This window comes from Enterobacter asburiae (assembly GCF_001521715.1).
GTDB classification, from domain to species: Bacteria; Pseudomonadota; Gammaproteobacteria; order Enterobacterales; family Enterobacteriaceae; genus Enterobacter; species Enterobacter asburiae.
Map to the genome: position 1 here is coordinate 1533126 of NZ_CP011863.1, position 56743 is coordinate 1589868.

A 56743-nucleotide genomic window follows, 5' to 3' on the forward strand; every position below is an offset into this window, starting at 1 on the left:
GAACCACAAGTAAAGCGACTTCCGGTATTCGATGCAGTTTTTCTGCAGCTGTTCAGGCGCATCCGGCGCCCAGCGCTCGGGATAGTCTGCATACGTAAACGTGGGATAGACGTTGGCCACAAACCAGATGAGCAGACGCTGAAACTGCTGGCGTTCGGCCTGCCCCACGGGCGGCGCGAGATCGGGGCATCTGTCGAGCACCATCAGGGCGATCGCCGCCGTTTCGGTCATGATGGCGCCATTTTCCAGCTCCAGCGTGGGTACCTGACACAGCGGGTTGAGCTTTTGCAGCAGCTCACGCTGCGGACCGGGCTGGTCAAACCCGTCCACGTTGATAAATTGATAAGGGATATCAGCCAGGGTTAGCATCACTTCACCGATTGCCGAGCCCCAGCCGGGTACGCCATAGAGTTTAATCATGTTGCCCCCTGCGGGATGAAAACTCTAAGTGTAGAGCACCATTAGTAGGTTATCCCAGGCGGGTTGACCTCCGACTGCGCCACCGCTTCCCCCTGCTCGCCCCAGCGCGCCAGCACCTTCTGGTAATCTCCGCGCTTAATCGCGCCGTCCAGCGCGGCCTGCAGCGCGTACACCAGCTCATTGCCTTTTTCGGTGGTGGTCGCGACATAGGCTTTTTTCGGCCCTAAACCGACAACGCGGGTTTTGCCGGTGAGCGCCGCTTTGTAGGCTGAAACCGACTGAGGGCCAAAGAACACGTCCGCCCTGCCGGACTGAATATAGAGATTGCCCGAGGCATCGTCGTGGAGATAGACCGGCAGCGCAGGCGCCCTTCCTGCCTTTTTGTTCTCTTCGTTCCAGCCCAGCAGAATGCGCTCCTGATTGGTACCAGAGCCGACAATCACCTTTTTCCCGGCCAGATCTTCCGCGCTTTTGATTGACTGGATCTCGCTGGTGGATTTCACTGAAAACGCCAGCGAATCGACGCGGTAGGTCGCAAAATCAAACTTCTCTTTACGCTGTTCGGTCACCGCAATGTTCACCAGCGCCACGTCGTAGCGCCCGGAAGCGATCCCCAGCGGCCAGTCTTCCCACGCCGTCGGCACCAGCTTCAGCTTTAGCCCCAGACTGCCCGCCAGCAGGCGGGCGATATCCGGATCGCTGCCAATGCGCGTACGGTTATCGCTGGCCAGCAGCGCCAGCGGCGGAGAGTTCAGCGCCGAAACGGCGACCGTCAGCGTACCCGGCTCAACGAATTTGTAATTGGCGGGGATCTTCGCCACGGCCTGCCGATCCACCGTCACCGGCAGCGGCTGCTCGTTGGCTTTCAAATCAATGCTGGCGTGGCTCGCCGTCGTGAAGACCAGCCCCGCCAGAAGTCCATATTTCATTGGCACTCCTTACAAAACTTTGGAGAGAAACTGGCGCGTTCGCGCATGTGACGGACGGTTTAATACCTCGTCACTGCTTCCCTGCTCGACGATTTTTCCGTCGACCATAAACACCACCTGATCCGCCACTTCCCGGGCAAAGCCGATCTCGTGGGTCACCACCACCAGCGTGGTGCCGGATCGGGCCAGCTTTTTGATCACGTCCAGCACTTCCCCCACCAGCTCCGGATCCAGCGCCGAGGTGGGTTCATCAAACAGCATCACGCGGGGACGCAGCGCCAGCGCGCGTGCAATCGCGATACGCTGCTGCTGACCGCCGGAAAGATGGCGTGACCAGGCATCGGCTTTATCCCGCAGCCCAACCACGTCCAGCAGGCTGTACGCCCTTTCCACCGCCTCTTTTTTGCTGAGCTTTTTATGCGCGATGGGCGCCTCAATCAGGTTTTCCAGCACCGTGAGATGTGGAAAGAGATTGAAGTTCTGAAACACGTAGCCCACGTTGACGCGCTGTTTGAGGATCTCCTTCTCCTTTAGCTCATAGAGCTTGTCGCCCTGACGGCGATAGCCGATGTAGTCCCCGTCGATCTGAATAAAGCCTTCGTCGACGCGCTCCAGGTGGTTAATGGTGCGCAGCAGCGTCGATTTACCGGAGCCGGACGGCCCGAGGATCACCGTCACGGAGCCGGGCGGGATCTCAAGCGAAACGTTGTCGAGCGCCTTATGGCGGCCAAAATATTTGCTGACGCCGGTAATCGAAATATGTCCTTCAGGAGAGGCTTGCATGGACGGGCTCCTGTGCTGGTGTGGTGGTGACAGAACGGGTGCGACGAGCGGCACGGTTCTGGTTAACGGCAGAGCGGCGTTCGCTGCGGGCAAGCGCGCGTTCGACGCCGTACTGGATAGCGGACAGGACGGTGGTGATCGCCAGGTACCAAGCGGCACCGACCATCAGCAGCGGGATCACCTCCTGCGTGCGGTTGTAGATCATCTGGATGGTATAGAACAGCTCCGGCATCGCCAGGACGTACACCATCGCCGTGCCCTTGGCGAGGCTGATGATTTCATTGAATCCCGACGGCAGAATGGTGCGCAGCGCCTGAGGCAAAATGATCCGCACCGTGCGGCGCCAGGCCGGCAGGCCGAGCGCGGCGGCGGCCTCGTACTGGCCGTGATCGACCCCGAGGAATCCGCCTCGAACGATCTCGGCTGTATAGGCGCTCTGCACCAGGGTTAGCCCCACCACGGCGGTAGAAAACTGCCCCAGCACGTTGATGGTTTCAAAGCTGCCCCAGGTGATGCCGGTGAACGGCACGCCGAGAGAGAGCGTGTCGTAGAGATAGGAGAAGTTGTAGAGAATGATCAGCACCACGATCAGCGGCAGCGATCGAAACAGCCAGATGTAGGCCCACGCCAGGCTGCTCAGAAGCCACGACGAGGACAGTCTCGCCAGCGCCAGCATGCCGCCCAACACCACGCTCAGCGCGGTGCCAATCAGGGTCAGCAGCAGGGTCTGCCCTACGCCTTCCAGGATCACCGGGTCAAAGAACCAGCGGGCAAACACCGCCCACTCCCAGCGCGGATTAAAGGCCACGGACTGAATCACGACCGCCAGGAAAAACAGCGCCACCGCGGCGCCGACGGCCCGCAGCGGATAACGCGCCGGGACCACCTTAATGGTTTCAACGTTGCTCATCGTCATTCCTCATGCGGTTTTACTGAACGCTTCGCGTACCAGCGTTTTGGTGAAGCGCAGCCGACCGTCAAACGGCGGCTGGCTGTACTCTTCCGGATCGCGGTTCAGATCGAACTGCGGCTGATAGCCCTGGCTGAGATAGAGCCTGACCGCTTCCGGCTGGCGAAAGCCGGTTGTCAGGTAAATTTGGCTGTATCCTGCCAGCACCGCCCTGCGCTCAAGCTCCTGCACCACGCGCCCGGCAAGCCCCTGCTGACGCAGGGTTTTGTCCGTCCAGATGCGTTTGATTTCCGCGGTGCGTTCGTCGAAAGGTTTGTACGCGCCGGTAGCGATAATCTTCCCGTCGCGCTCCAGCACGATAAACAGCCCCTGCGGCGCTAAATACCATTCGGTGAGCTCAACCTCCGCGTCTTTGGAGAAGTAGTCCCCGTAGCGGGCGGCATATTCACCGAACAGCCCTTCGATAATGGGCTGAAGCTCGGCGTCTTCCGGTGAAACATCACGAAATCGTTCGCTCATCACGCCTCCTTAATCGCCCAGGCCAGCCGGGTTCACTTCTGACTGAGGAATACGCTCAACCCCTTCCCCCCAGCGGTTCAGCACTTTGTCGTAATCGCCGTTTTTGATGACGCCGTTCAGCGCGGTTTGCACCGGCTCAACCAGCCCGCTGCCTTTCTTCAGCGTCACGGCAATGTGCGCCGCCTTCGGCCAGCCGCCGTCGACGCTCCCCACCAGTTTGGTTTTCCCGTTCAGCGCCGCTTTCCAGGCGCCAATCACGTTCGGACCAAAGTAGGCATCCGCGCGTCCGGACTGCAGCGCCAGCGTTTGTGCCGCATCGTCTTTGGTGTAGATCGGGGTAAAGGGCTTCAGCCCCTTCTTCAGGTTTTCGGCATTCCAGGCCAGCAGGATGGCCTCCTGGTTGGTGCCGGAGCCGACGATAATCCGCAGCCCGGCGATGTCCTCAGCCTTCTCAAGCGACTTGATCGGGCTGGTTGATTTCACGTAGAACCCGAGGGAATCTTTGCGGTAGGTGGCAAAATCAAACTTCTCTTTACGCTCTTTGGTGACGGTGATGTTGCTGATGGCGGCATCATATTTCCCGGAGGCCACGCCCAGCGGCCAGTCCTCCCAGGAGGTTGGCACCACGTTCAGCTCCAGCCCCAGGCTGTCAGCGACCAGACGAGCGACGTCCACTTCACTTCCCAGCAGCGTTTTGTTGTCGTCGGAGAAAACCGTCAGCGGCGGTTGATTGAGGCCCGCTACCGCAACGGTAAATTTGCCCGGCACGGCGAAGCGATAATCTTTCGGCAGCTGTGCCACCGCATCATTGTTTTTGGCGGTATTAACCGGCGTTTTATTGGCCTCGATGCTCACGCCGGTGCCGTTAATATTCACATTCTCTGCCCAGACGGCAGGGGTAAAGGCCAGCGCGAGCGCCAGAATAAGCGATGTTTTCTGCATAGCGGGGTTCTCTTTTATTGTTGTGTGAACTGGTTTTTGGGTTCGTCTAAGCCGAGGCTTTCGCGCAGCGTGGTACCCGGGTAGTCGGTACGGAACAGCCCGCGCGCCTGTAAAACGGGCACAACCTGGTCAACAAAGCGCGGGAAGGTGTCCGGCGTACCGCCCTGAATGATGAAGCCGTCTGCGGCATAGCCTTCAAACCAGGCCTGCAGGCCGTCGGCCACCTCTTCCGGCGTACCGGAAAAGCGCGGGCGCGGCGAGGCGGCTTCCAGCGCTACCTGACGCAGGGTTAAGCTGCTCTCGCGGGCATTGCGCTTAATTTCATCGGTGGTGCTGCGGAAGCTGTTTTTGCCTAAGTCGCCGATATCCGGGAACGGCTCGTCGAGCGGATACTGGCTGAAATCGTGATGTTCAAAATAACGCCCGAGGTAGTTGAGGGCATCATTAATTGACACCAGCGCCGCCGTGGTTTGGTACTGATTTTCCACGTCGTCGGCGTCTTTACCCACAATCACGCTGACGCCCTGGAAAATATGTAAATCTGACGCGCGGCGTCCGTTAGTTTCCAGCTGCTGCTTCACGTCGCGGTAAAAGGCTTTTGCCTCATCGAGCGTTTCGTGATGGGTAAAAATGGCGTCGGCATGTTTCGCAGCCAGCTTTTTCCCGTCGTCCGACGCGCCCGCCTGAAAGACAATCGGTCGGCCTTGTGGCGTACGACCAATATTCAGCGGACCGGCGACCTGGAAGAAATCACCGTGGTGATCCAGGGTATGCAGTTTGGCCGGGTCAAAAAACTGACCGCTCTCTTTATTGCGCACAAAGGCGTCGCCCTCCCAGGAATCCCACAGCCCTTTCACCACGTCGAGATACTCATCCGCAATGCGATAGCGCAGCGCGTGCTCGGGGTGTTTTTCTCGGGAAAAGTTCTTTGCTGACCCTTCCAGCGGCGAAGTCACCACGTTCCAGCCCGCGCGTCCGTTGCTGAGGTGGTCGAGGCTGGCGAACTGGCGCGCCGTCGTGAAAGGCTCGCTGTAGGAGGTGGATAAGGTTCCCACCAGCCCCAGGCGCGAGGTGATGCTGGCGAGAGCGGATAACACCGTCAGCGGTTCAAAGCGGTTTAAAAAATGCGGGATCGATTTCTCGTTGATATAGAGACCGTCGGCAACGAATAAAAAATCGAGTTTGCCCTCCTCCGCCTTTAACGCCGTCGCTTTGACGAAATCAAAATTGATGCTGGCATCGGCGACGGCCTCAGGGTGACGCCAGGCGGACATATTTCCGGATGCACCATGCAAAATGGTCCCGAGCCGCAATTGACGATGTGCAGACATATTCACCTCTCCAGAATTAAACGTGTTGCAGGGCTTTTTCCGCAAGCTGTGCAAAATAGCGGGCAGCGGGCTCAATTAATGCCTCATCCGGATTGAATGCCGGATGATGTAAACCGTACGGGCTGTTGCTGCCGATGCTGACAAACGCCCCCGGGATCTGCTGGAGATAGACCGCGAAATCTTCCCCACCCATATGCAGCTCGGCGTGCCGGGTTTCGTAGCCTGCTTCTCTGGCGACCGAGGTGGCGAAATCGGCCCAGCGCTCGTCGTTCACCAGCGCGGTGGGTCCGGCATACCAGGTGATATCAATCTGCGCGCTAAAGGCGCTGGCAAACCCGGCGGCGATTTCGCCCACGCGGGCTTTCACGTTCTGCTGCACCTCCGTGCGGTGGGTGCGCAGCGTGCCTTCCAGCTCGACGCTTTCCGGCAGCACGTTCCAGGTGTTACCGCCTGCAATGCGCGTCACGCTCAGCACTACCGAGTCCAGCGTGTTGACGTTGCGGCTGGCGACGCTTTGCAGCGCCGTTACCAGCTGGCTCGCCAGCACGATGGCGTCGTTGCCTTCGTGCGGACGTGCGGCGTGCGCGCCCTTACCGGTAATGCGGATCACGAAGCGATCGACGTTGGCATAAAACGGCCCGCCGCGGGTAGCGAACTCACCGACCGGCAGGCCGGGCTCGTTATGCATGCCGAAGATGGCGCTGACGTCGCGCAGGGCACCGGCCCGCACCATGCTCTTCGCACCGCCAAAGTTCTCTTCGGCAGGCTGAAACAGGATCCGCACCCGGCCATTAAGCGACGCTTCCCGCTCTTTCAGCTTTAACGCGGCGCCGAGGATCACGCTGGTGTGGATATCGTGCCCGCAGGCATGCATTACGCCTGCACGCTGGGAGCTAAACGGCACGCCGCTGCGCTCTTCAATCGGCAGAGCGTCGATATCCGCCCGCAGCGCAATCAGTTTGTTGCCCGAGCCGATTTCCGCCACCAGCCCGGTCGACAGGTCGTAAGGCTGCGGGGTAATCCCGGCATTCGTCAGCCACTGGCGCAGGCGCGTCGTGGTCTCCACTTCCTGGCCGGAGAGCTCCGGGTTCTGGTGCAGCTCGCGACGCCAGGCAATCAGCTGTTCGCCAAAGCTCATACGGTGACCTCCCTGTTAAGACGCGCCTCGGCAAGCAGGCGCAGCGACGCGACGCGCGTTGCTCCCTCCGCTACCGGCGTGTCGATGATAAATTCGTCAATGCCCCACTTTTCATGCAGGGTGTTAAGCTGTTCGAGCACCGATTCAGCCGTACCCGCCAGCAGCGACTGCGCCCGACGTGCAATGCGCACCGGCTCGCTGCCCGCCTGACGCGCAAAGGCGTAGGCCTGCTCTTCGCTGGCCACGGTGACGCGCTGGCCGTTTGCCAGCTCAACGCCCCACACTTCGACCTTCTGCGCCAGGGCTTCCGCCTGGGCCTGCGTCGGCGCGACAATCGCCTGTACCGCCACAATTACGTCCCGCGCGCTGTTCTCACGCCAGGTCGATACCACCTCGCGCAGCAGTTCCGGGTCACCGTTCAGATGCGCGGCAAAGACAAAGTGCCAGCCGAGCCCGGCGGCCAGCAGCGCGCTATCGGTACTCGCGCCCAGCAGGAAACCCTCTGCAGGCAATGGCGGCAGCGGCGTGGCGCGAACGGCCTCTTCATGAGACTGATGCTCAGGACGGATCCAGCGATCGAGCTGGGCCAGCTGTTCGGCGAAGCTGCCCTTTTCCTGTTGATTCAGACCCTGCTGAAGCGCGCGGGTTGAGAGCGGCAGCCCGCCGGGGGCTTTTCCGACGCCGAGATCCACGCGGCCGGGCGCCAGCGCGGCCAGCACGTTGAAATTTTCGGCGACTTTATAAGGGCTGTAGTGCTGGAGCATCACGCCGCCGGATCCGACGCGGATGCGCGTTGTCTGCCCGAGGATCCAGGCAATCAGCAGCTCCGGCGAGGGGCTGGCAAGGTGGGGAGTGTTGTGGTGTTCGGCAATCCAGAAGCGGTGATAGCCCAGATTTTCTGCCTGCTGCGCCAGCGCCAGCGTACGCGCCAGCGCATCGGCAGCCGTTTCGTTTTCAGCGATGGGGCTTTTATCCAGAATGCTGATTCGCCATGACATGTTGCGTTCTCGTTTGACTTAACATGTCGACATTATTAAAGGCGCATTTCACCACTGAGAAACAATTAATTTACATTTAGTTTGCCGAAAATCAGATATATAAAACCATGCTAAGAATAAGACTTTAAGTCAGCAATCAGCGTTTTCCCCTGCCCGCGGCGGGTAATGCGGATAAAGCGAATATGCCCATACTGCGGGTTTTGCAGATCGGCTTCATAACGCGTGCGGTTGTTACGCCAGGTTTTCATCGTCCAGATGAGGATGGACTCTCTGCTGAAAAACGCGCGCCGGAAACTCTCTTTGTTCCCGGTTCCGGGCCAGAGCTCGTGCTTATGCCAGGCCCGTTTGATTGCCCTGGTGACGGCCTGCCAGAGGGTGCGGGCAAAGCCATAATCGACCCACACCACAACGTCGACATTACGCCATTTCACCGGCCGCGTGCGGTTATAGTTGCCGTCAAGCACCCAGTCTGGCGAAGCCTGTAGCGCCTGCTCCAGCTTTTCCTGAAACACATCGTCCGGCGTTCCCTGCCAGTCAGGTCGCCAGTAGAGTCTGTCCATCTCGATATAGGGAATAGCCAGTTCGGTAGCAATCTGCTTCGCCAGCGTGCTTTTTCCGCTCCCGCTGGTTCCGATGACGTTAATTTTCACCTCAGCCTCACTGTAATAACGAAAACTGACCAAATCATAGCGTTTTCATCCTGTTAACGAAACGCTATTTCAGCATGGCAATTTTTCCTGAGAGACGATCTCCCTCTTTCAGTTTGGCTTATGTCGTTTATTTGCAGCGACTCCAGAATACACCCCTGAAAATATTTTCATTTTTATTACATTCGATAGCATTAACAGATTAAAAATAATGAACAACGGGTATTTCAGGCAGTCATAATTTCAGACAGAATATGCTGCATAGTGTTATATAAAAATAATCACATTAATCTTGCCGGAGCTTTTTCCGGGCATTTTTTATTCTTGCACATCATCATGGAGTTACTCATGAGGCGTAACAGTCCCGTTACACAAAACGAGTATTTACTTAACGATGGCTCGACGTTAATGTCGACCACCGATACCAAAAGCCATATTACCTATGCTAATTCCGCTTTTATTGAAGCCAGTGGATATAAAGAAGAACATCTTCTGGGTGAGCCGCATAACCTCATCCGGCATCCCGATATGCCTGCCGAAGCCTTTGGCGACATGTGGTTTACCCTGCAGCAAGGTGAGACCTGGACGGGGCTGGTGAAGAACCGTCGTCATAATGGCGACCACTACTGGGTGCGGGCTAACGTGACGCCGGTCTGGCAGGGTGGATCCCTGACGGGGTATATTTCCGTGCGAAATATCCCCGCACGGGAAGAGATTGCGGCCAGTGAAAAACTGTACGCAAAAGTGCGTAATAACGAATTAAAACATTACCGCTTTTATAAAGGCTTACTGGTACGGCGCGGTTTATTTTCGTTTATGTCGCTCTTTAAATGTCTTAGCACCAGTAAACGAATCCATCTGGGTATAGCGACGACGGCGTTACTCTCCTGCCTGGCGGTGTATTTATTCCCTGATAAACTTGTGCAGTCGGGGAGTCTGGTACTGCTGTTTACTTCCCTGGCTTATTATCTTCATGCGCAGATCGCCCGTCCGGTAAAATCTATTGTGCAACAGATGCAGCGCGTAGTTTCAGGACGTAAAACGGACTATTACCATTTTGACCGGATCGATGACATCGGCCTAATGATGCGCCTGGTCAATCAATCAGGTTTGAACCTGAATTCGCTGGTTGACGATGTCGGGGCGCAAATCAGCGGGATTGGCACCATCAGCCAGCAGGTCGCGAAAGAAGGCGCGGCGCTGCAGACGCGTTCAGAAGAGACCGCAGACTTTTTGCAGCAAACCGCGTCGGCGGTAGAAGAGATCGCCAGCGCGGTGAAGCAGACGGCAGAAACCGCGAAAGAAGCCACGGAGATGGCGGATCGCACTCGCGACAGCGCCCACCGCGGTGAAGCGATGATGAAAGAAACCATCGGTATGATGCAATCCGTGTCGCAGGATAACAGCCAGATCGTCGATATTATCAGCGTTATCGATCGTATTGCCTTCCAGACCAACATTCTTGCGCTGAATGCGGCCGTGGAAGCGGCGCGCGCAGGTGAAGCCGGGCGCGGTTTTGCCGTGGTGGCGGCCGAGGTGCGCAACCTTGCGCAGCACTCCGCGACGGCGGCGAAAGAGATCAAAGCGCTGATTGAGAAAAACGTCGCCAGCGTCAACGCAGGCGTGGAGAAGGTAGAACAAACCGAAACGCAGCTGACGGTTATGATCGACAACGTGCTGCGGGTCTCCTCCCTGATTAAGGAGATCGGCCACGCCACGCAGGAGCAAACCCAGGCGCTGACGCTTATCAACGCATCCATCTCCCGTATCGGCGCAATGACCCACAACAATACGGGGATGGTGGATAACGTCACTCACGCGGCGAATCACCTGACGCAGCGCACCACGCGCCTGCAGCAGGCGATTGCCGTTTTTGGCGGTTAGCCGTTCGGATACTGCTCGTCGGTGACTTTTTCCAGCCATGCAACCGGGCTGCCGTTAACGGATTCGGCGATGGCAATATGCGTCATCGCCGTTTGCGCGCTTGCGCCGTGCCAGTGCTTTACGCCGGGTGGGATCCAGGCGATATCGCCCTGATTCAATACTTCCGCCGCTTTGCCCCACTCCTGTAACCAGCCGCGACCCTGCGTCACAATCAGCGTTTGCCCAAGGGGATGCGTATGCCACGCGGTGCGCGCGCCCGGCTCAAAAGTCACGGTTGCCCCGCCGACGCTGGCAGGTTCGCTCGCCTGAAATGGCGCGTCAATGCGGACGGTGCCGGTGAACCAGGCTTCCGGTCCTTTTGCTGAAGGTAATGATCCGCTGCGGATAATTTTCATCTTATGCTCCTCGTTAACTGTTGCGTTAACAGTAGCGCAAAGCAATCCGGAGCATTAGCGTGCATAATCAGATAGGAAATATGATTGAAATTCATAAATAGAGGCAATCGCGATGCTAAAAGATAATTTCAACGACCTGCTCTCTTTTATGGTAGTCGCCCGCGAGCGCAGCTTTACGCGCGCGGCGGCCCAGCTGGGCGTCTCGCAATCGGCGCTGAGTCATGCCATGCGCAAGCTTGAAGCGCGACTGGACGTTCGCCTTTTAACCCGCACAACCCGCAGCGTTGTTCCAACCCAGGCGGGTGAACAGCTCTTTACGCGCTTAAGCCCGCATTTGCTAGAGATTGAGCAGGAGGTCACGGCGCTTCGCAGCACCCGCAACAAACCCGCAGGTTCTGTTCGCATCGTCGCCGGCGAGCATGCGATGGACGCCGTGCTCTGGCCGGTGCTGAAGGCGTTTATGGTGCAGTATCCTGAGATTAACGTCGAAGTAACGGTAGATAACGGGCTGACGGATATTGTGGATGGCCGTTTCGACGCGGGAGTACGCCTGGGTGAACAGGTGGCAAAAGATATGATTGCGGTACGGATCGCGCCGGATATGCGCATGGCCGTGGTCGGTTCTACGGATTATCTGGCTCGCTTTGGCGTGCCGCAGACGCCGGAGCAGCTCGCTGACCACCGCTGCATCAACATGCGCCTGCCCACGCGCGGGGGGTTATATCACTGGGAATTTGAACGCGACGGGCGCGAGCTTCGCGTTCGGGTTGATGGGCAGCTTACGCTGAGCAGCCTGTCGCAGCGCATCGACGCCGCTGAGAATGGACTCGGACTCGCCTACGTACCGGAGGCGTCGGTTCTGGAGGCGCTTAATCACGGACGGCTGGTCAGGGTCCTTGAATCGTGGTGCCCTACTTTCGAGGGGTATCACCTTTATTATCCGAGCCGTCGCCAGCACACTACCGCTTTCAGGTTACTGTTAGATGCTCTCCAGCAGTCAAAATCTTGACCACCTGGTAATAATTAAGAAAATCTGATGATTAAATAATCAACCCTCCAACTGTTTTGTCTAAAAACTCATCACGATTCAGCGTGTTGTGATCGCCGTCTGCTCTGACCACACGATTTCCTTCGACGTGCATCACTTTCGGCACGGTTATATTTTGCGTCGCTTATGAATTGCAGGTAGGATGCCTCGCCATGTTTCGCCTTATCCATACGCAGAATGACTGGGAAGGCGACATGTGTTTGCGCAGAAGCAATCGTTTGTATTGCGCTCTGCCAGGCAGGACTATCACGATAATGGTTCAGACAGGCAAACAGGTAACTCAATGAAAACAAGCAATAAAAGCGCAGCCGATCATCATGCTGCTAAACGTCGCTGGTTGAACTCCCACGAAGAGGGCTACCACAAAGCGATGGGCAACCGTCAGGTTCAAATGATCGCCATCGGCGGCGCTATCGGAACGGGTCTGTTTTTAGGTGCGGGTGCGCGTCTGCAAATGGCTGGCCCGGCTCTCGCCCTGGTCTATCTGGTGTGCGGGATCTTCTCTTTCTTTATTCTTCGTGCGCTGGGTGAACTGGTACTGCATCGCCCTTCCAGCGGAAGCTTCGTTTCTTACGCCCGTGAATTCCTCGGTGAAAAAGCGGCCTACGTTGCGGGCTGGATGTACTTCGTCAACTGGGCGATGACCGGTATTGTCGATATCACCGCCGTTGCGCTGTATATGCACTACTGGGGCGCGTTCGGCGATGTGCCGCAGTGGGTTTTTGCGCTTGGCGCGCTGGCGATTGTCGGCACCATGAACATGATCGGCGTGAAGTGGTTCGCGGAGATGGAGTTCTGGTTTGCGCTGGTAAAAGTGCTGGCCATCGTGATTTTCCTGGTCGTGGGTACCGTCTTCCTCGGCAGCGGCAAGCCGCTGGACGGCAATGCCACCGGCTTCCACCTGATTACCGATAACGGCGGATTCTTCCCGCACGGTCTGCTGCCTGCGCTGGTCCTGGTTCAGGGCGTGGTGTTCGCCTTCGCCTCCATCGAACTGGTGGGCACCGCAGCAGGTGAATGTAAAGATCCGCAGACCATGGTGCCAAAAGCCATTAACAGCGTGATCTGGCGTATCGGTCTGTTCTACGTCGGTTCCGTGGTGCTGCTGGTTCTGCTGCTCCCGTGGACTGCATATCAGGCGGGTCAGAGCCCGTTCGTGACCTTCTTCTCTAAGCTGGGTGTGCCATACGTTGGCAGCATCATGAACATCGTGGTTCTGACGGCGGCGCTCTCCAGCCTGAACTCCGGCCTTTACTCTACCGGTCGTATCCTGCGCTCTATGTCGATGGGCGGCTCTGCGCCGAAATTCATGTCGAAGATGAGCAAGCAGCACGTGCCGTACGCCGGTATTCTGGCGACGCTGGTGGTGTACGTATTTGGCGTATTCCTGAACTATCTGGTGCCGTCCCGCGTATTTGAGATCGTTCTGAACGTGGCTGCACTGGGGATTATCGCCTCCTGGGCCTTTATTGTGGTCTGCCAGATGCGTCTGCGCAAAGCGATCAAAGAAGGCAAAGCGGCTGATGTGAGCTTCAAGATGCCGGGCGCACCGGTGACCTCCTGGCTCACCCTGCTGTTCCTGTTCAGCGTGCTGATGCTGATGGCGTTCGACTACCCGAACGGTACCTACACCATCGCGACCATTCCGCTACTGGCCGTGCTGCTGATTGCCGGCTGGTTCGGCGTGCGTAAGCGCGTTCACGAGATCCACAGCACCGCGCCGGTTCATCACGACGATGAAAAACACGACGCGCCACTGGTGGAAGAAACCTCGCGTTAAGCATCCGGTAAGCGTTAAAAAGGGAAGGCAAATGCCTTCCCTTTTTTTATCTTACAGCGCGATACGAATAACGTCGTCAGGCTGGGTGGCTTCCTGCTGGCGAGTGGATTTTTGTTTCACCGTCACGTACAGCGTTTTACCATCGGCAGAGAGCGCCAGGCTGTTCGGGTAAACCGGCGTATCGAACGTTTTGGTCACCTTGTAGGTTTTCGCATCAATCACGCTCACCTTACCGGCTTCACGGTGCGTCACGTAGACTTCATTGCGCGTTGGGTTAAACAGGACGGCCAGTGATTCAGGCGCAGCGATCTTCTCCATCACGCTGCCGTCTTTCAGGCTCACCACCAGCACTTCCGGCTGTTTTGAATCGGTCAGGAACGCGCGCTGGCCGGCGGTATCGAGGCTGAGGTTCAGGAAGAAGTGCTCTTTGCCGTCATCCTGCACCTTTTTGCGGCTCAGGATTTTGTTCGTGGACGTATCAATGGTTACCAGCTCGCCGTCCGCATTCGTGGTGTAGAGGCGTTTTGCCTGCGCATCCAGCGCCAGGCCGGTGCTGTACGTACCGGTATTGGCAATGGTCTCTTTCAGCTTCAGGGTGGCGCCATCCACCACCCAAATCACGCTCTCTTTGCCGACACCGGTGATGTAAATCGTGTTGCTCGCGTCATCCGCCACCAGCTGGCGCGGCTGCAGCGGTTTGACGGTTTCACTGCGCTGGCGATTATCGAGCACCAGTCGCCCTTTCACGTCGCCCGTTTTCGCATCGATGGCCGTCACGGCGCCGTTGATGGTGTTGCCAAACCACAGGGTTTGCGTCGCGCCGTTGAGCGTGGCGCCAAAGGGTTTGAGATCGCTGTGAATCGCCTGCGTCACGTCCAGCGTGACCGGATCAAGGCGATAGATAACCCCGCCCTTATCGGTTTTGCGGCTTTGCGAGGTCGCCACCCACAGCGCATTCTCCTGCTCGCTGACCGCCATTTCATACGCCCCTTTGCCCACCGCTTTACGCAGCACCTCTTCGGCGGCATGCACCTGGAACGTCCCGGCAAGCAGTAAAGTGGCAGACAGCAGTGACAGGCTCAGACGCGGCGAGCACAGATGACGTAAAGACATAACAATTCCTTTTCTGAAAAGAGGGGTTTCCGCTGACATCACTTCCGGCAGGCAACGTCATGGCATTGCCTTTTGATAATGAGAATAGTAATCATTAATGAACTGAATGTGGAGTTTTTCTTTCGCGTCTCGCCTTTCATTAACGCAATGTGCGGTTATAGTTTTCAAAACATTTACAAAACCTTTAACATGTATGGACATGTTCCATTTGGTTCGTTTATACACCACAACCGGTTTTATTCATGAAAATCATTTCTGCCCGTAAGGCTTCTCTCCCGCTGCTGCTGGTTCCCGTTACTTTCGCGCCGCTAACCGCAATGAGCGCGGAGGAACAGACCATGATCGTCAGCGCCACGCCGCAAACCGTATCGGAGCTGGATACCCCGGCCGCGGTCAGCGTCGTCAATGGCGATGACATGCGCCACGCCGCCCCGCGCATCAACCTGTCTGAATCTCTGGGCAGCGTCCCGGGACTGCAAATTCAGAACCGCCAGAACTATGCCCAGGATCTCCAGCTTTCAATGCGCGGGTTTGGTGCCCGCTCAACGTTTGGCGTGCGCGGTATCCGTATGTATGTCGACGGTATCCCTGCCACCATGCCGGACGGACAGGGCCAGACGTCCAACATCGATCTCTCCAGCGTTGAGAGCGTTGAAGTGCTGCGCGGCCCCTTCTCAGCCCTGTACGGCAACGCCTCCGGCGGCGTGATTAACATAAACACCCAGAGCGGGCAGCAGCCGCCGACCATTGAAGCCAGCAGCTATTACGGCAGCTACGGTACCTGGCGCTACGGCATGAAGGCCACCGGCGCGATGGGTGACGGCACCCACGCGGGCGATGTGGATTACACCGTTTCCACCACCCGTTTCACCACCAAAGGCTACCGCGACCACAGCGGCGCGCGGAAGAACCTCGCTAACGCCAAGCTGGGCGTGCGCATTGACGACGTCAGCAAGCTGACGCTGATTTTTAACAGCGTGGACATGAAGGCCAACGATCCGGGCGGGCTGAGCTATCAGGAGTGGCAGAACAATCCGCGTCAGTCTCCGCGCGGCGATCAGTACAACACCCGCAAGACCATCAAACAGACCCAGGCCGGTCTGCGCTACGATCGTCAGCTCAGCACCCAGGACGACCTCAGCGTGATGATGTACGCCGGCGAGCGTGAAATGACGCAGTACCAGTCGATTCCGTATCAGCCGCAGCTAAAAGCCTCCCACTCCGGCGGCGTGATTGATATGCAGCGTCATTATCAGGGTATCGATACCCGCTGGACGCACCGTGGCGAGCTGCTGGTGCCGGTGACGTTTACTACCGGCCTGAACTACGAAAACCTGAGCGAAGATCGTCGCGGATACGAGAACTTCGTGATGAACAACGGCGTGCCGGATTACGGCGTGAAGGGTGACAAGCGTCGAAACGAACGTAACCTGATGTGGAACGTTGACCCTTACCTGCAAACCAGCTGGCAGCTGACGCAGAAACTGTCGGTGGATGCGGGGGTGCGCTACAGCTCGGTGTGGTTTGATTCCAACGACCATTACGTTACGCCGGGCAACGGTGACGACAGCGGTGACGCGAGCTATCACAAGTGGCTCCCGGCCGGTTCCGTGAAGTATGCGGTGACGGACGGATGGAACCTCTACGCTGCCGCAGGTCGTGGATTCGAAACGCCAACCATCAACGAACTCTCCTATCGTGCCGATAACCAGGGCGGCCTGAACATCGGCCTGCAGCCGTCCACCAACAACACGTATGAAGTGGGCAGCAAAACCCGCATCGGCAATGGCCTGCTGACCGCGGCGCTGTTCCGCACCGATACGGATGATGAGATCGTGGTGGATGCCAGCTCTGGCGGGCGTACCAGCTATAAAAATGCCGGTAAAACCCGTCGTCAGGGGGTGGAAGTCTCCCTCGACCAGCAGTTTGCTGAGAACTGGAAGCTGAAGATGGCATGGACGTATCTGGATGCCACTTACCGGACTAACGTGTGCAGCGACGCAGACTGTAACGGTAATCGTATGCCAGGCATTGCCCGCAACATGGGTTACGCCTCGTTTGGCTGGCAGCCAGAGGAAGGTTGGTACGCGGGCTCAGACGTGCGCTACATGAGCGATATCATGGCCGACGACGAAAATACGGCGAAAGCGCCGTCTTATACGGTGGTCGGGCTGAACACCGGGTACAAATTCAACTACGGCAGCTGGGGCATGGATGTCTTTGGCCGCGTCGATAACCTGTTCGATAAAGAGTACGCGGGCTCGGTTATTGTCAACGAGTCTAACGGTCGTTATTACGAGCCTGCACCAGGCCGCAACTACGGGGTCGGGCTGTCGGTCTCTTATCGCTTCGAGTAAGCGAAAAGAAAAGTTTATTTTATTAATGAAATAACGCTCCTGATGGCAATAAACCATCAGGAGTTATTCACCGGATAAATAATTAGGTGCGGAATATAGTCGCTCTGCTAAATAATCTCTTAGTTAAAATATTGTCGCTGTAAAAGCAAATTCGCTTCATCAATCACCTTATCAATCGCCTTCTGGCAGGCAACAACATCTCTTCGCTCAAGGGCGGAAAGCAGTTCGTCATAGTGATATGTCGAGGCTTTGATGTCGTTAAGCTCCTGATGCAGATAGTTCATACAGGGCCCGATGCGTACCCACAGCTGCTCAATTAATGCATTAAGCGTTGGCATTTCCGCATACTGATACAGCGTAAACCGGAAGACGCGATTCGCATGCAATGCCTGCTGGACGTTCCCGTTGCGCATGGCCTCATGAAAGGCATCTGACAATTTGCGCAACGCCTCCAGTTTGCTATCAGACATATTCTGACAGGCTGCGGCGACCGCCATCGGCTCAAGCTGCTTGCGAATGGCGTTAATCTCGTTATAGCGCTCCAGCGTGACCTCCGGAACCAGAAATGCCTGCGCCGGCGTGGCGTGTAACGCCCCTGATGACACCAGGCGCAACAGCGCCTCGCGAACCGGGGTAATACTGGTTCCTAATTTATCGGCGATCTCTTTCGTAATCAGTCGTGCCCCAGGTTTGAGTGAGCCTGTAATTAACGCTCCTTTCAAACTGTGTTCAACTTGCATGGTAAGACTGACCCTTTGGGCTTTTTCTAAGTGGTCCAAATCAAGCATGTTCAATTCCTGTAGCTAAAACTTAATGCTATTTTTAAACGCCAGTTTTAATAAAACGACGCTGGTCCGATATATCCTGTATCGTCATGCCTGGTGGTGGGAAGTACGTAAAAACATCAAAAAAGCAAAATTTGTTTTTTTTATTGGTTTCGGGCCCATCCGGGAAGCGGGCGCGAAATGCCATGTCCATTAATTAAAGACAATATATCGTATCTTCACAAATAAATATGGCGGGAAACCCCGCCATAATGCTGTTTATTTATTGTCACTCGCGACGCGAATCACGACTTTGCCGAAGTTACGCCCTTCAAGCAGGCCAATCAGCGCCTCGGGCGCGTTCTCCAGCCCGTCCGTTATCTGTTCACGATAGTGAATTTTGCCCTCCTGCACCCAGCGTCCCATCGCTTCCTGGAACTCCTTAATGCGGTGACCGTAATCCTGGCCGATGATAAAGCCCTGCATACGAATGCGTTTCTTCAGGATGGTCGCCATCAGGAGCGGCAGGCGATCCGGCCCCTCGGGCAGGCCCGTCGCGTTGTAGCCGCTCACCAGGCCGCACACCGGCACGCGCGCGGAGGTATTCAGTAACGGCAGCACGGCGTCAAATACTTTCCCGCCGACGTTTTCATAATAGACGTCAATTCCTTGCGGACAGGCACGTTTCAGCTGTTCGGCAAAATCGGCCGCGTGGTGATCCAGACACAGGTCAAACCCGAGGACCTCAACGGCATGGCGGCATTTTTCAGCCCCACCGGCGACCCCGACCACCCGGCAACCTTTGATTTTACCGATCTGCCCGACGGTCGCGCCAACCGGGCCTGTCGCCGCGGCGACCACCAGCGTTTCGCCCGCTTTTGGCTGCCCGATATCCAGCAACCCCATATAGGCGGTAAAGCCCGGCATGCCCAGAATACCCAGCGCCCAGGAAGGATGTGACGGATTTTCGCCCAGCTTCACCAGGCCGCTGCCGTCCGAGAGTTCATATTCCTGCCAGCCGCTGTAGCCCAGCACCCACTCACCCGGTTTGAAATCGGGATGATTCGACTGCTCAACGCGGCTAACCGTTCCCCCCACCATCACCGCGCCCAGCTCAACCGGTGGTGAATAGGATGGCGCATCGCTCATGCGCCCCCGCATGTAAGGGTCCAGCGACAGCCAGACGGTGCGCAGCAAAAGCTGTCCCTCAGCAGGGGCGGGAACAGGCTGCGTTTCGAGACGAAAATTTTCCGCGACCGGCGCACCCTGTGGACGAGAGGCCAGTACCCAGCGGCGATTTTGCGAAACAGGTTGATTCATCGGGATCTCCTTCTGGTACAAATGTCATTACAGCCTGGCTCACGATCGGCATTATCGCATTAGCATTACGAGGCAGACTGGTTAAGCCGTACAACCAGATAGATGCAGGTTTCATTCGTTTCGTTGATGAACCGGCAGTCATTTGGCGGCCCCAGCTCGAGACAGTCTCCGGCGTGCATTTCGTGGCGCGTATCGCCCTCCTGGAACACCAGCTCGCCGGACTGGAGCCAGATAAGCTGACGAGCCAGCGCGTAAGAAGAGGCAGGCATCGGAACATCGCTGCCCGCGGGCAGTTCAACCTGAACAAGGTCGATGGGCAGATCGGTGCGGGGAGAAACATGGCGGCGGAGGTAGTGCGTCTGTGGATCTCGCCAGACGGGCTGGTTTGCAAGGCGCAGCAGCTTGCCCTCCTGCATTTCGGCCCGGGCAATAAGCGTTGACATGCTGATGCCAAACGCACCAGACAGGCGAGCAAGCAAGGTGGCCGTCGGGCTGCTGTCTCCGCGTTCAATCTTGTGGATCATCGCGCGCGAAACCCCTGCCCGGTCAGCAAGCTCGCTCAGGGACCATCCGCGAGACTCGCGTTCAAGGCGAATTCTTGCGCTAATCCGTTGATTCATCGTGTCTGTTATGGTGTTCATGACGTCATACTATAGTGTATGAACGGCATTTCAATGGGGTTTTGATAACAAAAAAATATGGCTTATGCCGTAGCGATCGGGCGATACGATTGTGTAATATCGTAGGAATAACGTAATACTATAGTGAACAACACACAGAGGGTTAATCATGATCGTTCGTCATGCCAGCAAAGAAGACTGCGCCGCGATAGGAGAAATCTACAATCACGCGGTGCTGCATACTGCCGCGATCTGGAACGATAAAACCGTCGATACCGATAACCGAATCGCGTGGTTTGAGGCGCGCACGCTCGCGGGTTACCCGGTTCTGGTGAGTGAAGAAAACGGCGTTATCACCGGTTACGCCTCTTTCGGCGACTGGCGCGCCTTCGACGGTTTCCGTCATACGGTTGAGCATTCGGTCTACGTCCACCCGGACCATCAGGGCAAAGGCATTGGCCGCACGCTGATGGTCGCGCTGATTAACGAGGCCCGCGCCATCGGTAAACACGTAATGGTGGCCGGTATTGAAGCGCAAAACCATGCCTCGATTCACCTCCATGAAACGCTTGGTTTTGTGACCACGGGGCAGATGCCGCAGGTGGGAACCAAGTTTGGCCGCTGGCTGGACTTAACCTTTATGCAGCTGCAGCTGGACGAGCGCAGCGATCCGGACGCCATCCCATGAATCAGTCACTGACGCTGGCGTTTCTGGTGGCGGCGGGAATAGGTCTGGTGGTGCAAAACACCTTAATGGTGCGTATCACCCAGTCCTCCTCCACCATTCTTATCGCGATGCTGCTGAACTCCCTGGTCGGCATTGTGCTATTTGTCAGCATTCTGCTGCTGAAACAGGGCGTCGCCGGATTCAGCGAGCTGGCCGCAACGGTACGCTGGTGGACGCTTATCCCCGGGCTGCTGGGTTCGTTTTTCGTGTTTGCCAGCATCAGCGGGTATCAGAACGTTGGCGCGGCGACGACTATCGCCGTGCTGGTGGCAAGCCAGCTGATTGGCGGGCTGGTAATGGACGTGCTGAGGAGCCACGGCGTTCCGCTGCGCGCCCTGATTGGCCCGGTATGCGGCGCGGTGATGCTGGTCGTCGGGGCCTGGCTGGTGGCGCGGCGACAGTTTTGATCGTTACAGTATGGTGCCGCCTTTGGTCAGATGTTCCTCCCGCGCGTCCAACTCCTCTTTATGCTGCTTACCGTGGTGCGAAATCGCGGTACGCAGACGCTGCTGCTGGGTGTAGCGATCTTCACGGCTGAGCTCTGCGTCATGGCTTAATTCGATCAGCAGTTCATTCATATGGGTGATGACGCTCTCTTCAATAGCGGCGTCCACACGGGCGGTAACTTCGTTTAAATGTGACATTGTCACTCCTTGTGAATCGCCGGGTGGCGGCTGCGCCTTACCCGGCCTACAGGGGAAACCGTAGGCCCGGTAAGCGCAGCGCCACCGGGCAACATATTAGTTAAGCTTCGCCTTAGAGAAATCGCTGCCCATCAGGCTGACGCTGTATCCGGTCACGTTGCTGCGGGTTGCATAGAACGTTTTCCCGTTTGCCAGCGCGATCCACGGCGCCTGCTGGTAGAAAATCTCCTGTGCCTGGCCGTAGAGTTTCGCGCGCTCGGCCGGGCTGCTGGTCAGCTTCGCTTTTTGCACCAGAGCATCATAACCCTTATCGCACCAGCGCGCGGCGTTTGATCCGGTTTTAATGCTGTTGCAGCCCAGCAGCACGTCGGCAAAGTTGTCCGGGTCACCGTTATCGGACATCCAGCCAAACAGCGCGGAGTCATGTTCGCCTTTACGCATTCCGGAGAGATATTCGCCCCACTCGTAAGAGACAATTTTGGCCTTCACGCCGACTTTCGCCCAGTCGCTCTGAATCATCTCTGCGATACGGCGCGAGTTCGGGTTATACGGACGCTGAACCGGCATTGACCACAGCGTGACTTCCGCCCCCTTCTCCAGCCCCGCCTGCTTCAGCAGCGCTTTCGCTTTTTCTGGATCGTAGCTGTAGTCCTTCAGGTCTTTATTAAAGCCCAGCATATTTGGCGGGATCGGCGATTTTGCCACCGTACCGGAACCCATAAAGACCGCATTGACGATCGCCTTCTTGTCGGTCGCGTAGTTAAGCGCCTGGCGCACCAGCACGTTATCAAACGGTTTTTTCTCGGTGTTGAACGCCAGATAGCCGACGTTCAGCGCATCGACCGAATGCAGCGTCAGGTCTTTGTTGTTCTTGATCGCGTCAAACTGAACCGGGGACGGCGCAGGAATGATCTGGCACTCGTTGGTCTGCAGCTTCGCCAGACGGGTTTCTACGTTCGGCGTGATGGAGAAGATGAGATGCTTCGTCGGCACCTCGCCTTCCCAGTAGTTCGGGTTAGCGACGTAGCGGATCAGCGAATCCACCTTGTACTGCTGCAGGACATAAGGCCCGGTGCCAATCGGCCAGGTGTCCACGTTTTCTGGCGTGCCTTTTTTCAGCATCGCGTCGGCGTATTCGGCGGAAAGAATCGAGGCGAAATCCATCCCCCAGTCGGCCAGAAACGCGGCGTTTGGCTCGCTGAGGGTGAACTGAACGTGATAGTCGTCGACCTTTTTCACGTCCTGAATCAGCTTATCGAGCCCGACATCGTTAAAGTATTCGTAGTTGCCCTGCGACACGTTGTGATACGGATGTTTAGGGTCTTTCTGACGCAAAACCGAGAAAATAACGTCATCGGCGTTAAAGTCGCGCGTCGGTTTGAAGTATTTGTTGCTGTTGAACTTCACCCCTTTGCGCAGGGCAAAGGTATAGGTCTTGCCGTCCGGCGAAATCGTCCAGGACTCCGCCAGCGACGGGACCGGGGTGTTTTTCACCGGGTCAAAATTGATCAGGCGATTGTAAAGTACCTGAGAGCTGGCCACAAAAGACGGGCCAGAGCTGGCGATTTGCGGGTTGAAGGACTCGGGGGACGCTTCAGAACAGTAAATAAGGGTGTCGCTGTTTGCCGCCCATGCGGCACCGGCTGGTAACAGCGCGCTCAGCGCAAGGGCGAGCAGTGTTTTCCCTGTAGACATGGTTATAACCCTGACAGTTTTATTATATAAGACAGTAATAACAGCACAGGCGATATGACCTGGCAAATAACGAAACACTATCAGGTTATTCTAAAGCCGCGTTTTTTGCTGTTTTAACAGCCAGCGTCCGAAAAGGTGATTTGCCTTAAGGGCCATTATTCGTCAAGCACAACCGTCACTTTCTATGCCGCAAGAAATCGGTCCTTTTAGCGTCTCTTCCCCCGTTTGGTTGCTTCCTCGTTTCGTTAAAGTAACGGTGTGAAGAAGTATATGGGATCAAATCGTGGCAAAAACTCTTTTACGCAGCGGTAACCTGGATGACTTTCAGGCCGTTGGCGGCGGCGGACAAGCCGTTTTTGAATCAGCGTTACAAATCCGGGAAGCGCTCCGGTTGCGCAAACAACAGGCCATCGTCGACTGTCTGGCTATTCCGCAGGTCAACGACAGCGGTGACCGCGTGGACTGGTATTCCCCTGTTGAAGGGAGCGTAACCAGCTGGAAAGCGGCCGATGAGGATGACCGCTATCGCGCCCTGCGCTATCTGGAAAACACGCTAGCCAGCGTTGAGTCGTTAAGCAAAAAATGCCTCCAGTCTCCCAAAACCGCGCAGCAGCTTTTTGGTTCTCTGCTGTCGAAGGCGTTTCAGTTCCCGGGTGAAAACTTCCTCTTCCTCGTGGACGGAAAGCCGGTCATCAGCTTCTGGGGGTTTGTAAACCTGAACGAAAATGCGCGCGACGATGTTCTCGACTGCCTGCGTGAATCGCTGGTCCCTGAGCCTGCCCCCGTTCTGATTGAAGATCCTGAGCCCGAGCCTGAGCCAGAGCCGGTGGTGGCCTTTGAACATGCCGACGAGCCGCTGATCGCCCCTTCCACGGTGGTGCGTATCACGCCGGAAGAACTGTATGAGCCGGAGCCGGAGCCGGCCGTTGCGCACCCCGTTCAGGAACCGGCTGTGCCGATCGTCGCGAAAAAGCGCCGCGTTCCCCTGTGGACGCTGCCGGTTGCCCTCGCGATCGTTGCCGCCATTGCCGCACCGCTGCTGTGGCCAAAACAGTCGCCTTCCGCTGAGCCCGCCCCTGTGCCCGCACCTCAGCCCGTAGAGATTGCGCCAAAGCCGATCAAAGCGGTTGAGCCGCTGGCCATGAAATTGCCGCTGCATCAGGCAGAGGTCCTGGCAAGCAAAGAAAAAGAGCCTGCGCCTGCGCCACAGCCCGCCCCGGTAGTGATTGTCGCCATCCCGAAAGATGCCATGGTGATGGAAGCGAATCAGGTGAAAGCGGGATCGACGCGTTTCCTGAACGGCACCTGGCGTGCGGTTCTGGACGTGAAAGATCCGGTTACCGGCAAGCCGCCGTCAATGCGCTATCAGATCCAGAACAATAAAGGCTTCGCCCGGGTTGTCCACGGCGACAACGTTGTCTGCCGCGCGGAGGTCTTCTCCGGCCTGCACAGCAACGGCGAGCTGATGATTAAAAGTCGCGGTACTGCCCGCTGCACCGACGGCTCCCGCTACCCGATGCCGGAGGTTGCCTGTAAAGCAGGCGCCAGCGATATCGCAGAATGTCGCGCCCGTTATGATGCCAATACCGTCGTTCCCCTGACGTTCAAGAAAGCAGGTGCCTGATCCTATGCTGGTTAATCTTTGCGACTATAAACAAAGCGTCACGCTTATTGCCAACAGCGGCGTGCAGTTCCTTGATTTCGGTCTGACGCCGCAGGACACCGCCAGCAACGGGCGCTTCGTACGTAAAACCGCGAACGGCCCGCTGCTGCGGCTCGATTTCGACCTGGTTAACGGGCGCTATACCGTGCCGGGAACGAACGGCGGACAGCCTGAAGTGGTTAAACCGGAAACCACCATCCCGCTGCATCAGTCCCTGGCGGTGCTGGACGGCGTCTGGCTTCCGGTTCCGTTCCAGCGCTTCAACCCTCCGCGCACCTTTGTTGAGGGGCCGGATAACTGGGCCCGCGTTCAGGTGCGCAGGCTGGATACACCCGATACGGCAGGCAATACGCACCGCGTGACCCTCGCCCTCGACAGCCAGATAGCTGAACACGCCACGTCCGCCCTGTCTCCGGTTGAAAACGATATTCTGAACGGGACCCGATTCGCGCTGGCCTGGCGAGACAACGAAGTTGAAAGTTTCCTCGACCAGACCTGGATCGACGGCTGGCTGCGCGAGGCATTTACCCAGTATGCCGACGGCGTTGAAAACCGCTCAGAACGCGATCTCCAGCAGGCGATGCGCGGGTTTGAATATCAGGCCCACTGGCTCAACCTGATGACCATGCTCGGTGAACAGCTCACCGTGCCGGAAGTGAAATTTGTTACCCATACGCTCAGCACGCCAGCCATTCCGGTCGACCTGATCCTCGACGTGGGCAATACCCACACCTGCGGCGTCATTATTGAAGACCACGGCGATGCGAACGATGGACTGCGACAGACCGCCGAGCTGCAGGTCCGCTCGCTAAGCGAGCCGCAGTTCCTGAATGCGCCGCTGTTCACCAGCCGTCTCGAGTTTTCGGAAGCGCGCTTTGGCAAGCAGCACTTCTCGGTTGAAAGCGGCCGCGAAGACGCCTTTGTCTGGCCGTCGATTGTTCGCGTGGGTGATGAAGCCCGCAAGCTTGCAATGCAGCGTCTGGGGACCGAAGGCAACAGCGGCATCTCCAGCCCGCGTCGCTACCTGTGGGATGAAACGCCGGTCGTACAGGACTGGCGCTTTAGCCAGATGAACAGCAAAACTCAGCGTGAGCCGCTTGCCACCGCGTTTCCGCTGATGAACCTGATGAACGATGACGGCGAGCCGCTCTTCACGCTGCCGCAGGACGAGCGGCTGCCGGTCTTCTCGCCGCAGTACAGCCGCAGTACGCTGATGACGCACATGCTGTGCGAGCTGCTGGCGCAGGCGCTGGGGCAGATCAACAGCGTCGCCACGCGCCTGCGTCTGGGCTTCCCGGCATCGCCGCGCCAGCTGCGCACCCTGATCCTGACCCTGCCCTCGGCCATGCCAAAGCAGGAGCGCGAGATTTTCCGTCGCCGCATGTTTGAAGCCATCGCCATCGTCTGGAAAGCGATGGGCTGGCACCCGCAGGATGAGGATTTTGTCACCCGCAAACAGCAGGATAAAAGCGTGGTGCCGGTTCCTGAAATCCAGATGGAGTGGGATGAAGCCAGCTGCGGTCAACTGGTCTGGCTGTATAACGAAGCGATCTCCCGCTTTGGCGGTCAGACCGAAGCCTTCTTCGCCTCCCTGGCCCGCCCGGACCGTGAGCCTGAGTCGGGCAGCCAGCCGGGCCGCGCGCTGCGCGTCGCGTCCATCGACATCGGCGGCGGCACAACGGATATGGCGATCACCCATTATCAGCTGGATGACGGTTCCGGCAATAACGTCAAAATCACCCCGCAGCTGCTGTTCCGTGAAGGCTTTAAAGTCGCGGGTGACGACACGCTTCTGGACGTCATTCAGCGCTACGTGTTGCCTGCCCTGCAAACGCAGCTGCAGAAATCCGGTATTGCGGACGCCTCGCTGCTTATGGCGTCGCTATTCGGTGACTCCGGGCGCATCGATACCCAGGCGGTACTCCGTCAGCAAACGGCGCTTCAGCTCTTTATGCCGATTGGCCACGCTATTCTTGCCGCGTGGGAATCGAGCGACGTTGACGATCCGCTGGCCGGTCTGCATGCCACCTTTGGCGATCTCCTGCCGCAGAAACCGACCCGTAACGTAATGAATTATCTGCAGCAGGCGATCGACCATGCCCTGCCTGCGGGTTCAGAAGCTTTTGACCTGTTCGCGGTGCCGCTGCACGTGAATTTCCGCGAAATGCAGGATGCGATGCTGGCCGGGCAGTTTACGCTGGCCTCGCCGCTTCACGCGGTGTGCGAGGCGATATCCCATTACAGTTGCGATATTCTGCTGATCACCGGACGCCCCGGCTGCCTGCCTGGCGTTCAGGCGCTCATTCGCCATCTGCAGCCGGTGCCGGTCAACCGCATCGTCTGGCTGGATAAATACCAGGTGCACGAGTGGTATCCTTTCAGCCAGCAGGGGCGCATTGGCAACCCGAAATCGACGGCCGCCGTGGGGGCCATGCTCTGCAGCCTGGCGCTCGACCTGCGTCTGCCGCGCTTCAACTTTAAAGCCGCGGACATTGGCGCGTATTCCACCGTGCGCTATCTCGGCGTGCTGGATAACACCATTAATACCCTGCGCGAGGAAAACGTCTGGTATCAGGATATCGACCTCGATAAGCCGGGCGCGAAGCTCGACGCGCGTCTGCACTTCCCGCTGCGCGGTAACGTCACCCTCGGCTTCCGCCAGCTGGCGAACGCGCGCTGGCCCGCCACGCCGCTCTACACGCTCAGCATCAACTCGGCTGAACTGGCGAAAGCCATTGCCGGTGACGGCGTGCTGAACGTGCGGCTGAAGCTCTGCGGCGGCAGCAAGCAGGAAGGCCCTGAGGCCTTCGAGCTGAGCGATGCCTGGCTGCAGGACGGCACGCCGGTTGCACCTGACGCATTAACCTTCAAACTGAATACTTTGGCCGATCGCCGACACAGCGGTAGCCACTACTGGATCGACAGCGGGAGCGTATACCTGAAATGACAGCGACGACGACCACCACTCAGGCCTTAATCGGGTGGATTAATGAGACGCGCCTGAACGCCCCTGTGCTGGATAACGATGCTGACGCCCTGCTTGCTCGCATCAACGCGGCGCAGGCGCGGGAGCAGGCCATTGAACGCGCCTTGACGCGCCTGAGCAGCATTGGGCTTTACGGTCATTCGCAAAGCGCGAAAGCCCATCTGCTGTTATCCCTGTGCGGCAGCGGTAATGGACGCCTGAACGTGACGCCGGGCCAGCGCACCTTTGACTATTTTTCGCATATCAATCCGGGACATGCCCTGACCAACATGGCCGTCCGCTTCACGCCGGAAAGCCCGGAGGTGGCGGATGAGGCGTTCCCGCTGCGTTTGAGCCTGGTCACCGAGGCCGAGCTGGTACAGCTGTTTATTGCCCGCACAACGCTGCATCCGCAGATGCGCGCGGTAGAAAAGGCGGTCATTGAGACTCGTCTGGAGAAATGGCGCGGGCTGCGCCAGCCGCAGGGCGTGCCCGGTATCACGGCTCAGGAAGTGGGTGCGATTGCCCGCTTCTGGCAAAGCACCGTACCCGCCGCGAAACAGCAAATTGATGATGCCCTGTGGCATGAGTTCGCCCGGCTGGTGCCTTCTCTCGATCTCAGCACGCGGGCCAGCGTCTGGTCGCTGCTGTGGGGCGAGCAGCAGGAGTTGACCCAGCAGTGGTTAAAACTGGCCCATGTGCTGCACCCTACCAGCCATGCCGGCGAGCTTGCTGCTCCGCTTAGCCTGCTGGTGGACAGCTTTGGCCTGCCGGGTGAAGGGTTCCTGACGCACGACGGCACGTTAGATCTTCAGGACGCGCAGGAGACGCTGCTTCATCCGCTGAACAGCGGTGAAATGCTAAACGCCATCAGCATCCCCGTCGACGTGCTCGCCTTCCTGACCCGCGAGCTGGTGCTGCCGGTTGAGAACGGCGCGCTGGATAACGTCGATATTATTGATATTCCGGTTTTTGAAGATAACCGTGCCGACCCGCTACGCCAGGCGAAGTCCCAGTGGCTGCTCGAGCATTACCGTCAGCAGCTTCAGCCGGATGTGCTGGTGATTTGCAATGCGACGGCGCAGCACGAGCAGACGGCCAAAAAAGCAAAAGTGTTGATGAACTGGGTCAAGGAGACGCAGCCTGCTGAAGAATCTGCCCTGCCCGGCCTGGTATGGGCGATTACCCCACACGATGCCCGCTTTACCACCCGACAGAATCTCGATGAAGCCGTACAGCATCTGCTCGGAAAGCCGGGTTTACGCTGGGGCACGCTTCAGGCGCTGGACAGCCACAGCATGCAGCGCGTCATCGAATGGCTGTCTCAGGCCACGCTGCCCGCCCAGCGACAGAAGCGTCTCAGCACGCTGAAAGGCTTGCTGCGACAGGAACTCTCATCGCTTATGCAGAGCTATCTGGCACCGCTGGTTGAAGAACCGGGGACAAGACGCGCTCAGGCCGAAAACATGGTGCGCACGCTGCAAAACAGCGCCGCCCGCCACGGCGAACTGCTTGAAGGCCTCCTGCCGCCGCTGAAAGCCTTTGAAACGCTGCTCGCCGTTCAGCAGCCGCGCGAGGAGCACGTGAACGGGCTGTTTACGGACACTATTGACCTGTTTGCCGAGAATACCCAGGAAAGCACCGGCCTGTTCCAGACAAAAGACAAAGCGCGTCTGGCGCACAGAGTCTGGATAAATCATCTGCGTCAGTGGAGCCGCAATGAGGCCACGGCCGCGCGCCTTGGGCTGGAGCCTGCGGTGTTACAGCAAATCGCGGATGTCCTGGTGGTCACCAGCTACCGGCTCGATCTGCCTCAACAGCTTCAGCGTATCGTCGAAGCGGATAAAAGCAGCGCTGCGCAACTGCATGCCGTGATGGGCAATTTCATTGGCTGGCTGGGTTACGACCAGACGCCCGTGGCGGTACGTCCGGCAAGCCGCATCCGCAAGGGGCAGGCAATCTTCGTTACGCCAGTGGTCAGCAGCGCCGAGCCTCGCTTGACGCGACTGGGAGAACAGCCTGTGCATGCGGCCACCGCGTACGTATACGACTGGCTGGTCGCACTCTATAGCCGCGCGATAGAGAACATTGATTACCAGCATCCGCATGATGTTCAGCCCGGTGCGCGTCAGGCCTTACACGCGTTATTGCGCTGAACGCTGATTAACAATGTAGCCGCATTTCTTGCCGGGTGGCGCTGCCGCTTACCCGGCCTACATTCTTCATCGTTGTCAGGCCCGAACAAGAGTAGCGCCGCCGGGCGGAACTTTTGCGCACATCACTCCGTCATACACCCGGCTAACGTCTGTGCCAGCGCAGACGGATTCTCCCACGACATCGAGTGCCCCGCCGCAGGGATGATTTTTACCTCAACGCCCTTTTGCTTCAGATTGTCCACATCGTCATCAGGCAGAGACAGTTCGCCGAAAATCAACATTACCGGGCAAGGAAGTGACAGGAACTGTGCTTCCCATTCGGGCTCAACGCCCGCCACCAGGCTCGATGCGCCCCGCCAGACGGCGTACGGCGCATTGCTCTTCAGACATCCCGCCCACGCCGTTTTTTCCGCGCTGAGCATGTCGTCATAGCCCTGGCTCAGAAACTGTTGCTCGGTTTGCGCTGCAATAGACCGGCTGAACATCCCTCCACCCGCATGAAAATTGGGCTCTGACACCATCAGCCCTTTCACGCGCGACGCCAGCAGCCCGGCCGTTTCGATAGCAATGCTGCCGCCCATGCTGTGGCCGTATAACCAGAAGGCATCCAGCTTAAGGTGGTCAATCAGTTCCGCCACAACGTGCGCCTGGTCGGTGGTTTTATAGCTGTAGTGCTCAGGCTTGTCGCTGTAGCCGCTGCCGGGCAAGTCGATGAGAATCGCTCTGCGCGCGCCAAACAGCGGGTCATGAACAACACGGGGATATTCATAGGAAGAGGCGCAGCCCAGCCCGTGAATGAACACCATGGGATCGCCGGTGCCGGGCAGGTCATGCCAGCGCACGGTACAACCGGCCTGCTGCGAGTAAAAACTGTTCATAAGCACTCCTTTCACGATGCACTGTGTATTTATACAGTTACCGTATCTGGAATGCCATATTCATTTTTAAAAATGGAAGCGTGCTTCAGAAAAGCGAGATCAGCAGCGCAACGGGAAAGCTCATTGGCCAGGTTGACCCCACCAGAAAAGCGCTGAGCAGGCGGATACGTTTGCGGTCTTTAGAGAGGAACCAGGTAATTAATGCGCAGATGGAAGCCATAACTGCGTAAAAAACCAACATCTTTTGATACAACGTCATTCTGTATACCAGAGCCGAAAAAATAACCGCACGCAATATGCGTCATATGTTGATACAGATCAAGTTTTTTCGTTACAGAATAACCACTTAAATATAATGGGTAATAACAATTGAGTATCTTGCGTAACACTCATGGCGGGCGTGGGAAACGCCTGGCCGCGCATGCGACCAGGCATGACGGGTTTAGTGTTTGATCATCACATGCCGCACGACCGTATAATCCTCAAGCCCGTAGACCGACATATCTTTGCCGTAGCCGGATAATTTCATGCCGCCGTGCGGCATTTCGCTCACCAGCATAAAATGGGTATTCACCCAGGTGCAGCCGTATTGCAGCCGCGCGCTCAGGCGATGGGCGCGGCCCACGTCTTTGGTCCAGACCGATGACGCCAGGCCATACTGCGAATCGTTCGCCCAGGCCAGCACCTGCGCCTCGTCATCAAACTCGGTGACGCTCACCACCGGGCCAAACACCTCCCGCTGAACGATGGCGTCGTCCTGTTTTGCCCCCGCCAGCAGGGTTGGCTGGAAGTAGTAGCCTGCCCCCTCTTTTTTGCTCCCGCCCGTGACAACGCGGATATGACCGAGCGCTTTCGCCTCATCGACGGCCTTACAGACGCGTGAAAGATGGGCGGTCGAGCTGAGCGGGCCCAGTTCGGTCGAGGCATCCTCCGGCGCCCCCATTTTAAGGCTGGCGACCGCTGCGCCCAGCTTTTCCACCAGCGCGGCATAAATGCCCTTCTGGGCATAAATACGGCAGGCCGCCGTACAGTCCTGCCCGGCATTGTAGAAACCAAACGTCCGCACCCCTTCGACAACCGCATCCAGGTCGGCATCATCAAAGACGATAACCGGCGCTTTACCGCCCAGCTCCATGTGGGTGCGTTTAATGGAGGATGCCGTATGGCCGATGATATGTTCCCCAGTAGCAATCGAACCGGTCAGCGAGACCATACGAACTTTTTCATGTCCGGTAAGCGGATCGCCGACCGTTTTTCCCCGGCCAAACAGCACGTTCAGGACGCCTGCCGGGAAGATATCTTTTGCCAGCTCTCCCAGCTTCAGCGCGGTCAGCGGCGTGATCTCCGAGGGCTTAATCACCACGCAGTTCCCTGCCGCCAGCGCGGGCGCCAGTTTCCAGGCCGCCATCATCAACGGATAGTTCCAGGGGGCAATAGAGGCAACCACGCCCACCGGATCGCGGCGGATCATCGACGTGTGGCCGTCAAGGTACTCCCCGGCGGCCAGCCCGTTAAGACAGCGGGCGGCCCCGGCGAAGAAACGGAAAACGTCAACCACCGCCGGAATTTCATCTCCCAGAGCACAGTGCAGCGGCTTGCCGCAGTTTAGGGATTCGAGCCGGGCAAAGTCCTCCCCATGCGCTTCAATCGCATCCGCCAGCTTCAGCAGGCACTCGGCGCGGGTCTTCGGCGTGGTTTGTCCCCACACCACAAAAGCACGGTCGGCCGCCTGAACCGCCGCGTCGACCTGAGCCGCTGACGCCTCGGCAATCTCCAGCAGGAGTTCTCCAGTGGCCGGGTTATAGACCGGCTGTTTTTCTCCCTCTCCGGTTACCAGTTTTCCCTCTATCAGCAGTTGTGTTTGCATAGCATTTTCCTGTTGAATTCACTGTTATTTCCCGCTGCCGGCGATGTTCTCGCCGTCGCGGGTTAGCCACCAGGCTCCCAGAATGGGGATAGTTGTCACCAGCATCACCAGCAGTGCTACGACGTTGGTGACCGGCACGTCGCGCGGACGACCGAGCTGATTGAGCAACCACAGCGGTAACGTGCGCTCGTGTCCCGCCGTAAACGTTGTGACGATTATCTCGTCAAACGACAGGGCAAACGCCAGCATTCCCCCGGCCAGCAGCGCGGAACCCAGATTGGGCAGCACCACATAGCGGAAGGTTTGCCATCCGTCGGCCCCGAGATCCATCGACGCTTCCACCAGGCTCCAGGAGGTGCGTCTGAAACGGGCAATCACGTTGTTAAACACCACCACCACACAAAAGGTGGCGTGTCCCACCACGATGGTGAAAAAGCCCGGCTCAAGGTCGATCGTTTTGAATGCCGTCAGCAGCGCCAGACCGGTGATGATCCCCGGTAACGCAATCGGCAATAGCAGCAACAGCGAGATCGCATTCTTGCCAAAAAACTCGCTTCGCCACAGCGCCGCTGCAGCAAGCGTGCCAAGCACAAGGGCAATCGCGGTGGATAGCGCGGCAATTTGAAGTGACAACGTCACGGATTCAATAATATCGCCGCGCCCCGCCGCCACGCTAAACCACTTCAGCGTCAGCCCCTGCGGCGGAAAGCTGAAGGCAGCGTCTTCGGTATTAAAGGCATAGGTCGCGATAATCAGTAGCGGGAAGTGCAGGAAGATAACGCCTCCCCAGGCTGCCACTTTCAGGAACAGCGGTGCGCGTTCAGAGTGCATCGAATGCTCCCAGACGTTTCACGAACGCCAGATAGAGTGAAATCAGAACGATGGGCACCAGCGTGAACGCGGCGGCCATGGGCATATTGCCAATGGCACCCTGCTGCGAGTAGACCATGTTACCGATGAAGTAACCCGGCGGCCCCACCAGCTGCGGAACGATGAAATCCCCCAGCGTCAGGGAAAAGGTGAATATTGAACCTGCCGCAATACCCGGGATCGCCAGCGGCAGAACGACGTAGCGAAAGGTCTGGCGAGGGCGCGCGCCAAGGTCGGCTGAGGCCTGCAGTAGCGAGGCAGGCAGGCGTTCCAGCGCCGCCTGGACCGGCAGGATCATAAACGGTAGCCAGATGTAGACGAAGACCAGAAACCGCCCCAGCCCGGAGGTGGACAAGGTGTTGCCGCCAATCGCCGGGAGCGTAAGGAGTGAGGTCAGGATCGGCTCCAGCCCCATATGGTTGAGAAACCACTGCGCCACCCCGTCCTTCGCCAGCAGCAGCGTCCAGGCGTAGGCTTTGACGATGTAGCTCGCCCACATTGGCAGCATCACGGCGATATAGAAAAACGCTTTCCACTTGCCGCGGGTGTATCGCGCCATGTACCACGCCATCGGGAATGCCAGGATGGCGCTGGCAATCGTCACCGCAATCGCCATCGTTAGCGTGCGCAGGATGATGTCGTAGTTGGCCGGGTTGAAAAGCGCCTGAATGTTCGCCAGGGTCAGATCCGGCGTGACGGCCATGGTGAAATCGTCAAAGGTGTAGAACCCTTGCCACAGCAGGGTCAGAAGCGATCCTAAATAGACGATGCCAAACCACATCAGCGGTGCGAGCAGAAGCATGAACAGGCCGAGCGACGGTTTACGCCAGAACAGCGCCGTCATGCGGCTTAAGCGGCCGTGCGAGGCGGGAGGATGCGCAACGCTCATAGACATTTCACCTCTCCTCGTGCAGGCGAATCATCGCCTCGCGTGACCACGACGCCATCACCGCCTGCCCCGGCGCAATGCCGCTCAGCGGCGAGGTTTCACTGAGATTGGCCTGGCTCACCAGCAGCTTGGCACCGTCGGCAAGTTTCAGCTCCAGACGCGTGGCCGCCCCCTGATACTGAACGGCCTGCACGATGCCCTGAACCTGAACGTCTCCGCCCTCATCAAGGCGAATATGTTCCGGGCGCAGGGAATAGCTGCCTTCCATGCCGCATATTTTCTGCGCAAGGCCTGCATCAAAGACGTTGGACGTGCCCACAAAACCGGCGACAAACGGCGTGCGCGGACGCATGTAGAGATCGCGCGGGGTATCCACCTGCTCGATGCGCCCGTTATTGAAAACCGCCACCCGGTCTGACATGGAAAGGGCCTCGACCTGATCGTGGGTGACAAAAATAAAGGTGATACCGAGTTCCTGCTGAAGTTTCTTCAGCTCGAACTGCATCTGTTCACGCAGTTTGAGATCGAGCGCACCCAGGGGTTCGTCCAGCAGCAGGACGCGCGGCTCATTGACCAGCGCCCGGGCGATGGCGACACGCTGCCGCTGGCCGCCGGAAAGCTGCGAAGGTTTGCGGGCAACGGCAAAGCTCAGGCCCACTTTTTCCAGGGCATCACGGGCCTGCGCATGGCGTTTTTTCTTGTCGATGCCTTTGACCATCAGCCCGTAGGCAACATTGTCGAGGATCGACATATGCGGGAACAGCGCGTAGTCCTGAAAGACGGTGTTCACATCCCGCTCCCAGGGAGGCAGTTCGCTCGCCTCTTTGCCGAAGATAGAAATCGTGCCGCCTGACAGCTGTTCAAAACCCGCTATCAGACGCAGGCAGGTGGTTTTGCCGGAGCCCGAAGGCCCCAGCATGGAGAAAAATTCTCCGTCACGAATAGCAATGGTGACCCCATCCACCGCCCGTACGTCTCCGTACAGACGGGAAACGTTGTTAAACTCTACCGCGTACGTCATGTTCTGCTCCCGGGCAATTAACGACCGCCCATGATGGCGATGTAATCCTGCGTCCAGCGGCTGTATGGGACAAATTTGCCGCCTTCGGCGATGGGGGTTTTCCAGAACATGATTTTGTCGAACTCGTTATAACCGTTTGTATCGCAGCCTTTATCACCCAGCAGCGTGCTGGCCTTACACCCTTCTGCAACCACGGGCAGGGAGCCAAACCACGCCGCCAGATCGCCCTGCACTTTCGGCGTCAGCGACCAGTTCATCCACTTGTAGGCGCACATCGGGTGTTTTGCCTGGGCGTGCAGCATGGTGGTGTCCGCCCAACCGGTCACCCCCTCTTTCGGGAAGACGGTAGCAACGGGCTGGTTCTCAGCCTTCAGCGCATTCGCCTGATACGGCCAGGCGCTGGAGGCCACGACGCCTTCATTTTTGAAGTCGCTCATCTGGACGGTGGTGTCATGCCAGTAGCGGTGGATCAGCGCGTGCTGGTCGCGAAGCACCTTGAGCACGGCGGCATACTGTTTTTCGGTGAGCTGGTACGGGTCTTTAATACCCAGCTGCGGCTGCGTGGCTTTGACGAACAGCGCGGCATCGGCGATATAAATCGGCCCGTCGTACGCCTGCACGCGTCCCTGATTGGTTTTACCGTCCGGCAGATCCTGTTTGGTAAAGACCACGCTCCAGCTGTCCGGCGGCGTCGGGAAGGTTTTGGTGTTGTACATCAGCAGGTTTGGCCCCCACTGATACGGCGTACCGTAGACTTTCCCGCCGACGTTAAACCATTCCCCTTTCACAATCCGCGCGTCGAGGGTTTTCCAGTTGGGGATAAGGTCGGGGTTAATGGGCTGAACGCGTTTCCCCATGATCAGGCGCAGGGAGGCGTCACCCGAGGCGGTGACCAGGTCATATCCCCCTTTCGCCATCAGGCTGACCATTTCATCCGACGTGGCCGCCGTTTTGACGTTGACCGCACATCCGGTCTCTTTCTCAAACTGGGTGACCCAGTCATAATTTTTATCCGTCTGTCCGCGTTCGATATATCCAGGCCAGGCGATAATATCCAGCCGACCTTCCCCGTCGCCGATGGCCTTTGGTGGTTCTGCGGCTTGCGCTGTCATGACAGTCATGCCGAGCGCGCACAGGCTGCTGCGGGCAAAATGTTTGCTCATAAGAGTTACTCCTGTCGCAATGAAATTTAGCGGCAGCCGTGCCGTAAAAATATCTCCCTTATTAAACGTAGACCGCGCAAATGCGCCGCACCGTACGGCTTCAGGAAATTTCATCAAGGTGTGACCGAGGGCGCATTCCCCGTTAACTGGATTATAGACAAGGAGTTAGCCGCGAGAGACGGTATGCAGATTTCCTATGACCGGGCACCGCGAAATATTCGCCGTGCCGTCATCAGGATAAGAATTGATTATTTAAATAACGGAGAAAAGTTTATTCCAGCATCGCGCTAATTAATTTTCCTAACTGAATGACCGCCTGCTCTTCTCGCTCTCCCCAGGCCCAGGAGGTATTAAACCGAAAGAACGGTGTCCACGCGTCGGAGGTGGAAAACATCTTTCCGGGCGCAATGCTGATGTGGTGCGTTAAGGCTTTTTCGCTGAGCAGACCCGCATCCAGCTGCGCCGGAAGCTCCAGCCATAAAAAGTAGCCGCTGTCGTTATGGTGGATTTTGACGCCGGCAGGCATATGGCGCAGAAGAGACTGCCAGGCCTGCTGCTTACGCTCGGCGAGCGTCCGCCGCAGCCGGCGAAGATGGGCGTCGTAGCGTTTCGTCGCCAGATAATCCACCAGCGCCAGCTGCACGGGTGAGCTGGTGGAGAGCGTGCTCATCAGCTGCAGCTGCTGAATGCGTCGCGCGTGTTTTCCTGCCGCAACCCAGCCGATGCGAAAACCAGCCACCAGGCATTTTGAAAAGGACGAGCAGTGCAGCGTCATGTCCTGGCGATCCCATGCTTTCGCCGGGAGCGGCTTTTCGCGGCCAAAATAGAGCTCGCTGTAGACATCGTCTTCAATCAGGGGGACGTTGTGCTGCGTTAACAGCGCGACAAGCTGCGCTTTTTTCTCCGCGCTCAGCGTAAAGCCAAGCGGGTTCTGACTGTTGGTCATGATCCAGCAGGCTTTAACCGGATACTCCTTCAGCGCCTGTTCAAGGGCATTCAGGTCAATCCCCTCGCGGACATCCGTCGCAATCGACAACGCTTTGAGCTTCAGGCGTTCCAGCGCCTGAAGCGCGCCGTAGAAACACGGGTTTTCGACTATCACCCAGTCGCCCGGCTCGGTTACCGCCTGCAGGCTGAGATTGAGCGCTTCAAGCGCGCCTGCGGTGATCACAATCTCTTCGGGGGAGATGTTCATCGCCTGCTGCGCGTAGCGACGGGCAATGGCGTGGCGGAGATCGACGTTACCCGGGGGCAGGTTTTCAATCACGCTCATCGCCGTCGCGGTTTTGCTGACGTTAGCCAGCGAGCGGTTGAGCTGCTGCAGCGGGAAAAGTCGGGGATCGGGAAACGCGGAGGCAAAAGGAACAACGGACGGGTCGCGGCTGGCCTGTAAGACGTCGAAGATGTAGGTGTTAATATCCACCGCTTCGTCACGCATCACCTGGGCAGGTGGAGCAGGCTGATGTGCGGTCGGGCGCGAGGCAACGTAATAGCCCGACTGCGGTCTGGCGACAATGCGCCCCTGACTTTCCAGCATCTGATACGCGTGGCCAACGGTCATAAAACTCATGCCGCTGCTCGCCACCTGCTCTCGCAGCGAAGGCAGCTTATCGCCCGGCAGCCATACGCCAAGCTCAATCTGCGAGATAATTTGTTGCGCCAGACGCTGGTATTTTTTCATCAAATTCTCCTTGTGACCGACAGTGTATATCAGCAGGAGAAAAAGAGAAGATTTAGCTAACTGTTATAGTTCGCGAAATGAATTACTTACGGTACTCGGTAACGTGGCTTTGCGCCTGACGCGCAGCGGCCAGGTGATCGAGCGTAATCATAGACGATTTGCAAAAGATGCATTTCGCGCCGAGTGGGTTTTTCTCAGACATATCAAAGACTGAGGTACGGTACTGCGAGCCATGACAGCATGGGCAGCGGAAATGAATATAAGAAGTCATAGGATTCTCCTGACACGTAAAACGTAAATTACTAATGGGCCGATTGGGCAATAATGGTTTTAAACAAAACGAATCGGAAAGTAGATAAAGACCCAAGAGAGGCTGCGGAGAGGCACAACGTGATGAGAACTGCTTTATAAAACTACGTCAGATATTTATTTGGACTCAAAACCAGAGGACCATTAACGCACGGCGCAGACGACAAGGCAAGCAGTTTTATGCGTAAAATTCATAAAAACACAGTTTTTATTCCTCACGCGAGGTATATCAGATGGCTAAAGCATGAGTTTTAAACCAACTGTTATGGTTAAAAATCACTTTTCTGCGTCTGATAGTCCGAACTTTGCCCCTATACCATAACAGCACACCGTTTGACATTGAGGCTGTGCATGTTTGGTTTAGATGCTTTTCACCTTGCGCGGATACAGTTTGCCTTTACCGTATCCTTTCACATTATTTTCCCGGCCATCACCATTGGTCTCGCAAGCTACCTCGCCGTACTCGAAGGGCTGTGGCTTAAAACCAAAAATCCGGTCTGGCGCTCGCTGTACCATTTCTGGTCGAAGATTTTTGCCGTCAACTTTGGCATGGGCGTGGTCTCCGGGCTGGTGATGGCCTACCAGTTTGGCACCAACTGGAGCGGATTTTCACAGTTTGCGGGCAGCATTACCGGCCCGCTGCTGACGTATGAAGTGCTGACCGCCTTCTTCCTCGAAGCCGGGTTCCTCGGCGTGATGCTGTTTGGCTGGAACAAGGTCGGGCCGGGTCTGCACTTCTTCGCCACCTGCATGGTGGCGTTGGGCACTATAATTTCTACCTTCTGGATCCTCTCGTCGAACAGCTGGATGCAGACCCCGCAGGGCTATGAGATCGTCAACGGTCAGGTGGTACCGGTGGACTGGTTCGCCGTGGTGTTTAACCCCTCCTTCCCTTACCGCCTGCTGCATATGTCGATAGCCGCATTCCTGAGCAGCGCCCTGTTTGTGGGCGCGTCCGCGGCATGGCATTTGCTGCGCGGCAATAATACCCCTGCGATCCGGGCAATGTTTTCGATGGCGCTGTGGATGACGCTGATTGTCGCCCCCATCCAGGCCATGGTTGGCGATATGCACGGGTTGAACACCTTAAAGCACCAGCCCGCCAAGATTGCCGCCATTGAAGGCCACTGGGAAAATCCGCCGGGTGAGCCTACCCCGCTGCTGCTGTTTGGCTGGCCGGATATGGAACAGAAGCGCACCCGCTTTGGGCTGGAGATCCCGGCGCTGGGGAGTCTTATCCTGACGCACAGCCTGGATAAACAGGTTCCGGCCCTCAAAGAGTTTGCGAAGGAAGACCGTCCGAATTCCACCATCGTGTTCTGGTCATTCCGCATTATGGCGGGCCTGGGCATGCTGATGCTGCTGCTTGGGGTGACGGCACTCTGGCTGCGCTACAAAAAACGCGTGTATTCGTCGCGCCCCTTCCTGTGGTTTGCGCTGCTGATGGGGCCAACCGGGCTGATTGCCATCCTGGCCGGGTGGATCACCACCGAAGTGGGCCGCCAGCCGTGGGTGGTCTACGGACTCCAGCGAACGAAGGATGCGGTGTCTGCCCACGGTGACCTGCATATGAGCGTGAGCCTGCTGGCCTTTTTCGTCGTCTATACCTCGGTATTCGGCGTGGGCTACAGCTATATGGTGCGCCTCATCCGAAAAGGCCCGCAGCCGCATGAAACTTTCGCCACCGAGTCCGACGGACGTCCGGCGCGCCCGCTTTCTGCCGTCACAACTGAACATAAGGAGCAGCCATAATGGGTATCGATCTTTCCATTATCTGGTTTGTGATCATCGTCTTCGCCACGCTGATGTATATCGTGATGGACGGTTTTGATCTGGGGATCGGCATTCTGTTCCCGGCAACGCAGAACGCCGACGATCGCGACGTAATGGTCAACAGCGTCGCGCCGGTCTGGGACGGAAATGAAACCTGGCTGGTGCTTGGCGGTGCCGCCCTGTTCGGCGCATTCCCGCTGGCCTATGCGGTGATCGTTGATGCCCTGACCATTCCGCTAACATTAATGCTGATCGGTCTTATTTTCCGCGGGGTGGCATTTGAGTTTCGCTTTAAAGCCACGCCTGCCCACCGTTCCTTCTGGGATAAGGCGTTTATTGGCGGTTCAATTCTGGCAACGTTCACCCAGGGCGTGACGGTAGGCGCCGTCATTAACGGCTTTACCGTCACCGGCCGGGCCTATACCGGCGGCCCCTTTGACTGGTTTACCGCGTTTAACCTGTTTTGCGGCGTAGGGCTGGTGGTGGCTTATGCGCTGTTAGGCTCTACCTGGCTGGTGATGAAAAGCGAAAACGCGCTGCAGCAGCGGATGCGTGAGGTGTCGAAAACGCTGTTAATCGTGCTGCTGGCGTTTATTGCAGCGATCAGCCTCTGGACGCCGCTGGCGCAACCGGCTATCGCTGCGCGCTGGTTTACGCTACCGAATCTGTTTTATCTGCTGCCTGTCCCTGCCCTGGTGGTGATTTTTAGCCTGTACCAGTGGCGCTGCCTGAATAATCCCAATAGCCATAGCCGTCCGTTTATTCTGACGCTGGGGCTGATATTCCTCGGCTTTAGCGGGCTTGGGATCAGCATCTGGCCGCATATTATTCCACCGTCGATCACCCTGTGGCAGGCCGCCGCCCCGACGCAAAGCCAGGGCTTTATGCTGGTGGGCGCGCTGTTGATCATTCCCGTTATTCTGGTCTACACCTTCTGGAGCTACTACGTGTTTCGCGGCAAAGTTCAGCATGGGGAGGGTTATCACTGATGCAACAACCGGTCTGGAAAAGATTACTGTGGCTGGCCATTATCTGGGGCGGCAGCGTACTGGCGCTGGCTGCTGTCAGTATGCTCTTCCGCATGCTGATGACGGCGGCAGGGTTTAAATCGCATTAACGTCATCCCGGGCAACCGCTGCGTTGCCCGGTACTTCTCCCCGCACTTTCAGATAAACCCCATTAACGCGCGGCAGAGTATCGTTACACTGGAAAAAGATTCACGGTATTTATAGTTTGAGAAGAAAAATGAAAAAGCTCATTGTGTTAAGCGTTATTAGTCTTGTCCTTACCGGGTGTGTTAATCCGGGTAAAGCCTCCGTACAGCCGGAGCAACTTAAAAACCACCGCTTTGTGCTGGAAAACGTAAACGGTAAGGCCGTGAAGACCGCGACAACGCAACCTGAGATCGGTTTTAGCGCGCTGCCAGATATCAGCCTGGTTAATAACATCAGCGTTTCTGGCCAGATGTGTAACCGCTTCAACGGACAGGGGAAATTGTCCGAAGGCGAGCTGAAGGTTAAAACGCTGGCCATGACGCGTAAGCTCTGTACTGAGCCGCAGCTGAATGAGCTGGATCAGGCCATCGGCGACATGCTGCGCAAAGGGGCGCAGGTCGACCTGACTGAGGACCAGTTAACGCTGGCGACAGCCGATAAAACGCTGATGTTTAAGCGTGTAGAATAATCAGTAGTTACCGCAGCTTCCAACGGCAAGCGACTGTTCGCTACAGCGTTTGCCGTTTGGCAAGGCGCACATCCCAATAGCAGAACCATCAAGCTGGCGGGCGACAGACAGCGAACCGCCAATCATCGCGCAGTTGGCCTGACCTGAACTGGACATTGCCGCTTTCATTCCCGGCGCCACGTGGGCTGCCGTTGCCTGCTGGACTGGCTCACTGCTACATGCCGACAACAATAACGCGGCACACCCTACCCAAAATGCTGAACGCATGCTTTCTCCCCCATGAATAATGCGAAACCTATGCATAATAGGCATCACATCACGTGTCGTCGAGAGCGGAAGTGCGTATTTATGCGCTTCAGAAACAATTTCTCGCAATTTTTTCGCCAAAAGTTTGATCTACTCATTGATGGCAAGAATACCAAGGACACAAAAGCGAAAATCGTAAAATCCCCCGTTTGCTAGAATACACAGATAATATTCAGGGTTTGTTGCCGTAATACAGACCCCTATTTTTTGCGCAATGTAAGGGTGTTGTCCTATGCAAACTATTGACGGTAATGGTGCAGTTGCCTCAGTCGCGTTTCGCACCAGTGAAGTTATCGCCATCTACCCGATTACGCCAAGTTCTACCATGGCCGAGCAGGCGGATGCCTGGGCGGGTAACGGGTTAAAAAACGTCTGGGGCGATGTCCCGAGAGTGGTTGAAATGCAGTCTGAAGCCGGGGCGATTGCCACGGTACACGGTGCGCTTCAGACCGGCGCGCTTTCCACGTCGTTTACCTCCTCACAGGGATTGCTGTTAATGATCCCTACGCTTTACAAACTCGCCGGTCAGCTGACCCCCTTCGTTCTGCACGTTGCCGCGCGTACGGTTGCCACCCACGCGCTCTCTATCTTTGGCGATCACTCTGACGTGATGGCCGTGCGCCAGACCGGTTGCGCGATGCTATGCGCCAGCAGCGTTCAGGAAGCGCAGGACTTTGCCTTAATTTCGCATATCGCCACGCTCAAAAGCCGCGTGCCGTTTATTCACTTCTTTGATGGTTTCCGCACCTCTCACGAAATCAACAAAATCGTCCCGCTGGCCGACGATACTATCCTGAATCTGCTGCCGCAGGCGGAAATCGACGCGCATCGCGCCCGGGCTCTGAATCCTGAACACCCGGTTATTCGCGGGACATCGGCGAACCCGGATACCTATTTCCAGTCCCGCGAGGCCACGAACCCCTGGTACAACGCGGTTTACGACCATGTTGAACAGGCAATGGATGACTTTGCCGCCGCAACCGGCCGGCAGTACAAACCGTTTGAGTACTACGGTCATCCACAGGCGGAACGGGTCATTGTGCTGATGGGGTCAGCCATTGGGACCTGTGAAGAGGTGGTTGACGAGCTGCTGACGCGCGGCGAAAAGGTCGGCGTGCTTAAGGTGCGTCTCTATCGTCCGTTCTCGGCCAAACATTTGCTTTCGGCTCTGCCTGAAAGCGCCCGCGCTGTGGCGGTGCTCGACCGTACCAAAGAGCCGGGCGCGCAGGCGGAACCCCTCTATCTGGATGTGATGACCGCCCTGGCAGAAGCCTTTAATCAGGGCGAACGTGAAACGCTGCCGCGCGTAATCGGGGGTCGCTATGGTTTGTCCTCCAAGGAGTTTGGGCCGGACTGCGTGCTGGCGGTATTCAACGAGTTAGGCAAGGCGAAACCCAAGCCGCGCTTTACCGTTGGCATTTATGATGATGTGACTAACCTTTCCCTTTCGCTGCCGGAAAATACCCTGCCCTCGACCGCCAAACTTGAGGCGCTGTTCTATGGTCTGGGCAGCGACGGCAGCGTCTCCGCGACAAAAAACAACATCAAAATCATCGGCAACTCAACGCCGTGGTACGCCCAGGGGTACTTCGTTTACGACTCCAAAAAAGCAGGCGGCCTGACCGTTTCCCACCTGCGCGTGAGCGAACAGCCCATCCGCTCTGCGTATCTGATTTCTCAGGCTGATTTTGTTGGCTGCCACCAGCTGCAGTTTATTGATAAATACCAGATGGCCGAGCGCCTGAAGCCCGGCGGCATTTTCCTCCTCAATACGCCGTACGGCGCAGACGAAGTCTGGGGACGCCTGCCGCAGGAAGTTCAGGCGGTGCTGAACCAGAAAAAAGCCCGTTTCTACGTGGTCAACGCCGCAAAAATTGCCCGCGAATGTGGACTGGCTGCGCGTATTAATACCGTTATGCAAATGGCCTTCTTCCACCTGACCAATATTCTGCCGGGCGACAGCGCGCTGGTGGAACTGCAGGGTGCGATTGCTAAAAGCTACAGCAGCAAGGGCCAGGAGCTGGTCGAGCGAAACTGGCAGGCGCTGGCGCTGGCGCGCGAATCGCTGTTTGAGGTACCGCTGCAGCCGGTGAATGCCGCAAGTCCGAATCGTCCGCCGGTGGTGTCCGATGCGGCGCCCGATTTCGTTAAGACCGTGACGGCGGCGATGCTGGCCGGTCTGGGCGATGCCCTGCCCGTCTCTGCGCTACCGCCGGATGGCACCTGGCCGATGGGCACCACGCGCTGGGAAAAACGCAACATCGCCGAAGCGATCCCCATCTGGAAAGAAGATCTGTGTACCCAGTGCAACCACTGCGTTGCGGCCTGCCCGCACTCTGCTATTCGCGCCAAAGTGGTGTCACCGGAAGAGATGGAAGCCGCGCCGGCCAGCCTGCATTCACTGGATGTGAAATCTCGTGATATGCGCGGACAGAAATACGTTCTACAGGTCGCGCCGGAAGATTGCACGGGCTGTAACCTGTGCGTCGAGGTCTGTCCGGCGAAAGACAGGCAGGATCCGGAGATCAAAGCCATCAATATGATGTCGCGTCTGGAGCACGTTGAAGAGGAGAAGGTCAACTATGACTTCTTCCTTAATCTGCCGGAAATCGATCGCAGCAAACTGGAACGTATTGATATTCGTACGTCACAGCTGATTACACCGCTGTTTGAGTACTCTGGCGCCTGCTCCGGCTGCGGTGAGACGCCTTATATCAAGCTGCTTACCCAGCTCTACGGTGACCGGATGCTGATTGCCAACGCAACCGGCTGTTCATCCATCTACGGGGGCAATTTGCCTTCTACGCCGTACACCACCGACGCGAATGGGCGCGGTCCGGCGTGGGCAAACTCGTTATTCGAGGATAACGCCGAATTCGGCCTGGGCTTCCGCCTGACCGTCGATCAGCACCGCGCGCGCGTGATGCGCCTGCTGGAGCAGTTTGCCGGGCAGATCCCCGCTGAGCTCAATGACGCGCTTCATGCAGACGCGACGCCAGAAGAACGTCGTGAGCAGGTTGCTGAGCTGCGCCGCGCGCTGCAGGGCGCGGCGGGGGCTGAACAGCTGCTGACCGACGCTGACGCCCTGGTCGAAAAATCAATCTGGCTGATTGGCGGCGACGGCTGGGCTTACGATATCGGCTTTGGCGGGCTGGATCACGTGTTGAGCCTGACCGAAAACGTCAACATCCTGGTTCTGGATACGCAGTGTTATTCCAATACCGGCGGCCAGGCGTCGAAAGCGACGCCGTTAGGCGCGGTAACGAAATTCGGCGAACACGGTAAACGCAAGGCGCGCAAAGATCTCGGCGTGAGCATGATGATGTACGGTCACGTTTACGTCGCGCAAATCTCGCTGGGTGCCCAGCTTAACCAGACGGTGAAAGCGATTCAGGAAGCGGAAGCGTATCCTGGCCCGTCGCTGATCATTGCCTACAGCCCTTGCGAAGAGCATGGCTACGATCTGGCCCTCAGCCACGACCAGATGCGCCAGCTGACCGCGACCGGTTTCTGGCCGCTGTACCGGTTCGACCCGCGTCGTGCAGACGAGGGTAAATTACCGCTGGCGCTGGATTCGCGTCCGCCGTCGGATGCCCTGGCCGAGACGTTAATGCAGGAACAGCGCTTCCGTCGCCTTAACGCCCAGCAGCCGGAAGTGGCTGAGCAGCTCTGGAAAGATGCCGCTGCTGACCTGCAAAAACGCTATGACTTCCTGGCGCAGATGGCGGGTAAAGCCGAAAAACCGACCAGCGACTAATTCCCTGCCCGGCTTGTCCGGGCATTTTTTTGCCATAAAAAAAGCCCGGCGTATTCACACCGGGCGAATCCAGATAATCATTGAATATCTATTTAGTTTCCTTAATAGCATTCACGTTAATTATGGATGAATCATCTTACAGGCATATAACGCCGGCTAGATTAGCTTAGTTAACGCCTGATTAATAATTTCAATTTAATATGCTTACTTTTAAATCATTCATCACACCAATGATCATTTCCACCGATTTATTCGGTTTAGATTTTACTTAGTTCGTAACAATAATATTTTATTACTCTTACACAGGAGTGATTTAGCATGAGACAACTTTCTCATTCTGAAAGTTCAACAGGTAATTAAATAAAAACAACTGCAAAGGGATATCACAATGCAAAGAAAAGTACTGGCTCTGATGATTCCGGCTCTGTTAATAGCTGGTTCTGCACATGCAGCAGAAATTTATAATAAAGACGGTAACAAATTAGATCTGTATGGAAAAGTAGATGGTCTGCACTACTTTTCCGATAACAAAGGTGCTGACGGCGATCAAACCTATATGCGTCTGGGTTTCAAAGGTGAAACCCAGATTAACAACACGATGACCGGCTATGCGCAGTGGGAATACAACATTCAGGCTAATAACACGGAAGGGTCTGATAATCAGTCCTGGACGCGTCTGGCCTTCGCCGGTGTAAAAGTGGGTGACTACGGCTCCTTCGATTACGGTCGTAACTACGGTGTCCTGTACGACGTGGAAGGCTGGACCGATATGCTGCCTGAGTTCGGTGGCGACTCCTATACCAAAGCCGACAACTTCATGACCGGCCGCGCCAACGGTGTGGCGACCTACCGTAACACCGACTTCTATGGTCTGGTGCAGGGCCTGAACTTTGCGCTGCAGTACCAGGGCAAAAATGAAGACGCCAGCAACAACCAGGAAGGCACCAACAACGGTCGCGACACGCGTCACGAGAACGGTGACGGCTTTGGTATCTCTACCACCTATGACTTCGGCATGGGGATTACTGCGGGTGCCGCGTATACCTCTTCTGACCGCACCAACGAGCAGGTCATGAACACCACTGCGGGTGGAGACAAAGCGGATGCATGGACTGCGGGCCTGAAGTATGACGCCAATAACATCTACCTGGCGGCAATGTATTCTGAAACACGCAATATGACCCCGTATGGTGATAACACCGACGCCGTAGCGAACAAAACCCAGAACTTCGAAGTGACCGCGCAGTACCAGTTCGACTTCGGCCTGCGTCCGTCCCTTTCCTACCTGCAGTCGAAAGGTAAGGACCTGGGCAACGGCCAGGGCGACCAGGATCTGGTTAAATATGCTGACGTAGGGGTCACCTATTACTTCAACAAAAACATGTCCACCTACGTTGATTACAAAATCAACCTGCTGGATGAAGACGACAACTTCTACAAAGACAACGGCATCAGCACCGATGATGTTGTAGCGTTAGGCCTGGTTTACCAGTTCTGATTGTCAGAGCCCGCATAATCATGCGGGCTCGCTTGTTTTTTGAAGTTCGTCACAAAAGACAGTTTAAGAAAGGGATTGGTTGAGGGAAAGTTGAAAGAAAGCTGGTTAAACTGCGGTGATAGCCCTTTCGTCACTAAGGATAACAGCGTTGTTTGGTCGTGTATCCCTTGCCGTACTTACCCTTTTAGCATTGCTGTGGATGGCGTTAATTTTTGATTTTGGTGATATTGTCGGGCATCTCGGCGCGCTATTAAACCATCTGGATGGCAGTTAACTATTGTCCCTGGAAATAAAAAGCCACCAGCATTGCCGGTGGCGGGTAAACGCGTATGTCACGTTATTTTTTCACAGGTTGAGGCTTTTTATCACCTGATTCAGGGGCCTCACGCGGATCGTCTTTTTCAACACAGAGCATAGTTTCTCCTGTTTCAGTTACCCACTGCCAACTATAGCCGGAGGAGTAAAAGAGTGGCCAGGCGGCAATCATGCCTGCTCTTCATCTTTCTCGCGAAAAGAAAGATATCCAAATACACCACTATCCCCATCCATGGGATGGCTAACGCCGTCCATCACCTTCACCTCTGGAAAATCAAAAGGTGATACGTTTTCAAAACAGGCGACATTAACGCCATATTCGTTTGGGTTAGAACGTCGCTGATGGAACGTGTAAATCCCGCACACCGAGCAGAAGAAATGCCGTGCCGTTCCCGTGTTAAAGCGGTACTCGGTGAGCTTATCCTCACCTTTGGTCACCGTAATCCCCGACAGCGGCGCGGAGACAACGACCGCGCCCCGCATACGACAAAAGGAACAGCTGCAGCGCCGTGCGGTATTCAGACCATCAGTGAGCTCAACGGTGAACGCCACCGCGCCGCAATGGCACTTCGCATTTCGTCTTTCAGCCATGGGCTATACCCCTTTTCTCACCAGCTCGGCAGCCTTAACGAAAACCTCATCTTCTACGCCATCGCCTTTTTGCCTGCCGAGCCTGACCAGTTCATCGACAATGCTGTTGCGATGGATCGGTTTTTGCGCTGAAACCAGCCCAATAACGGCGGCCCCAATCGCCAGCCCCACTAATCCGGTTTGTTCATCTTTGTTCATCATGCTTACGCTCCTGGTCCAACCAACAAGCTTAGCAGGATTTTTAAAAACGCGGCGTCAAACCGTATTTAGGCGTTTTGATGTTTGCCGCCCAAATCTTGATATCGTTTTGCAGGAGGATCGTGAAATCGGATTTTAAATGCGTCACCATGCCATTGACGCTTTCCGCATCCACCACTGAAAAATGTTCAGTTCTGTTTTGCCCTATCTGGACACAATTATATTTTGCGGGCAGCACTTTACCGTTCACATTAAGCGACAGATTATTCTCACCACAGCGGCCTTCAGTAATATACGACACCAGCAAATTAGCGGATTTTCTCCCAGGCTGGGAGACGCTCACCATGACAGGGAAACCTTCCGATGTCTGTGTCATATCATAAAGGACCGCATTTTTTATATACCAGGTATTATATTCCCGCTCCTGAAAAGCAGACCAGGAAGGCGCAGAAAAGACCACCAGCACTGCCAGTATAATAGACTTTATTTTCATGGGATGTTGTCGTCCGTGTTGTTGCACGTATTATTCAGATTGTGCAAAAAACAGCAACCACTTAAGGATAGTCCTACTACTATTGGCAGTGACGGAGGAATGAATTAAAGATATGCCTTACCGTCAGCGGTCCCAGCCAACGCTCATAAAAGAGAATAAGAAGAAAAATGGTAAACCGCCGCCATCATGGCGATGCTGACGACGACGCTGATGAAAAAGTAGCTTTTGAAAGGCTGCTTTTGGGTTTTATGGCGAAAGAGCTGTTGCCCCGCAATGGCGCCAGGCCAGCCACCAGTCACGCCAAATACCAGCAATGTCGCTTCCGGAACCCTGCTCATCCCCTTTCGCGCCGCCATTTTATCGGCGCCATACATGACCAACGTCAGCACATTGATCGTCAGAAACCACATAAGCAGAGGATGGGTAGCAAGAAGGCTGCCGATCGCAGCGATAATCAGGAGTAAATAACAAAAGCGATTAAGGGTCATAGCACGAGTCACGGGGTGTTTAGCGGTTTTGGATGACGCATTATACGCTAACTGCGCCCCTGGCATCACTGATTAACATTTAAACTGCCGTAATAAGTAAGCATTTTTTCATTATGCTTTAGCGGTCAGCATTTTTTTCTTAAAAAATTAACCTGAAGCGCCTTACGTCGAAAACACAGCGCAAGAGCATTGTTTTAACAAAACAACAATTATTGCATCCATTAATCTAAAGAGGGGCGCGGCAATATTGATTAGAATCAAATTAAACGTTAGGCTGCTAATATTCGAGACCCCACATGCGCTTCTAACTTTAAAAAACAATGCTGAAAACAATTAATTTGACCATCCGGTCAATGCATAACAAAATATCACCGTGGTTAAAGCAATAATGGTCTGCATTTTTTGGGGGATGATGTCCCCCCTTTTTATTTTCTCAGAAACAACCGAATAAACATTACTCCACCCTGACCTTAACTTTTGGCTTCGACAAGAGAACTTTGACCAGTTCCTTGAAAGGAAGAGGTTTGTAAAAGAAAAAACCCTGTAAAAACCGGATATGATTGCGTGTGAGGTAATCGAGCTGCTCTTCAGTTTCAACGCCTTCCGCCACGATGCTAATTGAAAGTTTTTTGGCCAACTCCAGTACCGAATCAAGGATTAGCGTTGAGTCCTCATTCGCGTTAACCCTGGCAACAAAGCTCTGGTCGATTTTAATGTAGTCAATATGCAGATCCTGCAGATAGGACAGGCCGGAATAACCCGTACCAAAGTCATCCAGCGCAATGGCAAATCCGTTGTTATGTAACTCATTCAATGTATTAACGAGATGTTCATCAATGTCGAGTGGTTCACGCTCCGTCACTTCAACGACAAGGTTAAGATCCTGTTGAGTAAAGCTGCGCTTGTAGTGGAGACACTCTTCAACAAAGGTGGACGCAACGATATGAGAAGCGCTGAAGTTAATCCCTACGTGAAACCCTTCTGGCAGCAATGTCGCAATAGCATTCATGTGTATTGCAACCTGCCTCATTAAGCTCTGAGTCAATGGAATAATTAAACCGGATTTCTCAGCAAGAGGAATAAAGGATGCGGGAGAAATGAACCCTGATTGAGGATGCTTCCATCTGGCCAGCACTTCCACACCCCGTAAGGTTCCCTCTTTGCCGCTCACAACGGGTTGGTAATACGGAATAATTTCATTTCTGTAAATGGCGATGCGCAGTGATTCTTCAGGTGAGACATCCTTAGAAATATAGCGTTGAAGAATATATGCAGAAAGAGAGGATATTATCAGCAGGAATAACACCACGCCTCCGGCTCGATTGAATAATCTCTTAAGACTAAAAAGAGGTGGAGAGTTAAATTGTACCGAAAATGGATAATTAGAGGCTTTTACCGTTAATACCTCTTTCTTCGTATGGTCTGCCGTCGTCACATCGCCTGTCAGGCCTAAAAGGGTATTGCCTACTCTCAGGGAATATTCAACGCCATTTAATGGCATATCCAGCGCATCACGGATATGGCTATCGCTAATGCTAACGATGATTCGGCTTCCGGCGTGAATTGTCTGGTATAAGAGAACCGGAAGACCGTTGACGGTACTGGCCGAAGGGACGAGGAGCAGTGATGACTCAGGCAGCACTGAACTGTTGACCAACAATACGCGGTTTCCCGGTAGCGAGGAGCACCAGACCGCATCATTTTTCAGAATAACGATCGTTCTCAGGTGAGGCTGTAATGCCGCCTCGGTGCCTAGCCGATATTGCCCTTCAGCATCACACTCATTCTCGGCAAGTTGCATTGCCATCTCAGTCGCATGACGAGCTTCTTTAAGAATAACATTCATGTTCCGCACGACGTAGTGCGCCTCTGCCAGGCTATCAGCCCGTGCAGAATACCAGACCTGTAAATTAATGATAAAAACGCCGAGCAAAAACATTGTCGTGGCTGCAGCTACTGGGATAGATGCATGGCGCATTTAGGGTTCTCGATTTAAGTGAAGTAGCCGCTTCAACGATGCTGAAGTGATTGAATTGTCATTGTCTTAAGCATGGTCGATAACGTAATAATTACCATGCCAGGCGTCAGAAATGTTCTCGCTAACCAGATTGAGGGGAAACAAAAGGCCGCCGAACGGCAGCCCTGGTGGATAAGTGTCTATTAATATCGCTTTATTGTATTGATCGGGGTTCTTTCTGACCAGTCTGGCCGCTCGCCGGCCATGATTGCACGCTGTTGCGTTGGCGTCACAGACTGGGTTATTTCAGGCATTGACTTGTATTCGGGTTGTTTAGGTGGACTGAGAACCAAATCGGAGCTACAGCCTGACAGCAGGAAAATGGCCAGTAGAGATAAACTAAGCTTGAACACGTTAAACCCTTCCAATGGGATAAAATTTTAAGAAAAAGCGTGGTGCTGAACATACATAGCCTAATCAAAATATATTCCCAAGGTCAATGCGCGCAACCCTTTTTCCAGCCCCGGACTCGCAAAGGCGAACATCAAGCCGACGACTTTTTATCGAGAATTGACACCAGATTCAACGTGACCGGAAATGCGCCACGTAAGCCATCCGGATGGCTAAAATAACATTTGCTTATCAACTCAGTCCGTGCCTTAATGATTTAGTTGGCTCGACGCAATACCGAATACAATATTTTACCACGCAGTCCTCATAACCAGGCGCTATCGCTGATATCCCCTCCTTTTGAGTCCATACGTTTTAGTCATTTCCTATCATTTAAAGAGTCTTTAAAGGAGTATTTATGTCTTCACGAATTCAAGGTCTGGTTAAGTGGTTTAATGAAGATAAAGGCTTTGGCTTTATCTCTCCCCTTGATGGCAGTAAAGATGTTTCTGTTCATTTCTCTGCCCTACAGGGAGAAAGTTTTAATACACTATTTGAAGGCCAGAAAGTCGAATTTGCGATTCTTAGCGGCGATAAAGGCCCTGCTGCTGCAAATGTCATTCTTCTGGATAGATAATATTATCAATGGCCCGTGATTACCAACAAGGTTTCCTGAGTAAACGGGCCCTGGATTATATGTCTGTTATTGATAGCAACAGTCAGCATATTTTCTTAACGAGTATGCTAACCAATGTGATGAAGTGCAGAACTGCTGCATGAATGGTCTAAAACTCAAAGCTAACTCATTTTGTCAACTACTTTGGTTTAGAATCGTTGAGTAGATTTAAACAAAACGTGGCAGTACGGGCAGACAAGTTGAGCGCCCTTTTGCACGCGATTAAAACTATGCTCTGAATCTTTAGAGCAATTTGGGCATGAACATTTGACTAAATGATTTCGATGGGATTGTGTATTTTTACGTCCAGACATAGGCATCTCCTGATTTTACGGACTGCCACCATACACGTTAAAGCTAAAAAATGCTTGCTTTAGTTTTCGAATGTTCCTAAAAAAACACAGGGTGGTTTATGAAGAATGTCATCGTTTTTTTCAATGGGAAGCCTGGTAAAGTTGTCACGGTACAACAAGGCGTTACGTCCGTAAGGCAGGAGTATCCGGATGGAGAAGAAATATACCTTCAGATTATGTCTGCCGGTTTCCGGTCTTTAACCGGCGATCGCAGCTTTGTCTACGTTGCCTCTGATAGAGAACTCACCTCTCAGAAGATACTTGATGCCGCAAAAAACCATTTGTGATGTGCGTTTCCGGAAAAATCATAGCCACTTCACAAATGGAAAGATAAAACCTCAGTAAAATCTCCGATATTTGCGGCGAGCGCTTTTAGGTTTTATCTTTTGAATTAAAATAATAAAAACGTCTAACAATTAAAGCCTGCTAAATGCAGGCGATTTTATAGAACCTGTAATCCTAAACCGCCCACCTTTTATTTACACAACACAGGGTAATGACTCCAAATTATTGATAGTGTTTTATGTTCAGATAATGCCCGATGACTTTATCATGCAGCTCCACCGATTTTGAGAACGACAGCGACTTCCGTCCCAGCCGTGCCAGGTGCTGCCTCAGATTCAGGTTATGCCGCTCAATTCGCTGCGTATATCGCTTGCTGATTACGTGCAGCTTTCCCTTCAGGCGGGATTCATACAGCGGCCAGCCATCCGTCATCCATATCACCACGTCAAAGGGTGACAGCAGGCTCATAAGACGCCCCAGCGTCGCCATAGTGCGTTCACCGAATACGTGCGCAACAACCGTCTTCCGGAGCCTGTCATACGCGTAAAACAGCCAGCGCTGGCGCGATTTAGCCCCGACGTAGCCCCACTGTTCGTCCATTTCCGCGCAGACGATGACGTCACTGCCCGGCTGTATGCGCGAGGTTACCGACTGCGGCCTGAGTTTTTTAAGTGACGTAAAATCGTGTTGAGGCCAACGCCCATAATGCGGGCGGTTGCCCGGCATCCAACGCCATTCATGGCCATATCAATGATTTTCTGGTGCGTACCGGGTTGAGAGGCGGTGTATGTGAACTGTAACTGCCATGTTTTACGGCAGTGAGAGCAGAGATAGCGCTGATGTCCGGCAGTACTTTTACCGTTACGCACCACCCCGTCAGTAGCTGAACAGGAGGGACAGCTGATAGAAACAGAAGCCACTGGAGCACCTCAAAAACACCATCATACACTAAATCAGTAAGTTGGCAGCATCACCGCCGTTGTGATGGGATTGATAACGTTGAGTTTGATTAAAGTTTGGATCAGCACGTCGAACAATCCTGACAATCTGTGACCTTATCGCAAGCCGCTTAAAGCGAGGCCACTTCCGTTTCTGGTAAATCAATGATAACTAGTGTGCCAAAACTGCCTGTTTCTACAGTATGGGGAGTGCCAGCTTTAGCGATATAGAGCTGCCCAGCCGTTACAGAGATTTTTTTACCCGTCACGCCCAGCTCCAGACGTCCATCAATGACCAGTAACCCCTCGTCATACTCATGTACCTCTTCAATCACTGAGCGTTCATCCATTCGTAAAACTTTAAGATTTGCAGTTCCAATCCGGCCCAATACACGAGAGTGCCAGGTCTCCGGTAAGGCAAGTGCTTCGGTTTTTAGGTCATAAAGCGACATTAAGTCATTCCTTTTTATGTTCATTTAACGCTCTTATGCCATATAAGTTCCCTGCGGTCATATAACAAATATGGAAAACTACCACGAGTAAAATGCTATATGAGGTCCTGAAATCTCAACGCACGCTAACGGCGTTGCTGCACCAGTTATAACCCCGCTGTAAAACGTGCTGGCATTCGCCGCCGGAATCCGTACCATACGCGGCATACAATGTTTGCCCCTGCTGGCTCCGAAGGTAGTACTAAATGCAAGAGAATCAAGAGATTAACAAAAAAGAGCAATACAACCTGAATAAACTGCAAAAGCGACTGCGCCGTAACGTGGGCGAAGCCATTGCAGACTTCAACATGATTGAAGAAGGTGACCGCATCATGGTCTGCCTGTCAGGGGGTAAAGACAGCTATACCATGCTGGAGATCCTACGTAATCTTCAGCAAAGCGCACCGGTGAAATTTTCCCTGGTGGCGGTCAACCTTGACCAGAAACAGCCGGGCTTCCCGGAGCACATTCTGCCGGAATACCTCGAAAAGCTGGGCGTTGAGTATAAAATCGTCGAAGAAAATACCTACGGCATTGTGAAAGAGAAAATCCCTGAAGGGAAAACCACCTGCTCACTCTGCTCTCGCCTGCGCCGCGGCATTTTGTATCGTACCGCGACGGAGCTGGGCGCGACCAAAATTGCGCTGGGCCATCACCGCGACGATATCCTGCAAACGCTGTTCCTCAATATGTTCTACGGCGGCAAGATGAAAGGCATGCCGCCTAAACTGATGAGCGATGACGGCAAGCACATTGTGATCCGCCCTCTCGCCTACTGCCGCGAAAAAGACATTGAGCGTTTTTCTCAGGCTAAAGGTTTCCCGATCATTCCATGTAACCTGTGCGGCTCTCAGCCGAACCTGCAGCGTCAGGTAATTGGCGACATGCTGCGCGACTGGGATAAGCGTTATCCGGGTCGTATCGAAACCATGTTCAGCGCGATGCAGAACGTCGTCCCTTCCCATCTCGCGGATGTGGAGCTGTTCGACTTTAAAGGCATCAATCACGAGTCAGAAGTTGTGAACGGCGGGGACCTGGCGTTTGATCGGGAAGATATTCCCATGCAGCCAGCGGGCTGGCAGCCGGAAGAAGATGACAATCAGTTTGAAGAGCTGCGTCTGAACGTGCTTGAAGTGAAGTAAGCGATTAGCGTCTCAGAAACATCTTCTGAGACGCTTCATTCTTTATTTCAGCAGACGTACGCGACAGGTTTTGCCCTTAATTTTCCCGTTTTGCAGCTGCTTCCATGCCTTATGGGCAACCGCCTGGCGAACCGCTACGTAGACATGCGCCGGATGGACCGCAATCTTGCCGATATCCGCCCCGTCCAGACCCACATCCCCGGTCAGCGCCCCTAATACGTCACCTGGACGCATCTTGGCTTTTTTACCGCCATCAATGCACAGCGTCGCCATTTCAGCCTCCAGCGGCACAAGGCTGACGCTGGCCGGTGCATTCATCCAGTTCAGCTTAATCTGCAGCATCTCAGAGAGAATATTGGCGCGCTGCGCCTCTTCCGGTGCGCAGAAGCTGATCGCCAGACCGCTGTTTCCCGCGCGCGCGGTACGACCAATACGGTGCACGTGCACTTCAGGGTCCCACGCCAGCTCAAAGTTAACCACCAGCTCAAGAGATTTAATGTCCAGACCGCGCGCAGCGACGTCGGTTGCGACAAGAACGCGGGCGCTGCCGTTAGCGAAGCGGACCAGCGTCTGATCGCGATCGCGCTGCTCCAGATCGCCATGCAGAGACAATGCGCTCTGGCCGGCGGCATTCAGGGCATCACAGACCGACTGACAGTCTTTTTTGGTATTACAGAACACCACGCAGGACGCAGGCTGATGCTGGCTCAGCAATTTCTGCAGTAGCGAAATTTTTCCCTGCTGCGAGGTTTCAAAGAACTGCTGCTCGATAGCGGGCAGCGCATCTACGCTGTCGATTTCAATGGTGAGCGGATTTTTCTGCACGCGCCCGCTGATGGCGGCGATGGCCTCCGGCCAGGTCGCCGAGAATAGCAGCGTCTGACGATCGGCCGGGGCGAAACGGATCACCTCGTCAATCGCATCGCTGAAGCCCATATCCAGCATCCTGTCTGCCTCATCCATCACCAGCGTTTGTAACGCAT

55 protein-coding genes and 1 pseudogene (2 of these 56 only partly in view) are annotated in these 56743 nt (G+C 55.6%); 20 read left to right on the top strand and 36 right to left on the bottom strand.

All coding sequences use genetic code 11. The features are described from left to right. The 9 genes and pseudogenes from ACJ69_RS07580 to ACJ69_RS07625 all read right to left on the bottom strand — a co-directional run. A protein-coding gene (locus tag ACJ69_RS07580) for a glutathione S-transferase family protein (protein ID WP_054829642.1) crosses the window boundary here: on the bottom strand, positions 1-420 show its 5' portion. Its footprint begins 198 nt before the window's first position; 420 of the gene's 618 nt are visible here — the first part of the coding sequence; the start codon lies at positions 418-420; the stop codon falls past the left edge of the window. Positions 421-461: 41 nt separating this feature from the next. Beyond that, positions 462-1349, bottom strand: a complete 888-nt coding sequence (locus ACJ69_RS07585) for an ABC transporter substrate-binding protein (RefSeq protein ID WP_059346824.1) — start codon at positions 1347-1349, stop codon at positions 462-464. Between the two features lie 9 nt (positions 1350-1358). Beyond that, entirely contained in the window at positions 1359-2132 is a 774-nt protein-coding gene (locus ACJ69_RS07590; RefSeq protein ID WP_023311967.1) for an amino acid ABC transporter ATP-binding protein, read from the bottom strand. Beyond that, the gene (locus ACJ69_RS07595; RefSeq protein ID WP_059346825.1) at positions 2116-3042 is read right to left on the bottom strand and encodes an amino acid ABC transporter permease; all 927 of its coding nucleotides are present in this window, start codon (positions 3040-3042) and stop codon (positions 2116-2118) included. Before ACJ69_RS07595 ends, ACJ69_RS07590 begins: the two co-directional genes overlap by 17 nt. Positions 3043-3051: 9 nt before the next feature. Beyond that, a complete protein-coding gene (locus ACJ69_RS07600) occupies positions 3052-3561 on the bottom strand; it encodes a GNAT family N-acetyltransferase (protein WP_008501765.1) in 510 nt (169 codons plus the stop codon). Between the two features lie 9 nt (positions 3562-3570). Next, positions 3571-5834 (bottom strand): annotated as a pseudogene (locus tag ACJ69_RS25665) (NtaA/DmoA family FMN-dependent monooxygenase). 16 nt (positions 5835-5850) lie between these two features. After that, on the bottom strand, positions 5851-6972 hold the full coding sequence (locus ACJ69_RS07615) for a M20 peptidase aminoacylase family protein (RefSeq protein ID WP_039262859.1): 1122 nt from the start codon (positions 6970-6972) through the stop codon (positions 5851-5853). Then, entirely contained in the window at positions 6969-7970 is a 1002-nt protein-coding gene (locus ACJ69_RS07620) for an LLM class flavin-dependent oxidoreductase (protein ID WP_059346827.1), read from the bottom strand. Before ACJ69_RS07620 ends, ACJ69_RS07615 begins: the two co-directional genes overlap by 4 nt. A 110-nt stretch (positions 7971-8080) precedes the next feature. Continuing rightward, positions 8081-8620: an AAA family ATPase gene (locus tag ACJ69_RS07625; protein WP_059347820.1), complete on the bottom strand. Its 540-nt coding sequence runs from the start codon at positions 8618-8620 to the stop codon at positions 8081-8083. Positions 8621-8965: 345 nt separating this feature from the next. Here ACJ69_RS07625 and ACJ69_RS07630 point away from each other — a divergent pair, with 345 nt between their 5' ends. After that, positions 8966-10501 carry a methyl-accepting chemotaxis protein gene (locus ACJ69_RS07630; RefSeq protein ID WP_059346828.1) on the top strand — a complete coding sequence of 512 codons (1536 nt, stop codon included), beginning with the start codon at positions 8966-8968 and terminating at the stop codon, positions 10499-10501. On the opposite strand, the gene ACJ69_RS07635 is transcribed toward ACJ69_RS07630, so the two are convergent. Further along, entirely contained in the window at positions 10498-10896 is a 399-nt protein-coding gene (locus ACJ69_RS07635) for a (R)-mandelonitrile lyase (RefSeq protein WP_032656857.1), read from the bottom strand. The two genes, ACJ69_RS07630 and ACJ69_RS07635, sit on opposite strands and share 4 nt — an antisense overlap. A gap of 112 nt (positions 10897-11008) precedes the next feature. On the opposite strand from ACJ69_RS07635, the gene ACJ69_RS07640 reads away from it, so the two are divergent. Both ACJ69_RS07640 and ansP read left to right on the top strand, forming a co-directional pair. Further along, positions 11009-11905, top strand: coding sequence for a LysR family transcriptional regulator (locus ACJ69_RS07640; RefSeq protein ID WP_059346829.1), 897 nt, complete (start codon positions 11009-11011; stop codon positions 11903-11905). 322 nt (positions 11906-12227) lie between these two features. After that, entirely contained in the window at positions 12228-13724 is a 1497-nt protein-coding gene (gene ansP, locus ACJ69_RS07645) for an L-asparagine permease (protein ID WP_054829641.1), read from the top strand. 51 nt (positions 13725-13775) lie between these two features. Here the strand turns inward: ansP and yncE are convergent, their stop codons facing one another. After that, positions 13776-14837, bottom strand: coding sequence for a 7-bladed beta-propeller protein YncE (gene yncE / locus ACJ69_RS07650; protein WP_054829640.1), 1062 nt, complete (start codon positions 14835-14837; stop codon positions 13776-13778). A 242-nt stretch (positions 14838-15079) separates the two neighbouring features. Here yncE and pqqU point away from each other — a divergent pair, with 242 nt between their 5' ends. Continuing rightward, positions 15080-17194, top strand: coding sequence for a TonB-dependent receptor PqqU (pqqU, locus tag ACJ69_RS07655; protein WP_059346830.1), 2115 nt, complete (start codon positions 15080-15082; stop codon positions 17192-17194). Positions 17195-17313: 119 nt separating this feature from the next. On the opposite strand, the gene ACJ69_RS07660 is transcribed toward pqqU, so the two are convergent. The 3 genes from ACJ69_RS07660 to ACJ69_RS07670 all read right to left on the bottom strand — a co-directional run bounded on the left by ACJ69_RS07660 (position 17314) and on the right by ACJ69_RS07670 (position 19919). Beyond that, positions 17314-17982: a GntR family transcriptional regulator gene (locus ACJ69_RS07660; RefSeq protein ID WP_023311981.1), complete on the bottom strand. Its 669-nt coding sequence runs from the start codon at positions 17980-17982 to the stop codon at positions 17314-17316. A gap of 255 nt (positions 17983-18237) precedes the next feature. Then, positions 18238-19278, bottom strand: coding sequence for an NADP-dependent oxidoreductase (locus ACJ69_RS07665; protein ID WP_054829639.1), 1041 nt, complete (start codon positions 19276-19278; stop codon positions 18238-18240). Positions 19279-19343: 65 nt separating this feature from the next. Further along, the gene (locus ACJ69_RS07670) at positions 19344-19919 is read right to left on the bottom strand and encodes a helix-turn-helix domain-containing protein (RefSeq protein WP_023311983.1); all 576 of its coding nucleotides are present in this window, start codon (positions 19917-19919) and stop codon (positions 19344-19346) included. Positions 19920-20067: 148 nt separating this feature from the next. On the opposite strand from ACJ69_RS07670, the gene ACJ69_RS07675 reads away from it, so the two are divergent. Continuing rightward, complete coding sequence (locus tag ACJ69_RS07675; RefSeq protein WP_059346831.1) at positions 20068-20586, top strand: GNAT family N-acetyltransferase; 519 nt, start codon at positions 20068-20070, stop codon at positions 20584-20586. Then, complete coding sequence (locus tag ACJ69_RS07680; RefSeq protein WP_023335868.1) at positions 20583-21032, top strand: DMT family transporter; 450 nt, start codon at positions 20583-20585, stop codon at positions 21030-21032. Before ACJ69_RS07675 ends, ACJ69_RS07680 begins: the two co-directional genes overlap by 4 nt. Positions 21033-21035: 3 nt before the next feature. Here ACJ69_RS07680 and ACJ69_RS07685 read toward each other — a convergent pair whose 3' ends face one another. Together ACJ69_RS07685 and ACJ69_RS07690 are read right to left on the bottom strand one after the other, a co-directional pair. Continuing rightward, positions 21036-21269 carry a YdcY family protein gene (locus ACJ69_RS07685; RefSeq protein WP_054829638.1) on the bottom strand — a complete coding sequence of 78 codons (234 nt, stop codon included), beginning with the start codon at positions 21267-21269 and terminating at the stop codon, positions 21036-21038. 96 nt (positions 21270-21365) lie between these two features. Next, complete coding sequence (locus ACJ69_RS07690; RefSeq protein WP_059346832.1) at positions 21366-22964, bottom strand: ABC transporter substrate-binding protein; 1599 nt, start codon at positions 22962-22964, stop codon at positions 21366-21368. A gap of 283 nt (positions 22965-23247) precedes the next feature. Here ACJ69_RS07690 and ACJ69_RS07695 point away from each other — a divergent pair, with 283 nt between their 5' ends. Genes ACJ69_RS07695 through ACJ69_RS07705 form a run of 3 tightly spaced genes read left to right on the top strand, consistent with a single transcriptional unit; the run spans position 23248 to position 29748 of the window. Beyond that, positions 23248-24588, top strand: coding sequence for an SrfA family protein (locus ACJ69_RS07695; protein ID WP_059346833.1), 1341 nt, complete (start codon positions 23248-23250; stop codon positions 24586-24588). A gap of 4 nt (positions 24589-24592) precedes the next feature. Then, positions 24593-27574 carry a virulence factor SrfB gene (locus ACJ69_RS07700; RefSeq protein WP_059346834.1) on the top strand — a complete coding sequence of 994 codons (2982 nt, stop codon included), beginning with the start codon at positions 24593-24595 and terminating at the stop codon, positions 27572-27574. Beyond that, positions 27571-29748 carry a virulence factor SrfC family protein gene (locus ACJ69_RS07705; RefSeq protein ID WP_059346835.1) on the top strand — a complete coding sequence of 726 codons (2178 nt, stop codon included), beginning with the start codon at positions 27571-27573 and terminating at the stop codon, positions 29746-29748. Before ACJ69_RS07700 ends, ACJ69_RS07705 begins: the two co-directional genes overlap by 4 nt. A gap of 122 nt (positions 29749-29870) precedes the next feature. On the opposite strand, the gene ACJ69_RS07710 is transcribed toward ACJ69_RS07705, so the two are convergent. The 9 genes from ACJ69_RS07710 to ymcF form a co-directional block, all read right to left on the bottom strand. After that, positions 29871-30626: an alpha/beta fold hydrolase gene (locus ACJ69_RS07710; protein WP_059346836.1), complete on the bottom strand. Its 756-nt coding sequence runs from the start codon at positions 30624-30626 to the stop codon at positions 29871-29873. Positions 30627-30711: 85 nt separating this feature from the next. Beyond that, positions 30712-30885, bottom strand: a complete 174-nt coding sequence (locus ACJ69_RS07715; protein WP_014883956.1) for a GhoT/OrtT family toxin — start codon at positions 30883-30885, stop codon at positions 30712-30714. A 183-nt stretch (positions 30886-31068) separates the two neighbouring features. Further along, on the bottom strand, positions 31069-32493 hold the full coding sequence (gene patD, locus ACJ69_RS07720; protein WP_059346837.1) for an aminobutyraldehyde dehydrogenase: 1425 nt from the start codon (positions 32491-32493) through the stop codon (positions 31069-31071). Positions 32494-32517: 24 nt separating this feature from the next. Next, positions 32518-33324: an ABC transporter permease gene (locus ACJ69_RS07725; RefSeq protein WP_029741505.1), complete on the bottom strand. Its 807-nt coding sequence runs from the start codon at positions 33322-33324 to the stop codon at positions 32518-32520. After that, on the bottom strand, positions 33314-34258 hold the full coding sequence (locus tag ACJ69_RS07730; protein WP_059346838.1) for an ABC transporter permease: 945 nt from the start codon (positions 34256-34258) through the stop codon (positions 33314-33316). Before ACJ69_RS07730 ends, ACJ69_RS07725 begins: the two co-directional genes overlap by 11 nt. A gap of 1 nt (position 34259) precedes the next feature. Then, positions 34260-35273: an ABC transporter ATP-binding protein gene (locus ACJ69_RS07735; RefSeq protein WP_059346839.1), complete on the bottom strand. Its 1014-nt coding sequence runs from the start codon at positions 35271-35273 to the stop codon at positions 34260-34262. 17 nt (positions 35274-35290) lie between these two features. Continuing rightward, a complete protein-coding gene (gene ydcS, locus ACJ69_RS07740) occupies positions 35291-36436 on the bottom strand; it encodes a putative ABC transporter substrate-binding protein YdcS (protein ID WP_054829637.1) in 1146 nt (381 codons plus the stop codon). A gap of 271 nt (positions 36437-36707) precedes the next feature. Beyond that, positions 36708-38117 carry an aminotransferase-like domain-containing protein gene (locus tag ACJ69_RS07745; RefSeq protein ID WP_059346840.1) on the bottom strand — a complete coding sequence of 470 codons (1410 nt, stop codon included), beginning with the start codon at positions 38115-38117 and terminating at the stop codon, positions 36708-36710. Positions 38118-38199: 82 nt separating this feature from the next. Then, positions 38200-38388, bottom strand: coding sequence for a cold shock small protein YmcF (ymcF, locus tag ACJ69_RS07750; protein WP_023335881.1), 189 nt, complete (start codon positions 38386-38388; stop codon positions 38200-38202). 389 nt (positions 38389-38777) lie between these two features. Between ymcF and ACJ69_RS07755 the strand changes: the two genes are divergently transcribed. The 4 genes from ACJ69_RS07755 to hslJ all read left to right on the top strand — a co-directional run bounded on the left by ACJ69_RS07755 (position 38778) and on the right by hslJ (position 41882). Next, entirely contained in the window at positions 38778-40178 is a 1401-nt protein-coding gene (locus ACJ69_RS07755; RefSeq protein WP_059346841.1) for a cytochrome ubiquinol oxidase subunit I, read from the top strand. After that, entirely contained in the window at positions 40178-41188 is a 1011-nt protein-coding gene (gene cydB / locus ACJ69_RS07760; RefSeq protein ID WP_054829636.1) for a cytochrome d ubiquinol oxidase subunit II, read from the top strand. The genes ACJ69_RS07755 and cydB overlap by 1 nt, the downstream gene beginning before the upstream one ends. Next, positions 41188-41316 (top strand): DUF2474 domain-containing protein, encoded by a 129-nt coding sequence (locus ACJ69_RS07765; RefSeq protein WP_008501283.1) that lies wholly within the window; start codon positions 41188-41190, stop codon positions 41314-41316. The genes cydB and ACJ69_RS07765 overlap by 1 nt, the downstream gene beginning before the upstream one ends. 128 nt (positions 41317-41444) lie before the next feature. Continuing rightward, positions 41445-41882: a heat shock protein HslJ gene (gene hslJ, locus ACJ69_RS07770; RefSeq protein WP_054829635.1), complete on the top strand. Its 438-nt coding sequence runs from the start codon at positions 41445-41447 to the stop codon at positions 41880-41882. Here hslJ and ACJ69_RS07775 read toward each other — a convergent pair whose 3' ends face one another. Next, a complete protein-coding gene (locus ACJ69_RS07775) occupies positions 41883-42149 on the bottom strand; it encodes a putative hemolysin (protein WP_023312003.1) in 267 nt (88 codons plus the stop codon). Positions 42150-42420: 271 nt separating this feature from the next. On the opposite strand from ACJ69_RS07775, the gene nifJ reads away from it, so the two are divergent. The 3 genes from nifJ (at position 42421) to ACJ69_RS25890 (ending at position 47717) form a co-directional block, all read left to right on the top strand. Beyond that, entirely contained in the window at positions 42421-45945 is a 3525-nt protein-coding gene (gene nifJ / locus ACJ69_RS07780; RefSeq protein ID WP_059346842.1) for a pyruvate:ferredoxin (flavodoxin) oxidoreductase, read from the top strand. Between the two features lie 388 nt (positions 45946-46333). Further along, positions 46334-47443, top strand: a complete 1110-nt coding sequence (ompC, locus tag ACJ69_RS07785) for a porin OmpC (RefSeq protein ID WP_059346843.1) — start codon at positions 46334-46336, stop codon at positions 47441-47443. Between the two features lie 148 nt (positions 47444-47591). Then, positions 47592-47717, top strand: coding sequence for a hypothetical protein (locus tag ACJ69_RS25890; RefSeq protein ID WP_255319991.1), 126 nt, complete (start codon positions 47592-47594; stop codon positions 47715-47717). Between the two features lie 63 nt (positions 47718-47780). On the opposite strand, the gene ACJ69_RS25670 is transcribed toward ACJ69_RS25890, so the two are convergent. The 6 genes from ACJ69_RS25670 to ACJ69_RS07810 all read right to left on the bottom strand — a co-directional run bounded on the left by ACJ69_RS25670 (position 47781) and on the right by ACJ69_RS07810 (position 51506). Further along, a complete protein-coding gene (locus tag ACJ69_RS25670; protein ID WP_223239581.1) occupies positions 47781-47858 on the bottom strand; it encodes a hypothetical protein in 78 nt (25 codons plus the stop codon). Positions 47859-47926: 68 nt separating this feature from the next. After that, a complete protein-coding gene (locus ACJ69_RS07790) occupies positions 47927-48349 on the bottom strand; it encodes a GFA family protein (protein WP_059346844.1) in 423 nt (140 codons plus the stop codon). A gap of 3 nt (positions 48350-48352) precedes the next feature. After that, positions 48353-48550 (bottom strand): hypothetical protein, encoded by a 198-nt coding sequence (locus ACJ69_RS07795; protein WP_023616678.1) that lies wholly within the window; start codon positions 48548-48550, stop codon positions 48353-48355. Between the two features lie 40 nt (positions 48551-48590). Next, positions 48591-49040: a hypothetical protein gene (locus ACJ69_RS07800; RefSeq protein ID WP_054829634.1), complete on the bottom strand. Its 450-nt coding sequence runs from the start codon at positions 49038-49040 to the stop codon at positions 48591-48593. Between the two features lie 143 nt (positions 49041-49183). After that, the gene (locus ACJ69_RS07805) at positions 49184-49528 is read right to left on the bottom strand and encodes a DUF1294 domain-containing protein (RefSeq protein ID WP_054829633.1); all 345 of its coding nucleotides are present in this window, start codon (positions 49526-49528) and stop codon (positions 49184-49186) included. 454 nt (positions 49529-49982) lie between these two features. Further along, a complete protein-coding gene (locus ACJ69_RS07810) occupies positions 49983-51506 on the bottom strand; it encodes an EAL domain-containing protein (protein ID WP_059346845.1) in 1524 nt (507 codons plus the stop codon). Between the two features lie 787 nt (positions 51507-52293). Here ACJ69_RS07810 and ACJ69_RS07815 point away from each other — a divergent pair. Continuing rightward, a complete protein-coding gene (locus ACJ69_RS07815; RefSeq protein WP_047647596.1) occupies positions 52294-52512 on the top strand; it encodes a cold shock domain-containing protein in 219 nt (72 codons plus the stop codon). 188 nt (positions 52513-52700) lie between these two features. Here ACJ69_RS07815 and ACJ69_RS25675 read toward each other — a convergent pair whose 3' ends face one another. Next, complete coding sequence (locus ACJ69_RS25675; RefSeq protein ID WP_307837570.1) at positions 52701-52871, bottom strand: YnfU family zinc-binding protein; 171 nt, start codon at positions 52869-52871, stop codon at positions 52701-52703. A gap of 92 nt (positions 52872-52963) precedes the next feature. Between ACJ69_RS25675 and ACJ69_RS07820 the strand changes: the two genes are divergently transcribed. Next, a complete protein-coding gene (locus ACJ69_RS07820) occupies positions 52964-53191 on the top strand; it encodes a hypothetical protein (RefSeq protein WP_054829631.1) in 228 nt (75 codons plus the stop codon). 220 nt (positions 53192-53411) lie between these two features. Here ACJ69_RS07820 and ACJ69_RS07825 read toward each other — a convergent pair. Then, positions 53412-54109, bottom strand: a protein-coding gene (locus ACJ69_RS07825) for an IS1-like element IS1A family transposase (protein ID WP_103215986.1) whose coding sequence is annotated in 2 segments (ribosomal slippage) — positions 53412-53860 and positions 53860-54109 — 699 coding nt in all. Because the reading frame shifts where the segments join, the coding sequence is not laid out codon by codon here. Between the two features lie 49 nt (positions 54110-54158). Here ACJ69_RS07825 and ACJ69_RS25955 point away from each other — a divergent pair. Continuing rightward, positions 54159-54242, top strand: a complete 84-nt coding sequence (locus tag ACJ69_RS25955) for a YnaM/YnfT family protein (protein WP_374206711.1) — start codon at positions 54159-54161, stop codon at positions 54240-54242. A 16-nt stretch (positions 54243-54258) separates the two neighbouring features. On the opposite strand, the gene ACJ69_RS07830 is transcribed toward ACJ69_RS25955, so the two are convergent. Further along, positions 54259-54579, bottom strand: coding sequence for a cupin domain-containing protein (locus ACJ69_RS07830; RefSeq protein ID WP_059346846.1), 321 nt, complete (start codon positions 54577-54579; stop codon positions 54259-54261). A gap of 245 nt (positions 54580-54824) precedes the next feature. On the opposite strand from ACJ69_RS07830, the gene ttcA reads away from it, so the two are divergent. Next, the gene (gene ttcA, locus ACJ69_RS07835) at positions 54825-55760 is read left to right on the top strand and encodes a tRNA 2-thiocytidine(32) synthetase TtcA (protein WP_023312015.1); all 936 of its coding nucleotides are present in this window, start codon (positions 54825-54827) and stop codon (positions 55758-55760) included. A 42-nt stretch (positions 55761-55802) separates the two neighbouring features. On the opposite strand, the gene dbpA is transcribed toward ttcA, so the two are convergent. Continuing rightward, positions 55803-56743 carry the 3' portion of an ATP-dependent RNA helicase DbpA gene (gene dbpA, locus ACJ69_RS07840; protein ID WP_059346847.1) on the bottom strand. The gene runs 433 nt beyond the window's last position, so the window shows 941 of its 1374 coding nt (coding positions 434-1374); its start codon lies beyond the right edge, outside the window — the gene reads right to left on this strand; it ends in the stop codon at positions 55803-55805.

Coding starts and splice junctions, on each gene's coding strand:
- ACJ69_RS07585 (WP_059346824.1), bottom strand. CDS start 1,349: ATGAAATATGGACTTCTGGCGGGGCTGGTCTTCACGACGGCGAGCCAC.
- ACJ69_RS07590 (WP_023311967.1), bottom strand. CDS start 2,132: ATGCAAGCCTCTCCTGAAGGACATATTTCGATTACCGGCGTCAGCAAA.
- ACJ69_RS07595 (WP_059346825.1), bottom strand. CDS start 3,042: ATGAGCAACGTTGAAACCATTAAGGTGGTCCCGGCGCGTTATCCGCTG.
- ACJ69_RS07600 (WP_008501765.1), bottom strand. CDS start 3,561: ATGAGCGAACGATTTCGTGATGTTTCACCGGAAGACGCCGAGCTTCAG.
- ACJ69_RS07615 (WP_039262859.1), bottom strand. CDS start 6,972: ATGAGCTTTGGCGAACAGCTGATTGCCTGGCGTCGCGAGCTGCACCAG.
- ACJ69_RS07620 (WP_059346827.1), bottom strand. CDS start 7,970: ATGTCATGGCGAATCAGCATTCTGGATAAAAGCCCCATCGCTGAAAAC.
- ACJ69_RS07630 (WP_059346828.1), top strand. CDS start 8,966: ATGAGGCGTAACAGTCCCGTTACACAAAACGAGTATTTACTTAACGAT.
- ACJ69_RS07635 (WP_032656857.1), bottom strand. CDS start 10,896: ATGAAAATTATCCGCAGCGGATCATTACCTTCAGCAAAAGGACCGGAA.
- ACJ69_RS07640 (WP_059346829.1), top strand. CDS start 11,009: ATGCTAAAAGATAATTTCAACGACCTGCTCTCTTTTATGGTAGTCGCC.
- ansP (WP_054829641.1), top strand. CDS start 12,228: ATGAAAACAAGCAATAAAAGCGCAGCCGATCATCATGCTGCTAAACGT.
- yncE (WP_054829640.1), bottom strand. CDS start 14,837: ATGTCTTTACGTCATCTGTGCTCGCCGCGTCTGAGCCTGTCACTGCTG.
- pqqU (WP_059346830.1), top strand. CDS start 15,080: ATGAAAATCATTTCTGCCCGTAAGGCTTCTCTCCCGCTGCTGCTGGTT.
- ACJ69_RS07660 (WP_023311981.1), bottom strand. CDS start 17,982: ATGCTTGATTTGGACCACTTAGAAAAAGCCCAAAGGGTCAGTCTTACC.
- ACJ69_RS07665 (WP_054829639.1), bottom strand. CDS start 19,278: ATGAATCAACCTGTTTCGCAAAATCGCCGCTGGGTACTGGCCTCTCGT.
- ACJ69_RS07670 (WP_023311983.1), bottom strand. CDS start 19,919: ATGAACACCATAACAGACACGATGAATCAACGGATTAGCGCAAGAATT.
- ACJ69_RS07675 (WP_059346831.1), top strand. CDS start 20,068: ATGATCGTTCGTCATGCCAGCAAAGAAGACTGCGCCGCGATAGGAGAA.
- ACJ69_RS07680 (WP_023335868.1), top strand. CDS start 20,583: ATGAATCAGTCACTGACGCTGGCGTTTCTGGTGGCGGCGGGAATAGGT.
- ACJ69_RS07685 (WP_054829638.1), bottom strand. CDS start 21,269: ATGTCACATTTAAACGAAGTTACCGCCCGTGTGGACGCCGCTATTGAA.
- ACJ69_RS07690 (WP_059346832.1), bottom strand. CDS start 22,964: ATGTCTACAGGGAAAACACTGCTCGCCCTTGCGCTGAGCGCGCTGTTA.
- ACJ69_RS07700 (WP_059346834.1), top strand. CDS start 24,593: ATGCTGGTTAATCTTTGCGACTATAAACAAAGCGTCACGCTTATTGCC.
- ACJ69_RS07705 (WP_059346835.1), top strand. CDS start 27,571: ATGACAGCGACGACGACCACCACTCAGGCCTTAATCGGGTGGATTAAT.
- ACJ69_RS07710 (WP_059346836.1), bottom strand. CDS start 30,626: ATGAACAGTTTTTACTCGCAGCAGGCCGGTTGTACCGTGCGCTGGCAT.
- ACJ69_RS07715 (WP_014883956.1), bottom strand. CDS start 30,885: ATGACGTTGTATCAAAAGATGTTGGTTTTTTACGCAGTTATGGCTTCC.
- patD (WP_059346837.1), bottom strand. CDS start 32,493: ATGCAAACACAACTGCTGATAGAGGGAAAACTGGTAACCGGAGAGGGA.
- ACJ69_RS07725 (WP_029741505.1), bottom strand. CDS start 33,324: ATGCACTCTGAACGCGCACCGCTGTTCCTGAAAGTGGCAGCCTGGGGA.
- ACJ69_RS07730 (WP_059346838.1), bottom strand. CDS start 34,258: ATGTCTATGAGCGTTGCGCATCCTCCCGCCTCGCACGGCCGCTTAAGC.
- ACJ69_RS07735 (WP_059346839.1), bottom strand. CDS start 35,273: ATGACGTACGCGGTAGAGTTTAACAACGTTTCCCGTCTGTACGGAGAC.
- ydcS (WP_054829637.1), bottom strand. CDS start 36,436: ATGAGCAAACATTTTGCCCGCAGCAGCCTGTGCGCGCTCGGCATGACT.
- ACJ69_RS07745 (WP_059346840.1), bottom strand. CDS start 38,117: ATGAAAAAATACCAGCGTCTGGCGCAACAAATTATCTCGCAGATTGAG.
- ymcF (WP_023335881.1), bottom strand. CDS start 38,388: ATGACTTCTTATATTCATTTCCGCTGCCCATGCTGTCATGGCTCGCAG.
- ACJ69_RS07755 (WP_059346841.1), top strand. CDS start 38,778: ATGTTTGGTTTAGATGCTTTTCACCTTGCGCGGATACAGTTTGCCTTT.
- cydB (WP_054829636.1), top strand. CDS start 40,178: ATGGGTATCGATCTTTCCATTATCTGGTTTGTGATCATCGTCTTCGCC.
- ACJ69_RS07765 (WP_008501283.1), top strand. CDS start 41,188: ATGCAACAACCGGTCTGGAAAAGATTACTGTGGCTGGCCATTATCTGG.
- hslJ (WP_054829635.1), top strand. CDS start 41,445: ATGAAAAAGCTCATTGTGTTAAGCGTTATTAGTCTTGTCCTTACCGGG.
- ACJ69_RS07775 (WP_023312003.1), bottom strand. CDS start 42,149: ATGCGTTCAGCATTTTGGGTAGGGTGTGCCGCGTTATTGTTGTCGGCA.
- nifJ (WP_059346842.1), top strand. CDS start 42,421: ATGCAAACTATTGACGGTAATGGTGCAGTTGCCTCAGTCGCGTTTCGC.
- ompC (WP_059346843.1), top strand. CDS start 46,334: ATGCAAAGAAAAGTACTGGCTCTGATGATTCCGGCTCTGTTAATAGCT.
- ACJ69_RS25670 (WP_223239581.1), bottom strand. CDS start 47,858: ATGCTCTGTGTTGAAAAAGACGATCCGCGTGAGGCCCCTGAATCAGGT.
- ACJ69_RS07790 (WP_059346844.1), bottom strand. CDS start 48,349: ATGGCTGAAAGACGAAATGCGAAGTGCCATTGCGGCGCGGTGGCGTTC.
- ACJ69_RS07795 (WP_023616678.1), bottom strand. CDS start 48,550: ATGATGAACAAAGATGAACAAACCGGATTAGTGGGGCTGGCGATTGGG.
- ACJ69_RS07800 (WP_054829634.1), bottom strand. CDS start 49,040: ATGAAAATAAAGTCTATTATACTGGCAGTGCTGGTGGTCTTTTCTGCG.
- ACJ69_RS07805 (WP_054829633.1), bottom strand. CDS start 49,528: ATGACCCTTAATCGCTTTTGTTATTTACTCCTGATTATCGCTGCGATC.
- ACJ69_RS07810 (WP_059346845.1), bottom strand. CDS start 51,506: ATGCGCCATGCATCTATCCCAGTAGCTGCAGCCACGACAATGTTTTTG.
- ACJ69_RS07815 (WP_047647596.1), top strand. CDS start 52,294: ATGTCTTCACGAATTCAAGGTCTGGTTAAGTGGTTTAATGAAGATAAA.
- ACJ69_RS25675 (WP_307837570.1), bottom strand. CDS start 52,871: ATGCCTATGTCTGGACGTAAAAATACACAATCCCATCGAAATCATTTA.
- ACJ69_RS07820 (WP_054829631.1), top strand. CDS start 52,964: ATGAAGAATGTCATCGTTTTTTTCAATGGGAAGCCTGGTAAAGTTGTC.
- ACJ69_RS07830 (WP_059346846.1), bottom strand. CDS start 54,579: ATGTCGCTTTATGACCTAAAAACCGAAGCACTTGCCTTACCGGAGACC.
- ttcA (WP_023312015.1), top strand. CDS start 54,825: ATGCAAGAGAATCAAGAGATTAACAAAAAAGAGCAATACAACCTGAAT.